This window comes from Paenibacillus sp. LS-5 (genome assembly GCF_056121505.1).
The window spans coordinates 230686-288356 of sequence record NZ_JBWAVA010000001.1; the positions used below are offsets into that span (position 1 = coordinate 230686).

The window sequence follows — 57671 nt, forward strand, 5'->3', positions numbered from 1 at the left end:
GCTCATAGCTTTCCCGTCCGGCCTGCGGTTTACCGAGGGTGAAACGGCAGTCCACGATGGTCTGCTCGGGCTCATAGAGCCTGGCCAGTAGCCAGCGCTTAGAAACTGTAGCGTCCATAAATATCCCATCCTTTGCTCATATCAATATGAAATTTATTATAGCGGAAAAAACACAGAGACGCATACATGCCTCTAATTCGTTTTCAGTGATGGGAAAAGGGATTTGACACAGACGGATGACAAATATAGTATTGCTTTTGAACTGATAGGTGATTGAAATTCATGAAAGAGAGGCGCACCTTGTGGAAACTATAGTTAGCGAGATCTGGCCGCAGTGGACTGGAACCTTGGAGAAGCGCAGCGGAGGCTGGAATAATACGACTTATATTGTAAACGGCGGTGCCCGGAAGAGCATTTTGCGGATATATGATACACATCGTGACAGGGAAAAAATAGAATTTGAGCATGCTGTGCTGCAAAAGCTGGGAAAGCTTGCTTTACCTTTTAAAATACCAGTGCCGATCGTTACCCCAGCTGGAGAAACAGTGGTGCAGTTGAAAGATGCAGACGGCAAATTCGCCTGCCTGTTCAAATATATTGACGGGGATTCACCGGCAGAAGGGGATAGCGGATATTTCGAATCCTTCGGGGAGGCTGCAGGCGTATTATCTTCCACTTTGGCTGACATTCATGCCGGCCTTGCTCCGGTGTACAAGCCATATTATGAACTCCGGCAGGCATATCCGCTATGCAGTGCAGATACGATCCGTGAGCTATGTCTGAAGCCGGCTGTGCCGTTTGCAGAACTTGCTCAAGAGCTGAACATGCTATATGAAGCTTATGACAACATCGCTGGATCGCTGACAGAATTGCAAGAACTGCCGCACCAGCTGGTACACGGAGACCTAAATGCTTCTAATCTTCTGGTAGAGACAACCGCCCGCCGGCAAGTAGCCGCGCTGCTGGATTTTGAATTCTGCACCTATGATGTCCGGGCGATGGAGCCGGCGGTTGTTTTGTCCGGGCTGCTTGGACATGCGGAGGAAAGGGCCGCAGTCCAAGCTTTTTGCCGGGGCTTCAGCCGCCATATCCATCTCACGGAAGCAGAAATTAAGGCTATTCCAGTTCTGATGCTGCTTAGAAAAGTAGATGTTTTTCTTCATTTTGTCACCCGGTATCTGGAGGGTACAGATGAGGCGCATGTGCTCCAGGAGCAAGTGAAGCTGCTGGCAGAAGACTTAATTCAGTTATCGGCAGGGACAACACTTATTTTGGGAATTCTAAAGCAAGAACAAGAGTGGATTTGAAGCGTCTATCCTTTACTTTGGAGAATTTCCTTATAGATTTCAATCGCCCGTGCCCGTGAACTTTTCAGATCCACAATCGCTCCGGGGCGGGGGAGATGGATTTCTTTGTCAGACAATTCTGACAGCTCCGGCAGCCAGGTACGGATATAGCTTCCGCTTGGATTATGAGTCTGTGATTGGGTTACCGGATTCATAATCCTGAAGTAAGGGGAGGCGTCGAATCCGAGAGAAGAGCTCCACAGCCAGCCGCCCCGGTTCAGCACATTATCATAATCGCTCAGCTTCAGCCGGAAGTACCGTTCTCCGTATATAAATGGACAGCCCAGATTCTTCGAGAGGAACATCGCGGTAATCATCCGCAGACGGTTCGGCATCCAGCCTGTTTCGTTCAACTGGTGCATAGCCGCATCGATGACAGGAATACCAGTGTTCCCTTTTGACCAGGCTTCAAAATGTTTGGTACCCAGGCTGGTCAGATCAAAGACATTCTCATAGTTGAAAAAATCAGTATCCAGACGGGCCTGAAGCAGGTAAAAATCCCGCCAGGCCAGCTGCCTCAGCCAATCTTCTCCGCTTCGTTCTTCCTCTGTAAGCCTTACATATATTGCCCGTGCTGAAATTGCTCCAGTATTCAGATGCCGGCTGATCCGGCTCGTGCCATCCTCCGCATATTGATCCCGATTCACTGTGTAATCCGCCAGTTTTTGACTAAGAAAATGATCGAGCATTCGAATTGGATCCAGATCTTTGGTCTGACTGGATACTTGCCTGAGCTGCCGGCCAATCTCATCCGGAACCCTGAAGGTATCCGTTATACCTTGATCCAGGCTGGCCGTTTGCAGTTTCTTCAAGTCTGTGGAATAAGGAGGACGGAAACGTTCTGCGAGGAAGGTGCGCCAGCGGCGGTAAAAGGGGGTGAACACCTTATAAGGTTCTGCCCGCCCGCTCCACTCCATGAAATCATCCAAGTCACAGAGCATGCTGTCTGAGTAAGCTTGATAACGGATACCAAGAGAGGATGCTGTATCATTCAACAGCTTGTCCCTTTTCACTGCATAAGGAGTGTAATCTGCATGAACCATTATTTGCTGAATGGGCTGGGTCTGTACAAGCTTCTTGACGATTGTGTCAGGCTCGCCGTACAGAATATGAAGCTGTTTTCCCGCACGGATATAATCCTGCTGTAGCCTTGCAACTTGCTTGAGAAAGTTCAGGCCGCTGTGTTCAAGATACCGCTCTTTACGCAGCAGAAAAGGATCAAGGATCAGTACATGTAAGCTGGCTGCACCAGCAGAATGGATAGCATCAAAGGCCGGTAGATCGGTAGTCCGCAAATCTTTGCGGTGAATGAAGAGAATCATAAGTACGGGTTCCTTTCCTAAAAAAACTGATCTTTTGATCATAGCGGGACCCTACAGCTTCCGCAAGCCAAATATGTTATTACCCGTAATATGATTCAAGATACCAGCTTCTTGAATTCATCGTCAGCCTTGGTTCCGCTGATTTGGTCTGGAAGAATTAGGCTTTACAAATGACATGAGTCGGTGTACTATTTAACTAACACACCGGTACAACGAAACATAACCGGAAACATTTGATTTCATCCAGGAGGGTGCCATGAGTCAGATTGCATATCATGCTGAATCATCAGGTTTTGGGAACGAGCCGATTATCTTGCAAATGAATGGTGTCAGCAAGATTATCAAAGGGAAAGCGATTGTCGATAAACTGTCTTTTGATATTCGTAAGGGAGAAATTGTAGGGCTGCTCGGACCTAACGGAGCCGGCAAAACGACCACAATCCGGATGATGACCGGATTAATCCGTATGTCGGAAGGAGATGTGCTGGTCGACGGGCACAGTATCCGTAATAACTTCAACAAGGCCATCGCCCACATTGGCGCGATTATCGAGAACCCGGAGTTTTATCCCCATCTAACAGGTTATGACAATCTGAAGCAATATCAGCGGATGAGTGATGGCATCACAAATGCCCGAATCGATGAAGTGGTACAGCTAGTCGGCCTGCAGGAAGCTATGGGCAAGAAGGTAAAAGCCTATTCACTGGGGATGCGCCAACGTCTTGGGATAGCCCAGGCTTTGCTGCAAGCGCCAAAGCTGTTAATCCTTGATGAGCCTACGAATGGGCTGGATCCTGCTGGAATCCGTGAGATGCGTGAATATATGCGTACAATAGCTGAGGTGGAAGGGATATCGATTCTAATATCCAGCCATATGCTTGCAGAGATCGAACAGATCTGTCACCGCGCGGTTGTCATTCAGAATGGTCAGCTGATTGCTGTAACTCCCCTGGGAGAAGAAGTGCAGGCCGGAGGTGAGATCCCACTTACGATCCGGGTGGATCAGCTGAAAGCTGCTCTTGCTGTCATTGGAGCCCAATCGGGAGTACAGCTCATTCGGACGGACGAGGCGAATTCTGAAGTCGTGGTCAGTATAAAAGATAACGAAGTGCCAGAGCTCGTGGCTGCACTCAGCGAATCAAGAGTGGGTGTCTACCGAATTACAGACAACAAACAGAGTCTGGAAGAAGAATTCCTGAAATGGACAGGAGGGAACCGCATTGCGTAAATTCAATAATCTGGTACTGAATGAGTGGCTAAAATTATCCAAGAAACGCACCTTTTTCGTAGCTTACGTGCTTTTAATCGGATTGCCTTTTTTGGTAGGGTACATTGTGCATTCGGTTGCGTCCGATCTTTTTGCCTCCGGGCCTGCATTTGCGAAGGAAATGATGATGCCGAATGCTATCGGCCAGGTACTGAGCATCCTGGTCATTATTGGGACTGCAGGTATGGTCACTAAGGAATACAGTCAGGGAACCATCAAATTCCTGCTGATCCGTGCGCGTAGCCGAACTGCCATTCTGGCCTCGAAATACGTGACCGTGCTGCTGTATGCACTAAGCCTGACCGTCGTGACCACCATTGCGGTGTATGCATCAGGCAGTGTGTGGTTTGGAATGGATGGGAGCAGCTTTGGTATTCGCGATGTTCTCACTTCTGTGCTCTACAACAGCGTGTATCTGGTGATGTACACTGCGCTCTCTTTTATGATTGGAATCCTGACTACTTCCACTGGAGTAACCATAGGGAGCACGATGTTTGCTATTACGATTAGCAATTTGGTTATTTTCCGCGAGTTCTACAAATATGTATTATTTCCTAATATGAATCTGGCGGCTTATGAAGGGGGAGGAGCCCCCATTCCGGGAATGACTCTGCACTTCTCTATCCTGGTGCTGGCAGTATACTTCGTATTGTTTCTTTTGGCAGGGTTTATGGTGTTCAGACGAAGGGACGTTGCTTGATGACCATAGAATTTGACAACAATCAGCCGATTTATCTCCAGATTATGAATTATCTGAAAGGGGAAATCGTCACCGGAAAGCTGAAACCAGGCGATAAAATCCCCTCCGTACGTGAATTGGCCGCAGAACTGCAGATTAATCCGAATACGGTGCAAAGAACCTTTCAGGAACTGGAGCGTGAAGAAATCGTGGAAACCCGGCGCGGGATGGGCAGATATGTTACAGGTAATGAACAGACTATTCTCACAATAAAAAAAGAGATGGCACAGGATGTGCTGGAACGATTTTTTCGGGGCATGCAGGAGCTGGGCTTTCAGAGCGAAGAGATCCTGACGGCTGTAGCAGAAAATATTGCTTCAAGGACTAAATCATAGGGGGATTATTTCAGTGGACAGGATACTTCAGGTTGAAAATGTGACCAAAAAATACGGTTCCAAGCACGCACTGCATGATGTCACACTGGGGATCGGTGCGGGTAAAATCGTTGGTCTGCTCGGCAGCAACGGCAGTGGCAAGACTACGCTGATGAAGCTTATTGCCGGGCTTGCCCACCCGACTTCAGGAAAGATCTCCGTGCTTGGTGTTCCGGTAGGAGAAGCGAGCAAATCGCTGGTTTCTTTCATGCCAGACCGTCCCTTAACCGAATCCTGGATGAATGTGGGGGATGCGCTTAAGTTTCAGCAGGACTTTTATCCGGACTTTGATCCAGGCAAAGCGAAGAAGATGCTTGAATTCATGAAGCTTAGGGGGAATGACAAGGTCCGCACCTTGTCCAAAGGAATGAGTGAACGCCTGCAGCTGACTATGGTGCTCTCACGCCGGGCTAGCTTATATATTCTGGATGAGCCTATCGGCGGGGTTGACCCTGTTGCCCGGACAAAGATACTTAACGCGCTGATGGAGTTCTATGAGGAAGACAGTACAATTCTGCTCTCCACACATCTTGTAACGGATATTGAGCGGATCTTTGATGAAGTGATCTTTATCAAAGAGGGCCAGCTTGTGCTTCATAGTGAAGTGGAGGAGCTCCGGCTTCAGCATGGAAAAAGTGTTGATGAGCTATTCAGAGAGGTGTATGCAGAATGCTAAGGCTGATGAAATACGACTTGAAACGCAGACGGGAACGGATTCTTGCGGTATTTGTTATCATGCTACTGGCACAGGTCGGAACATGGATTTCGAACAGCTCCATGGGTGTTGAACTACTTTCATATCATATGATGATCTACGGTATTTTTGGATGCATCCTGCTGCTTTTTGTCGTGTTCAACTATGTTCGCTACTTGAAGTCTTATGCCAGAAAGCTTGTACCGGTAGGTACTGTTCAGAACGTTCTTTCGCCACTACTGCTCATTTGGGTTCTGCTCTTCCTGGTGGTTCTTATTGCAGCGATCCATCTGGGTCTATATGTTCTGGTGTACTCCTCTGATTTTCTTCCGGTGAATTTCTGGCATGTGGTTCCTTCGAGCGTACTGAATCTTCTTTGGACCTCCGGATTTGAGTTGATCCTCTTAATGTTTGCCATCACCGTAGCCATGAGCCTCCGGGTAAAAGGGACCATCTGGATCGCAATCGCCGTGTTTTCGTTGATGGATAACGGAATAAGCTTTATCGAAAATAAGTTCTGGGGAAGCTACATGAATGCACTGGATAAAGCATTCCAGTTTAAGATTTATGATGCTTCTGCCATACACCCTGGACTAAGTCTGCCTGGCATCGGAACGAATCTGTGGGCACTGATCTTTGAGGCTGCTGTTGGAGCCATTCTCATTTATGTAATGACTGTGCTGATCAAGAAGAGGATTGAAGAATAGGTGACCTTGTCTTCAGCAGCCTCTGGTCCTGGCATAAGGCAGAGCCACGCATCACAAATAGACGTCCTCCTGAAGGAGGGCATCTAACATGACGAGCCTGTTATAATCCTTGAGCGCTGCGGGTGTTGGTCCAGAGCTCCAATTCACGCAGCAGCTGCTCTTCTTCGTCTTCCTGTAAATCGAGACGGATTCCATACTGGAACTGGCCCAGTCCGAACATCCATCCCCAACGCACGCTGCCTTCGAATTGCAGCTTGTCTTCCGCGAGCTGGAAATGAATGATCAGCTTCGTATCACCAGCGGTAAAGCGGAGGTTAAGCGAAGTGCGCACCTTGCAGCCGGAACGGCTAAGGTCAAGCAGTACCCCTTCTGTCAATTTTCCGGCACCTGGACCGGAATTGCCCGCGGGAAGTTCCAGCCAGCATTCGATGGGCTGGTTCATCACGTATCGGAACGGTTCTTTTCTGCTGGAGTCGTCCATATGTACCTCCGCTGTTTTTTTTGCTATTATATCGAACTGTTCGGATCTGGGCAATCTACTAAAGTGCTATTTTTGAAATAAAAGAATTATATTTTCAGAATGATAACAGAAATCCCCTCAGCCTCAGTGGTATGAGGGAGGGGATTCCTAAATGAAGCGGTACTATGTAGAATCGCTTAGCGGGTTACAGATTGTAGAGGGAAGACATGCAGTCAACGAACATTTTGTTGTATTCAGACCGTGATAAGTCCCGGGAGGAAGCGATGTCTCTGCCCAGGAATTCAAACCATGTAATTTCAGTGTGATCCTTTTTATAAAAGAATCTCTCATGCTCCATAGAAAAAACAGCATTTTCATACGAAGGGACATGCTCATATTTGAGCTCAGTACCCTGCTTCTCGGAAATTAAGGTAGCCAGAAGGATAAGCATTTTGAACGGGTCATCATACATTTCGAATTGTTCTGACATCAGAGATCACTCCTTGTGATGGTTGATGAACAGATTATACTTCAGCGTTCTCATGTAAGCATTATCATACAGATAACATAGTATTATTTTGCTATAAGCGATCAGATAAATGAAGAAAGAACATCCTGTCTATATGCGATGTGAGGCAATGAGCTAAATATGATGTGCCGTATAACCGATGGATAATCTTCGTAAATAGAACGCTCGGGCTGATGCTCTGGTGTTTTTTTGTGTGTTTAAATCTACTAAAATCGCATATCTATAGGAGACAGCACAAGCATATTAACAGAACGAGCATTCTATATATAGAAAGGATGTGATGGGATGACCGGAACAGAATTTATAGCTGCAATCGCCCCCTTTGCTGTAGCTGATATGCGACGAAGTGGTATTGCAGCTTCCTTAACGATCGCTCAGGCTGCGCTTGAATCCGGCTGGGGCAGTAGCAGATTAACGGTTAGAGCTAATAATTTGTTCGGGATCAAAGGAACTGGACCAGCCGGTAGTATCTCAATGCAGACTACGGAATATCGTGATGGCAAGGCCATGAAGGTCACTACGGCTTTTCGTGCCTATAATAACTGGGGAGAATCCGTTGCTGACCATTCAGAGCTGATCCGGAACGGGGTTTACTGGAACAGGAATCTGTACAGTAAGGTAATTGGGTTAGGTGGCGCCGACGCTGCAAGAGAGATCGCTGAGTCAGGGTACGCCACGGATCCCGATTATGCTTCTAAGCTTATTCAAATTATGAAGGCCAATAATCTGTTTCCATATGATGAGATGAAGGAGGATGATGAGATGTCAGCAGAAGATAGACAAAGGCTGGATGTTCTGGAAGCGAAGGTGCAGGAACTCCAGCAGCGTCTGGCTGCTGTAGAAGGACATTTTGCCATGGATGTTCCAGAGTGGGCGAAATCATCCGTTAGCGCTGCAATAAGTGCTGGAGTGCTGGATACCCCATCCCAGGGCAGCTATGATTTCTACAGAACACTCACCATATTATACCGGGCAGGCCTCTTGCCGGAGAAGAAGGAAGGGTGATGAATGTGGTGAATGAGGCATTAAACAATGTTCTGGCATTTGCTTCAGTCTTGGCTGTTTTTGTCCTCGCTTTGGTTCAATTGGTCAAAACAACCGTGACCCTCCCGCGAAATCTGGTGCCGGCCGTTGGACTGGTGATTGGGCTGCTTGTCGGTGCTGTTGCCTATCCGTTTACGGATATGAATCTGATTCTGCGCCTTTGGGCAGGCGGACTTGCAGGATTGTCTGCAACCGGACTTTTTGAGCTTGCATTCAACAAAAGGGACGGTTCAACCAAGGATTGACCCCTGTTTATATTAGAGCCTTACTCATACGCCAGTCGACCAAGCAATCAATACGCCTCAATTGTTGGTCTCCTCCAATATTCTGAGTACTGTCCGGGTCGGACCGGAGAACTTCGACGAGATTCTAGTTTCGGACTAATAATCAGCATCCTGTCATTCCCTATCATTAAGAAGGCAGGATGCTTTTTGGCAATATACAAGCCAGGGCTTAAAAATAAATCGTTTAGCCCAAACTGTATAGGAAGCGGGTACATATTCTACTGTGTAGTAATCAAATTGAAGGGGGTAATCTCATGGGTGCAGATTGCGGATATGGCGCTAATGTAGGCGGGGCTAATGTTGGTCCTGTTGGAAGTCCGTTTACTTCCACAGGTGCGATTCTGGTGCTTTATATCCTTCTGGTTATTATTTTGAGTGCCTGTTTCATCTAATACAGGATATAGGCGCGTATCTGAGCAGGAATGCCGGGTCGCGTCTCCGGCCGCAGGGTTGATGGACAAGCCAGTGATTATATAGAAGAGTAGTGTAGAATAAGAGGGTATAGTTTTGTGTGCAAATTTATTAATCTATGAGAGTGGTGGAGTAATGGAAGAGAAAGAAAGAGTATATATCATACTTAAGCTGATTGAATCGGGTATTCCTCTGGATAAGGAGACACTGGAACTGGGTGAGGAAGATTTCAATGAAAGAATAGAGGAGATTTTTGATGACCGGCTGGTAGAGAATATTATCTTCACAAGGGCCGGCAACCGGCTGCTTGGCGTCAACACACAGGGTGTGAGATTGACCCGGCGTGGCAAAGATTTTATATTCCTGAAAGAGTCTGGAAGGATGTGAGTAATTAAGAATACTGCTTAGAGTATACATCCGCCGCGGGGGAACATTTAGGCTATAGGTGAATATCCTGTAATTAAGTGTTCCTATTTATAGTAAAGGCGGTGCCACTGTGAATTATCAACCGTATTTTGCTTCTAATTTCCAGACGCCCAACCGGCTTCTGACCCGCAATGATGAAATGGTTCTTCAAATCATCCAGCAATCGATTCAAGGAGAACGTAATGATGAGCTGTTTTATGACTATCTTATAAAATTGGCCCCTACACGGGAAGAACAAGAGATTATTGCAGGTATCCGTGATGATGAGCGAAGACACCGGCAAATGTTCAAGACGCTTTACACCCAGCTGACCGGAATGGCTCCTGTGGTTTCAGATGAAGGAACAGAACCATTGCCGTCCAGTTATCTGGAGGGGATTGAAAAGGCGCTGATGGGTGAACTTAAAGCGTTTGAAAAGTATCGCAAGCTGTATTTGCACATTAACCCGCAGTACCGGGACTGGATCTTTGAGATCATGACGGATGAAATCAAACATGCCAGCTATTACAATTGGTTGTACGCCAAAAACAAGTAATCTATAGTTCAGAAAGCACCTTGCTCGGTGCTTTTTTTGGAGTAAGTCATTACCGGAACAAGAAGAAATGGATTCAAGTGTGGTTTTATGTAAAAGGCTGCCATGATGGCAGCTTTTTTGTATTGCGGATAATAATTATGTATCAAAAGTGGGGGGCCTAAAATAACAATCGGGCGCCCCTTTCGGAGCGCCCTTTCATGGGAGAGGAGAAACCGGACGAAGAGCTTATGGGGAAACGTAAGCCTGCTTCGCGGTTGTCTACGACATTTTGCAATGCCGATAATTACATGATGTCCCTGAAAGACCAATCTTATACATGAGAAGCCGGAGGAATTCTATCGGTCTTAGGAAGACATATACAGACATTCTTTTTATTTCATTAAACAATTGTGGTACTATAGGCTTGGACTTATGCCCTAATCAGCATAACTAACAGAGACATAAGAGCAGGTGAATGAGCGGTGAGAGTTGTATCGGGAAGTGCAAAGGGAAGACCTTTGAAGAGTGTTCCGGGAAGCGGAACGCGGCCAACAACCGACAAGGTCAAGGAAGCGATGTTCAGTATGATTGGTCCATATTTTGAGGGTGGCGCCGCGCTGGATTTGTTCGCCGGAACGGGCGGTCTCGGAATTGAGGCCTTGAGCAGAGGAATGGATCAGGCGGTATTTGTGGATATGGAACAGAAGAGTATCGATACGGTGCGCGCAAATCTGAAGGCGGCCAAGGTGGAGGAACAAGCAGAAGTCTATCGTAATGAAGCCGGGAGAGCGCTTAGTGCACTGGAGAAACGGGGTCGTTCGTTCGATCTGGTCTTCCTGGACCCTCCATACAGGCTGAAGCACGGGGATGAGCTAATGCTGGCTATGGTACAAAAGAGACTGCTGCGCCCGGATGCCGTTGTTGTGCTGGAGCATGAGTCGGGCTATGAATATCCGGAGGACATTCCGGGATTCCAGAGAATACGGCAAGCTGTGTACGGAGAGACGACAGTCTCTATTTATAAGTATGAGCCGGCCTCCCAAGAAACTCAGGAGAGCGGCAAGGAGGGTAATGATGAGTCTGCAGATTAGAAAAGAACGTGTGGCCATATATCCGGGAACGTTTGATCCCGTGACGATGGGACACATGGATATTATTCACCGTGCAGCCAAACAGTTCGACAGACTGATTGTTGCCGTTCTTAACAATTTAAGCAAAAATCCGTTGTTTACTGTGGAAGAGCGTACCGATCTGCTTCGGCAGGCCACCCAAAACATACCTAATGTGGAGGTAGACAGCTTCCGTGATCTGCTGGTCAATTATGTCCGGCAGAAGGATGCCCAGGTCATTGTCCGCGGAATCCGAACGGTTACCGATTTTGAATATGAGCTGCAGAATGCCTCGATCAATCATAATCTGGACCCCGACGCAGAAACCATTTTTATGATGACCAATCCGAAATATTCCTATTTAAGTTCGAGTGTCGTGAAGGAGATTGCACACTTCGGCGGGAATGTGTCCGACTTCGTGACACCCGAAGTTGAGCAAGCCATGAATCTCAAATTCAAGCGGATGGACGGCGGAGTGAAGCCGTAACATATACAGCTGCAGATAGTACTAATAATAAGAGCAGGATCAGTACCTGCAAACCAAGTAATTTCGGGATTGAGCTCCAGAATGCTACAGGATTTAGTATGACTGCTGGCATATGTTCATCCGGTACGCTCGTTACTGGCTGTACAATCGTCTGCAGATTAAGCAACGGTTTCCATAGGAGAATCGTGAACACAAAAGCATACATGCCATGAAGCAATCGGTTTACAGCATAAGGAAGATAACTTACACCTGCCTGCTTAAGCAAAGTCAGTGCCTGGAGCTGTCCGCATATTCCGCTCCAGCCAAGGGCAGCCGATAACCAGGCAGCTTCTAGTGCGTCCATATGACTGTAGACTGTAAGAGAGGTTGCTGTGATTCCGGTGGTAAGCATATTTGCCCCTAGGTGAATTTCAAGCAGACTTGAAACCAGTGCCTGGGGTATCTGGGGGAATACTGAAGCCGCTATATGGATTACTACTGCAAAAATGATCATATAACCGCCGACAATCATGAGGTTCTGGACGGCGGTACTTACGGATTCACCAAGCAGTCTGCCGAAGCTGCGTCCGTCCTGTAGACGAGCTTCCGCAGCCGCACGATTGATGCGTATCAGCAGAGAAGCTCTTTTGTGATGTGGCTGTTTCAGCGATATGGCTGATTGAAGCTTAGGACGTTTGGCAAACAAAGCAGATGTACAGCCTGCTGATAGCCCGGCAAGCCAGTGGATGGACAGTAGTACATATCCTGACGCGGGACTGTGCAGAAAAGCTGCACCTACCACGATCAACACAGTCACCGGGCTGGCATAGTGGGCCAGAGAAGCTAACCTTCCTGCCTCCTTGTCCGTAATACGGCCCTGTTTATGCAGATGTATTACTGCTCCAGCTCCGGCGGGGAAACCTGCGGTCATTCCCAGAGCAAGGGTCCAACCGCCCGCTCCGGGCAATCGGAATATTCGATTCATTAAAGGTTCCAGCAATACACCTATGCCGTGAATTATTCCGGATGCGGTAAGCATCTCTGAGAGGATTAGGAAAGGTAGAAGGGCCGGAAAAACAAGGGTCCACCATAGCTTAAGGCCTTGCAGAGAGGCCGCGAATGAGGATTCCGGCGCAGATACGATAGCAATAGCCAGCAGTATGGCTGCTGCCCCGCCAGCAAATGGAGCGGCACCTGAGGTTATTCGTTGTATTTTCATAGGACTCATTTTGAGCATCACCTCTTCATAGCTTAGGACATAGGCTTAAGACTGTTATCAATTTATGCAGAATAGACAACCGTCATGCCTCGGTTCAACCAGCCGCTTTTACAGATCATTCCAAGAGTATAGTCCAGTGCTGAGGGAAAGAAGGGAAAAGCAGTGAGGCCATCGAAACGCCGGGTAGGATTCCGTGCCACAGCCTACTTGTTCACATTTGTGGTGATTGTTTATGTTGCTGTATTTATGAATACGCCTTATATTGTCTATCAACCCGGTAGCGCCTCTGAAGTGGAGCCAATGATTCAGGTTCAGAATGCTGACAAGGATGAAAAGGGAACCTTCATGATGACCACAGTATCTGCCAGCTATGCCAATGTAGCACTACTGGTAGCCTCTGTGTTCAATTCCAATGCAGAGGTGGTCCTGAAAGAAACCCGGCTGAGAGATAAAACGGAGCAGGAGTATGCGGCCGAGCAAGTATATTACATGAATAGTTCACAGTCCTATGCAGTCCAGGCGGCTTATCATGCTGCGGGTATTCCTTATGAAGATGTAGTGGACTACCTGTACGTATTCTCGGTGCCTGTGACTGGCAATCAGCAAAAATTCAAACCCGGCGATAAAATTATCAGTGTAGAGGGACAGTCCATTCCTGATCCGGACTCGTTATCCAGACTTCTTTCAACTAGAAAAATTGGTGATCCGGCAGTAGTTGTACTGCAAAGGGAAGGCAAGGAAGTAAAGGAAACAGTCAAGCTTGTAGAAGTCAAGAATCAGCAGACGGGAGCGGTAAAACCTGGTCTTGGAGTTGTAATTGGAGCTGTGCAGAGGGTAAAACCCGAGATTGAAGGCAAAACGGTCAAATTTGTAGATACAGATGTAGGCGGACCTTCTGCCGGACTAATGTTCACTATGGAGATATACAACCAATTGACTCCTGGTGATCTGACAAAGGGACATCGGGTTGCAGGTACAGGCACCATTGATGCGGATGGAAAAGTAGGGGCTATTGGAGGCGTTAAACATAAGATCGTAGCAGCTGACCGGAAAGGGGCGGAAATCTTCTTCGTGCCGGTTCAAAATTATGATGAAGCCAAGGCGAAGGCCGATAAGATCGGTACGGACATGAAGCTTGTACCTGTATCGACCTTTGCCGAAGCACTGAAATATATGCAGGAGCTGCCGGTCAAATCCTGACCGGGGACTCCAGATAGTCGCTGTAAAGATCTGTGCGCGAAGGGTTGCTGAATGCTCCTGCATAAGCGGCCGCTGCTTGCAGATCTCTGTCGAGCAGCGGATGAGAGAAATGCGCCGGACTAGTCACTACAGGCCAAGAAGCACGGTGTTTCATCTGCTTCAGCAACTGGCGGCCGCTTTCCCGAAAACCGAGGATCCGGATGTATCCGGGTCCCTGAGCAAGGAGGGCAGGGGCCATTTCTTCCTTGCTGTGGTTCAGCAGGACGTGGATCAGCAGACGCTGCAGTCTGGTATGCGTATAGCGTTTGCTTTTCAGCGCCTCCAGCAAACCGGACACAGTGAAGTGCGGAAGAGCAGGCAATATCCGCAGCAGCCGGTTTTCCAGGCCCTCATTCATGTCCTGCAGCATTTGCAGCTCGGGCGCAGTCCGTATGGAGAGCAGGTGGCGGAGCTGAATGCTGAAGCTTTCCAGATTCAGCGGGCCTCTGCCGGCTGCATGCTCTCTTTCCAGGATGGACAAGCTATAATCTGGCATGTATGCCTCTGGCGATCCGCCTTCTGATAGCGCCTTGCGTATCGCTGTGGCACTGGCAATTCTCGACCCGCTCTGCAGCGGGTCGTGGAACCCTGCGCCGGTTCGCGGCACAGTCAGGGGCCTGATCGCGCTGCCGAGCCGTTGCAGCGCGATCAGATAGTGCAGGCCGAGGCTGTTGTTCGGCTGGCGCAACAGCCCGGCGGCATCAAAGCTTCTCTCCTGTCCGGGGAGAGAAGCTTCCCAGACGGACGCCGCAGCTGCACTGTACGCGGCGGGGAAGCTCGCTCCGAGTGCCATGCGGCGGCGGATCTCGCTCTTAAGCGCGCTGCTTTCTTTGGCCAGGAATTCGGCCAGTGGCAGCAGCACGCTTAAAGTGCCGGCTTCGGAGCCGAAGCACAAGCTGTCCACGACCCCGGTCGCTTCCAGCAGAGCTACCGCTCCGAAGGCGAACCACTCTGCCGGCTGTACGGCATACGCCACCGGCAGCTCAATCACGACGTCGGCTCCCATATGGAGCGCCATCTCCGTACGGGCGCGCTTGCTCACCGTCGCCGGTTCGCCGCGCTGGGTGAAAGGCCCGCTCATGATCACAATGGAGTGATCCGCACCGGACAGTTTTTTGGCCTCCTCAAAGTGGTGGACATGACCGTTATGTAAAGGGTTGTACTCTGCAATAATACCGACCGTAGTCACTATGATTTCACCCCGTATTCTTGATAATTAGGATTCTAGATTAGTTATATCATAATTTGATCTGTCCATCGAAACAATATAAAGGGAAAATGGTTGACAAAGTTCGGTAATACTAGGTATAATAAATTTTGTTTGTTTGGAGTGATGAATATGAAGATTCACTTTCGCAAATTGGCTAATGCCGACGAGCCTCTGCACTTTCAGGATACACTGGATGTAAGCGAGCTTGTCAAAGGGCGGAAGGATATACTTGCTGTTGCACCACTTTCAGTGGACCTTAAAGCGCTGCCCGCGGACACCGATTGTGTGAACGTGGTGGGGAAATTGAACGGGAATGTGGACATGTTATGTGCACGTTGCCTTACAGAGGTTAACAGTGAATTGAACATTCCTTTTGCTGAGACTTTCAAATGGCTTAAGCAGCCGCTTCTTCCCCAAGATGAAGATGATGAACTCATTTACATCGAGGATGAGATTGTGGATCTTGTCCCGTTTGTGGAGGAAAATTTCGTACTGCACTTACCGGATTCGGTATTGTGCAAGGCAGACTGTCTTGGTCTTTGTCAGAAATGCGGACAAAATTTGAACGAAGGCACCTGCAGTTGCGACAACACAGTGATCGATCCAAGACTCGCTGGGTTGAAAGGATTCTTTACCAAGCAAGATGACTAAGAACAAATCCCGAGTGATAACGGGTTAAAACAGAATTAGGAGGTGTAACACAATGGCAGTACCTCAACGGAGAACGTCCAAAACACGCCGTGACAAACGCCGCACCCACTTCAAACTGGTTGTGCCGGGCATGGTGAAATGTGAACAATGCGGAGAGCTGAAACTGGCTCACCACGTATGCAAAGTTTGCGGAACTTACAAAGCTAGAGAGATCATCAAACAATAGTCTCTCGACAAAAGTAGCACTTCATCTGCTGGTGAGGTGCTATTTTTTTTGAAATGATAAGCTTTTACAGGCTAAGCCGTATAAAAGGTTCTTCGATTTCACGACTGCTAAGAATCCTATCTCTATGAGGGGGAAGCTGTCATGATGGCTTCGGAATATCTATAGAGGCTTTATGTGAAAAGCTTTATATACCATGTTTCCCGGTTCGAGTTCTCGGCGTTATGAAGCCTTCTTAAGCGAGCTTGTAAGTCTGCGCTTTATTTTTGTAGCGGCATGCTTTATACTACATATTAGTACCTGGTTCTAAATTTTTCATAAGATTTATAGCTATGATAACAGCGGCCATCCAAGGCCGGATGCTATTTTCAAAATATAAGGAAGCCAATTTTTCATGTTACTCAATGTCCTTATATTTCTCGCTGAAACGGGACGTCCTGTTCATGGGCGTCGAAGCCGTTTCCGCTTGGCATGTGCCAGGAGGTGAGCCGCCATAGAGCGGATGTCCAAGAAAGAACGTCAGCAGAAGCTGCTGCAGATTATAGACGGCAATCCATTTGTAACTGACCGGGAACTGACCCGGCAGCTCAAAGTGAGCATACAGACGATCCGCCTGGACCGGATGGAGCTTGGGATTCCCGAGCTGCGTGAGCGGATGAAGCAGATGGCCGAGCATTCATACGATCAGGTGCGCTCTTTGCCTGCTGATGAAGTGGTCGGTGATATTGTAGACCTGCAGCTGGACCGGAGCGGGATTTCCATATTTGAAATTCGTGAAGAGCATGTCTTCTCCAGAAACGGGATCGCGCGTGGACACTATGTGTTCGCCCAAGCCAATTCACTGGCGGTTGCCGTGATCAATGATGAGATTGCCCTGACGGCTTCCGCTGATATTCGTTTTATCCGAATGGTTAGACTCCATGAGAAATGTATCGCCAAAGCGCAGGTGCGTTCACTCGCGGGCCGGAACGGCAAAGCGGAAGTGGATGTATTTACCTATGTCGGTGAAGAATTGGTTTTTCAGGGCCATTTCGTGGTATACCGGTCCGCATTTGAAGAATACAGCGAAGGGGGAAACCGCAGTGCTGATCGCCATTGATGCGATGGGTGGGGACAATGCTCCTGAATGTAATGTTGAGGGTGCATTATCCGCAGCAGCAGAGTGGAGTGACACGCAGATTGTGCTTGTCGGCGATGAAGCCAGACTTGAACCACTGCTGAAGAACAAACCGTCTAATGTGTCTGTGCGTCACGCGGGGGACGTCATCGGTTCTGATGAAGAGCCGGTAAAGGCGGTCCGCCGTAAAAAGGATTCATCCATGGTAGTGGCAGGCCGTATGGTTCGCGAAGGTGAAGCGGACGCCATGATCTCGTCAGGGAATACAGGAGCTTTAATGACTACGGGGTTACTGGTTGTAGGGAGAATGCAGGGAATTGAACGCCCTGCGCTGGCGCCCATGATTCCGACTCTGGATGATGTCGGTGTGCTGGCACTCGATCTGGGTGCCAATATGGATGCCACGCCCCAACATCTGGTGCAATATGCCCTCATGGGCAGTATTTACCGCAGTAAGGTGCATGGCATAGCTAAACCTCGTGTGGGCCTGCTGAACGTGGGTACCGAACCTGGGAAAGGCAATGAACTAACGAAGGAAGCATACCCGCTGCTGGAAGCAATGCAGGGGATCCATTTTGTCGGCAATGTGGAAGCCCGGGATGTGCTCACTGGCAACTGTGATGTGCTCGTATGTGACGGATTTGCAGGGAATATACTATTGAAGACACTGGAAGGTACAGCTGGCGCGATGTTCTCTCTGCTGAAGGAACAGTTCAGCAAGTCCTTGAAGACTAAGCTCGGAGCAGCCATACTGATGCCAGAGCTTAGAAGCCTCAAAGGCAAAATGGATTATAAAGAGCATGGCGGAGCACCGTTGCTCGGTCTTAGCGGTTTGGTAGTGAAAGGACATGGCTCATCTGACGGTAACGCTGTCAAGAATGCAGTCAGACAAGCACGAATTGCTTTGCAAGCAGATTTGGTATCCAGTATATCCAAGGAAATTAGCGGGAAGTGAGTGAGGACATGAAACAATTACGTCCGGTAGGGATTATTGGCACTGGGAAATATGTGCCTGAGAAAATATTAACCAACAGTGATCTGGAGAAGATCGTCGAAACCAACGATGAATGGATTGTCAGCCGTACAGGCATCCGGGAACGGCATATAGCCGCTCCGCATGAAGCGACTTCCGACCTTGCCTACGAAGCAGCGCTCAGAGCGCTGGATTCAGCGGGAATGAAAGCGGAAGATCTGGATCTGATTATTATCGCAACGGTAACGCCGGACAGTGCATTTCCATCTACGGCCTGCATCCTGCAGGACAAACTGGGTGCAAAAGGGGCGGCGGCATTTGATTTGTCTGCTGCTTGTTCTGGATTCGTATATAGCTTGGCTACAGCAACCTTATTTATCCAGAATGGAATGTACAATAACGCACTGATTATCGGTGCAGATACCTTGTCACGGATCACCGATTACACAGACCGTAATACCTGTGTTCTATTCGGTGACGGTGCGGGTGCTGTTATTCTCGGGGAGGTGCCTGAAGGAAGAGGATTCCAATCCTTTGATCTCGGTGCTGAAGGTTCCGGCGGAGGTTTGCTGAAGATGGAAGCAGGCGGTTCACGTCTACCGGCTTCACAGCAAACTGTTGAAGACAAAAAACATTTCATCTACATGAACGGCAGAGAGGTTTTCAAATTTGCTGTGCGGATCATGGGCTCAGCGACAGAGCGCGTACTAACCAAAGCAGGAATCTCCAAAGAAAATATTGATCTGTTTGTACCTCATCAGGCTAATATCCGCATTATCCAATCGGCGATGCAGCGTTTGGATCTGCCGCCGGAGAAATGCGTCATCAATGTCGATAAATACGCTAACACTTCTGCAGCATCGATTCCTCTCGCACTCGTAGAGGCAGCGGAAGAAGGCCGGATGAAGGAAGGCGACACCGTGCTGATGGTAGGTTTCGGTGGAGGTCTTACATGGGGCGCTTCTGTCCTGATCTGGTAAAGCCGCGGATTCTATAATAATAGAAGGAAGTGATGGCAGAACAGCCGTAAGCAGGCTGGTTGCCTCACTGTTCAATGTGAAGGAGTATAGAGTTATGAGTAAAATAGCATTTGTTTTTCCTGGCCAGGGTGCACAGGCCGTAGGGATGGGTAAGGATGTATATGATGCTCTTCCGCATAGCCGTGCGGTGTTCGAGAAGGGCGATGAAGTGCTGGGATTTCAGCTTAGCCATCTTATTTTTGAGGGCCCTGACAGTGATCTGAAGCAGACTGCAAATACACAGCCAGCACTTGTTACAACGAGTGTGGCTTATCTCGAGGCGTTGCGGGAACAAGGAGTCACACCTGACTATGTTGCAGGACACAGCCTTGGAGAGTATAGTGCTCTGGTAGCGGCCGGAGTGTTGTCTTATGAAGATGCAGTAAGCCTGGTGCGTCTGCGTGGACGTTTTATGGAAGAAGCAGTTCCCGGCGGTCAAGGGGCCATGGCAGCTGTGCTTGGTGCGGAACGTGAAGCCTTGACTGTGCTCTGCCGCCAGATATCGGAAGCAGGTAACATTGTGGAACTGGCCAACGTCAACTGCCCTGGTCAAATTGTTGTCTCCGGTTCTCAGGCTGGTGTTGATGAAGTAGTGAAGCGTGTCAAAGAAATTGGCGGGAAACGGGCTATTCCTCTTGAAGTAAGCGGACCGTTTCATTCTTCCCTGATGAAGGAAGCTGCTGAACGCCTGGCTGTTGAACTGGAAAAGGTGACCTTTAATACTCCATCTGTTCCTGTGGTTGTTAATGTGAATGCAACAGCCGTGACCGAACCGGATGAGATCCGCAAACTATTGGTTCAGCAGGTATTTTCTCCTGTGTTGTGGCAGGATAGCGTGGAATGGCTGATTGCAGCGGGAGTGGATACTTTTGTGGAGATTGGCTCAGGCAGTGTGCTTGCAGGCTTAATCCGAAAGATTGACAAAACCGTTAAAGTTGTTAATATCAATAGTCTGGAAAGTGCGCAGACAGGCTGGTAAAGTCTGATATAGTCAAACGATGTGGAATGGATGAAAGGGGAATATGGCATGTTCTCAGCATTAAAAGGCCAGACGGCTCTCGTCACTGGCGGATCTCGCGGCATTGGCCGGAGTATCGCACTGGCACTTGCAGAATATGGTGTGAAAGTAGCTGTGAATTACTCCGGTAATGAAGCGGCAGCACAAGAGACCGTCGCGCGAATCGTCGAACTGGGCTCGGAAGGGATTGCGCTGAAGGGCGATGTCGGTAACAGCCAGCAAGCAGATAACCTAGTGAAAGAGGTTATAAACACCTGGGGGAAGATCGATATTCTGGTCAATAATGCCGGTATCACCCGGGATAATCTGATCATGCGCATGAAGGAAGAAGAGTTTGATCAGGTTATTGAGACGAATCTAAAAGGCGTGTTCAACTGTCTGAAATCAGCAACCCGCCCCATGATGAAGCAGCGTTACGGCCGGATTATTAATATTTCTTCGGTCATCGGTGTGATTGGAAATGCCGGACAGTTGAACTACTCGGCAGCCAAAGCAGGTATTATTGGAATGACTAAATCTGCAGCACGCGAGTTGTCTTCACGGGGCATTACGGTCAACTGTATTGCTCCGGGTTTTATAGATACCGAAATGACACACCAGTTGTCCGATGAAGTCCGCAGCGAATACGAGAAGGGGATTCCCCTTGCACGTCTCGGGCGGCCGGAGGACATTGCCATGACGGTTGTATTTCTAGCCTCGGAAGGGGCAGCCTACATGACAGGTCAGACACTCCATGTGGATGGCGGAATGTACATGTAAGGCCACAAAAGCTGTAAAGTCTACAGTGGAAGAGAATTGGGGCGGCCGGAAAGCGTTTTTTGAGCTCTATGGTATTTTGACTTCATATCTCGTATAATACCAAAAGAGGAGGTGAACCGGATGTCCGATGTATTGGAGCGTGTAAAACGCATTGTCATCGACCGCTTAGGTGCCGATGAAGCTGAGGTAACATTAGAAGCGTCTTTCAAAGATGATTTAGGTGCTGATTCTCTTGATGTAGTAGAATTGGTTATGGAATTGGAAGATGAATTCGATATGGAAATCTCTGATGAAGATGCAGAGAAGATTACGACCGTGGGTGAAGTTGTGAAGTACATACAATCTCATACCTAGAGTCATATGATTGAGAGTCCCGTTCCTACAGAGGGCGGGACTTCTCCTCATTTTAGAGCAATAAGTCAATACCAAAGGATGCCATATGCACCTTTACGGGGAAAATAACTGGACCGCGCATGGAATGTTCTTGCGGCGATTGAAGTTTATATAGTTTCTAATAACAAGAAGATACAGCCTACAGATGGGGTGATTGCGTTTGAGTCATAGAGTAGTTGTAACAGGTATGGGCGTGATGACGTCGCTTGGCACGGATTTGGATACGTTCTGGGATAATTTGATGAATGGCAAATCCGGAGTGTCGACAGTGGACGCTTTTGATGTCAGCGAGTACACAACCAGAATAGCAGCATCCATTAAAGACTTTGATCCGGAGGCACGGTTTGGCCGTAAGGAAGCACGCAAGATGGACCGTTTCGTCCAGTTTGCAGTAGCAGCAGGTGAAGATGCACTCAAGGACAGTGGACTTGTGATCGGTGAAGATATCGATGCGGAGCGGATTGGCGTCTCTGTAGGGTCCGGTATTGGCGGACTTGGCACATGGGAAGACAATCATAATCTTCTTCTGGAAAAGGGACCCAAACGGGTCAGCCCGTTCTTCATCCCGATGATGATCGCGAACATGGGATCTGGTCAATTGTCGATTAGTCTGGGAGCCAAGGGACCGAATACTACAACAGTAACAGCTTGTGCAACAGGAAGTCATTCCATTGGTGAATCTTTCCGCCTGATTCAGCGCGGAGATGCGGATGCGATGATTTGTGGCGGTTCAGAAGCCACTATTCGTCCAACGGGTATGGCAGGCTTCTGTGCAATGAGAGCGATGTCGACTCGCAACGATGAGCCTGAGAAGGCGAGTCGTCCATTTGATGTAGACCGCGATGGATTTGTTATGGGAGAGGGAGCCGGAATATTAATTCTCGAATCACTCGAGCATGCTGAGAAGCGCGGAGCCAAGATCTACGCCGAGGTCATTGGCTACGGTCTTAGTGCGGATGCCCACCATATGACGGAACCTGATCCGGATGGTGCTGCACGCTGCATCAAGATGGCGATCCGCGATGCAGGAATTGCCCCTGAAGAGATTGATTACATCAATGCTCATGGAACCTCGACACCTGTAGGTGACAAGTCGGAGACATCTGCCGTTAAGATGGCTCTGGGAGAGCATGCATATAAGGTTGCGATTAGCTCCACCAAATCCATGACAGGCCATTTGCTTGGTGCTGCCGGAGGTGTGGAAGCGATTATTTGCGGATTATCTCTGCAAAAAGGAATGATTGCACCTACTATTAATTTGGACAATCCAGATCCGGAATGCGATTTGGATTATGTTCCGGATGTTCCGCGCAAAGCGGATCTGAATATCGTGATGTCGAATTCCTTTGGATTCGGCGGACATAATGCAACAGTGATTCTCAAAAAATATAATCAGTAAGGGAGACAGTGCAGTGAAAGGAGACCTGAAGCAGTTACAGAGCCAACTTCAAATCCAATTTCACGATGCTGCACTTCTGAAGCAGGCCTTTACCCATGCATCTTATGTGAATGAACACCGGTTCAACCAGCATCAGGACAACGAGCGTCTGGAGTTTCTGGGCGATGCCGTTCTGGAGCTTACGGTGTCTGAATATTTGTACAATTTGCTTCCGGACCGACCTGAAGGCGAGTTAACCAAGCTGCGGGCTGCAATTGTATGTGAGCCTTCTTTGGTGAGATTCGCCGAAAGTCTGGGCTTTGGACGCTATGTGTTGTTGGGTAAAGGGGAAGAACTTACGGGCGGCAGAACCCGCCCGGCCTTGCTGGCCGATGTATTCGAATCCTTCGTGGGAGCGCTCTATCTAGACCAAGGTCTGGAAACAGCACGGCGGTTTCTGGATAATCATGTGTTTCCACTAGTGGAGACGGATGGCAAGCTGCAAATGCAGATGAGCGATTTCAAGACGGAGCTTCAGGAGCTGATTCAGCATCACGGAATGGGTACGCTGGAATATCGGATTATTGAAGAACGCGGACCGGCACATGAACGGGAATTCGTCTCTGAGGTCTATATGGCCGGCCGGTCACTTGGCAGGGGCAGTGGCCGCTCCAAGAAAGAAGCGGAGCAACAGGCAGCAGCAGCGGCACTTTTGCAGTTGAAGGAAGATGGCGCTTAGTGACGTGCTGTACGTTATAGTTTGCTTTTTGGAATTTCTCGAACTTTTTGTTATTTACTTCAGGGATAAGCTCCACAATGTGGCGGGTCCAGCGGAGGAGAGCAGCAATGGTCTGAAAGCCGGCGTACAGGCGGAGGTCAGACTTTTGCTGCTCTTTTTCGAGATACAGATTAGTGTAAGAAGAGGAAAAAAAAGAGATACAGCCTATAAACGGTTTGTAATGAAGAGCTGTTTTAGGCGGTGTGGCGCTATGGTATAATGGGGCAGAGGTGAATAACAGGGTATGTTTTTGAAACGGATTGAATTAGCAGGGTTTAAATCATTTGCCGACAAAACGGAAATGGAATTTGTCCGCGGTATTACCGCCGTAGTCGGCCCGAACGGCAGCGGCAAAAGTAATATATCCGACGGCATCCGCTGGGTGCTGGGTGAACAAAGCGCCAAATCACTGCGCGGTGGAAAGATGGAAGATATTATTTTTGCCGGAAGTGATGCACGTAAAGCCGTGAATTACGGGGAAGTATCACTGACACTGGATAATGAGGATCATGCACTGCCTCTGGACTTCAGCGAGGTAACCGTAACACGCCGTGTGCACCGCAGCGGGGATAGTGAATACTTAATTAACAAGCAGGCCTGCCGGTTGAAGGATATTACTGAACTCTTCATGGATACCGGTATCGGGCGAGAGGCCTATTCGATTATTGGACAAGGCCGGATTGAAGAGATCCTTAGCACCCGTTCCGAGGATCGCCGCGGTATATTTGAAGAAGCCTCAGGGATTGTTAAATATAAATCACGCAAAAAGGATGCCGGCCGCAAGCTTGATGAAACCGAGCAGAATCTGCTGCGCATCCATGATCTGATCAGCGAGCTGGAAGACCAGGTAGGCCCGCTGAAGGATCAGTCCGAAAAGGCAATCCGTTACAAGGAACTGAGAGAGCAGCTCAAGCAATTGGAGATTGCTGTGTATGTTCACCAGATTGATGGGATACATACGGCGTGGAAGGAAGGCAATGACCGGCTAGAAGTACTCCGTAATGAACAGCTTCAGTTGTCAACCGTTGTGTCCGCCCACGACGCAAAGCTCGAAAGTGGACGCGCAGAACTGCGGACATTGGAAGAGGAAGTAGAGAAGCTGCAGGAACAGCTGCTGCGCTATAGCGAAGCTAATGAGAAAAGCGAAGGCTACGGGGAGCTGCTTAAAGAGCGCAGACGCAATTTGGAGAGTAACCGGGAGCAGCTGATGGCTACGCTGGGTTCAGTTGGCGAACGTTCCGCTGACCGTCAACGCGAGCTTGCGGAGCTGGAGCATAAGCTCCAGCAATCCCGGTTGTCGCTCGAAGAGCTGCGTAAGCAGCTGGCAGACGAGGAGTCCAGACTGGAAGGCGTTGCTGGAGGCATCAGCCAGAGCAAGGAAGAGAAACTGAAGAGTGCTCTGCTGGAACTGATGAATCTGATGGCTCAGGCCCGGAATGAAATCCGCTATGCCGACCAGCAAAAAGAAAGCCTGGAGCGCAGAATGAGCCGCAGTCAGGAAGAAAGCGGTAAGTGGACGGCAAAGCTGGCAGAATTGATTGCCGCCCAGAGCGCACTTAAGGATAGAATCGCGGGATTGGGCAATGAAATCGGCTCCCTCCGCAATGCCTACATCACTGAAAGTGAGCAGACCAGCAAACGCCAGAAGCTGCTGGAGGAGACGCAGGGTGGACTCCGCAAATGGGAGCAGAAACGCGAAGCCCAGGTTTCCCGGCATGAGACCATGAAGGAAATGCAGGATGATTTTGACGGATTCATGCTCGGGGTAAAAGAGGTGCTCAAGGGTGCGCGCAAAGGGCAACTTCATGGTGTACACGGTGCGGTCGCGGAGCTGATATCCGTTCCCGAGAAGCTGGAAATGGCTGTGGAAACCGCTATGGGTGCTTCGCTTCAGCATGTAGTTATGGATAACGAAGTTGTATCCCGGCAAGCAATTGCTTTCCTGAAGCAGCGTCAGCTGGGACGTGCGACTTTTCTGCCGCTGGACGTTATCCGTTCCCGGCAGATTGGCGGAAGTGACCGTGCAATGGTTGAAGGCGCGGAAGGGTTTGTGGGAATAGGGTCAGAGCTGGTGGGATACGAGGATAAATACGCGAGTATCGTCGGCAGCCTGCTTGGGAATGTGGTTATCGCTGAGAGTCTGGAGCAGGCTAACCGTATTGCCGCCAAGTGTCAATATCGTTATCGTGTGGTAACCTTGGAAGGCGATGTGGTCAACGCGGGTGGTTCAATGACCGGGGGTAGTCAGCATAAGAAGAATAACAGTCTGCTGAGCCGCAAACGTCAGCTTGACCAGCTCTTTAGTGAGATCGAAGAGAGTGAGCGGCAAATTGCCAAGTTGAAGCAGGGAATCAACCGGTTGCGGGAAGAACAGGAGACGGCTTCACGGAAGCTGGAAGAGCTTCGTCATGGCGGTGATGAGAAACGGCTGGAAGAGCAGCGTGTCTCCGGTGATTTGAAGCAGCTTGAGCAGGAACTGCGCCATGTACAGGAACAGGTGGATGGAGCTGGTGCAGAGCGCAGCGGTTTTGAGAGCGAAGTGCGTGAACTGGATGAGAGCCGGAAGCATGCGGTGTCCGAGCTTGAACGGTTAGAGAAGGAAGAGAAAGAGGCTCATGAGGCGATTCGTAATGCGGAATCGGCGCGCAAGGCAAATGAATCGGCCAAAGAAGAGCTGCAAAGCAAGCTGACCGGGATGAAAGTGACCGAGGGCAAGCTGGACCAGGAGATTTTCTCGCTGGAAGAGCAGCTGCGGCGCATGAGACAGGATGCGGGTTCGCAGGACAAAGAACTGCGTCACAGCCGCAGCCTGCTGATCACGATTGAACAGGATCTGGAAGAAAACACGAGAGAAGCTGTGAAACAGAAGGAAGACCTGAACAATTACCGACTGAAAAAAGAAGATACTGCAGGCAAGCTGGATCTGGCTCGTGCCGACCGTGCCGCTTTGACACGCAAGCTGGAGCTTGCGGAAGGTGAAACCAAAGATCAGCGTCAGGCCTTGAAGTCAGTCGATGACAAACTGCGTGCGACTGAGGTGGCTGTGGGACGGCTCGATGTAGAGCTGGACAATATTCTGCGCAAGCTGAGTGATGATTATGAGCTGAGTTACGAACTGGCTAAGCAGCGGTATCCCATTCCTGAGGATGTACCTGCCGCCCAGATGGAGGTTCAGCGACTCAAACGCAGCATTTCTGCGCTGGGCGAGGTGAACCTGGGGGCGATTGAAGAATATCAGCGTGTGCATGAACGCTATACCTTCCTCAGCGGTCAGAAGGATGATCTGGTGGAAGCCAAAACCACACTGTACCACGTGATTCATGAGATGGAAGAAGAGATGTCCAAACGTTTCAAGCAGACCTTTGACGCCATCCGCCGTGAATTCGGCACCGTATTCTCCAAGCTCTTCGGCGGGGGAAGAGCAGATCTTATGCTGCTAGACCCTGAGCATATGCTGGATACGGGGATTGATATTGTAGCCCAGCCTCCAGGCAAAAAGCTGCAAAACCTGCAGCTTTTATCCGGAGGAGAGCGCGCATTAACCGCCATGGCACTATTATTCGCCATCCTGCAAGTCAAACCGGTTCCGTTCTGCGTTCTGGATGAGGTTGAAGCTGCACTGGATGAAGCTAACGTAGTACGCTTTGCCCAGTATCTACGTGAATTCTCGGAACAGACGCAGTTTATTGTCGTCACCCACCGCAAAGGAACTATGGAAGAAGCGGATGTGCTCTATGGGGTTACGATGGAAGAGGGCGGCGTCTCCAAGCTGGTTTCGGTTAAACTGGAGGATGATGAAGCAGAGATTGCTTAACGGAATCGTTACAAATATTGAGGAGGAACATAATGAGCTTTTTTCGGAAATTAAAAGAAAGCATCTCCGGTAAAACGGAGAGTGTCACCAAACAGTTCCGCGACGGTCTCGAGAAAACCCGTATAGGGTTCGTAGAGAAGGTATCTGACCTGATCATCCGCCGCAAAAAGATAGATGAAGAGTTCTATGAGGAATTGGAAGAAATTCTGATAGGAGCCGATGTCGGAGTTAACACCGTGATGACGCTGGTTGAGGAGTTAAGAGCAGAAGTGAAGCAGAAGCGGATTGAGGATGCTTCCGAGCTGCAGCCGATTCTGTCCCGGAAGCTGATGGAACTCCTGCGTGGAGATGATGATAACAGCTTGAAGGAGAACCCGGACGGGATCACTGTCATTTTGTTCGTCGGCGTAAATGGGGTCGGCAAGACGACTACTATTGGAAAGCTGGCACACCGCTATAAGCAGGAAGGTAAAAAAGTACTTCTTGCGGCTGGCGATACCTTTCGTGCAGGGGCAATAGAACAGCTTGAAGTATGGGGGCAGCGTGCTGGAGTGGATGTCATAAAGCAGCAAGCAGGCTCGGACCCGGCAGCGGTTATGTTCGATGCCGTTCAGGCGGCCAAGCAGCGGAATGTGGATGTGCTGATCTGCGACACGGCAGGCAGACTACAGAACAAAAGCAATCTTATGGAAGAGCTCAACAAAATCTTCCGTGTGATCCAGCGGGAGATTCCAAGCGCCCCACATGAGGTGCTGATGGTGCTGGATGCAACTACCGGACAGAATGCATTGACCCAAGCCAAGCTTTTTGGAGAAAAGAGCGGTGTTACCGGACTGGTGCTTACCAAACTGGACGGAACAGCCAAAGGCGGGATTGTAGTCGCTATCCGCCAAGAAATGAATTTGCCAGTTAAGCTTGTGGGTCTGGGAGAGAAGATGGAGGATTTGCAGCCCTTTGATTCTACCCAGTTTGTACATGCCCTCTTTGCCGGAATGATCGCCAATGAGGAACTGAATGAAAAGCAGGACTAAACCTTAGTCGATGGAACGAGATTTGGCAACAAGAGCGGCTGTGCTTTTAATAGAAGCAACAGCTGTTCTTTTTTTTGTAGATATGGTATCAAAATTTCAACATATGAAAAATTCATAATAGTAATGCATGTCAACTCTCGCGCATACAATTCTATGTACTCTATATATGGTTGTCCCTGATCATCACTTATAGGAGAAAGGAAGCGATTCCACCGTTACTTAATGGATTACAACTCCATTTTGCTGTTATATATATTGACATGAACAATATTGTTTACGTATTATTAAAGTATCCTATAACATTTTCATCATATTTTTTTTGCGAAATTTGCATCAATGTAAATAAACGTAACATTAAATTGATCCGAAAGGAGTCGGGCTCATGTCCAAACTTGATCCTCTGCCCGGGCTGTCTCCGTATCCACTGCAACATTTTTATGATGAAATGTATGCCGATGAACGGAGCGTCCGGCCGCATTACAAACATGTCAACCGCATGTTTTCCGGGATGAGCCCCGAAGAGCTGCAAGGTAAGCAGAAACTGATGCAGCGTCGGATGATGGAAGAGGGAATTACGTTTACACTGTATAATCCTGCACAGGATCATCCCATGGAGCGTACAATTCCTTTTGACATGATTCCTCGGATTATTCCCAAGCTGGAGTGGGAAAGGCTGGAAGCTGGGATTGTTCAGCGTATTACGGCGTTAAATCTTTTTATTCATGACATCTATCATGAACAATACATTGTCAAAGACGGTATCGTGCCGCGGCGTATGATCATCTCGAACTGTTACTTCCGCCCGGAGATGGCCGGTATGCGGGTGCCTGGCGGAGCTTACATTACTACTTCGGGAATTGATCTGATCCGCCATCATGATGGAGAATATTACGTGCTTGAAGACAATCTGCGGACACCCTCAGGATTCTCTTACCTGTTTAAAGGCAGATCCCTGATGAACCAGCTGTTTCCCGAAGTCTCTTTTGCCAGCTTCATACGTGATGTGGACCATAGCTTAAACCGGTTTCTGTCAGTCCTGCGAAGTCTTTCCCCGTCTCGGACGAAGAATCCGGTCATAGCTCTGCTGACACCAGGTGAATACAATTCTGCTTACTACGAGCATGCTTTTCTGGCTCAGCAAATGGGAATACACCTGGTAGAAGGCCGGGATTTGGTTGCTCAGGACCATAAGGTGTATTTAAAAGAAATGAACGGTCTCCGGCGTGTGGATGTGCTGTACCGCAGATTGGATGACGATTTCATAGATCCGCTAGCGTTTCAGCCCAATTCACTTCTGGGTGTAGCCGGGTTGATGAATGCCTACCGGGCAGGGAACATAGCCATAGCCAATGCACCGGGAACCGGCGTTGCAGATGACAAAGCGATGTATGTATACGTACCGGATATGATCCGCTATTATCTGAACGAAGAACCCATCCTTGGGAATGTGCCTACTTATCTGTTATCAAGGTTACAGGAACGACAATATGTGCTCGATAATCTGCATGAAATGGTGGTAAAGGAAACCTCTTTGTCCGGAGGATATGGGATGCTGATTGGCAGTGAAGCGACCAGGGAGGAGCTTTCCGATTTCCGACTCAAAATTCTTGCCGATCCGGCCCGTTATATCGCACAGCCGATCATGTCGCTGTCTAGAGCTCCCGTGCTTGCAGGTGGCAGTATGGAACCCCGTCATATTGACTTGCGGGCTTTTGTGCTCATGGGCGCCGACCGCAAACCGCATGTGATTCCAGGTGGTCTGACACGAGTAGCCATGAAGGAAGGTTCGCTGGTGGTGAATTCTTCCCAGGGTGGTGGAGTAAAAGACACTTGGGTAATGGCTTAGAGAATACAGCATAAGACTTCAGAATTAACAAATGCAGCATCCATACGTTAAATGAAGGAGTGGCTACGATGCTGAATCGCAATGCGGAAGCTTTGTTCTGGATTGGCCGGTATATGGAGCGGGCGGAGAATCATGCCAGGCTGATCGATGTGCATTATCATATCCAACAGGAAGAGGACTTTCAGGCTGAGGGACATAAATGGTCACGGCTGATTGATGCGCTCGGTGTCAGAAATGAATATCAGCAGCAATTTGACAGCTTTTGCGAGCAGGATGTATTGTCCTTTATTACACTGGACCTTGGCAATTCTAATTCTATATTCTCTTGCGTACATCAGGCGAGAAATAATCTTCGGACGCTCAGGCAGCATCTTCCCAGTGAGTTGTGGGATATTGCAAACAGCTTTAACCTGTGGCTCGGTGAACAAACCTTGGCAGATATCATGGTCGGACCCCATCAGTTCTACCAGCATGTCAAAGAACGGGCTGCCATGTTTCTTGGGGCTGAGCAATCCGTTATGCTACGGGCCAATGAGTGGCGGTTCATTGAAAGTGGGCGTTTCCTGGAGCGGGCAGAGAATACAACCAGGATTCTGCAGGCCGTTACGGTCTCCTGTAAGTCTAAGGATATCAACGGTATCTATACCCAGCTGCAGGCAGTCCTCAAATCAGTCAGCGGGTATCAGGTCTTCCGGCGTTATTATGCTGATGCGATGTCCCCGGAGAGCATTTTGGAGTTCTTGATCGTAAATGCGTATTTTCCACGTTCGATCCGCTTCTCATTCCACAAGCTCGAGGAGCATTTGGCTAAGCTTGATCTGGATACTTCCGAGAAGGGATCCGGTCACGAGCGGGTGATCCGGCAGGCCGGGAAGATCAAGGCAGAGCTTGATTTTATGGAAAAGGAAGAGATGTCGGGCGATCTCGTAGAGGTTGTATTGCAATCGCTGATGACCTCTTGCCAGAAGCTGGGTAAAACGATGGAAGGTGCCTTTTTTCGCAGAGAGGGGGTCTCTGTATGAAAATCGAGATCAATCATACGACCACATACAGTTACCCGGAGCCGGTTACGGACAGTGTCAATGAAATTCGCCTAACCCCGCGGACCAATTACCGCCAGTCCTGCTATCACCATGAGGTTGAAGTGTTTCCGCCAGCGAATTTGCTCACTTATGAAGATTTTTTCGGCAATCGTGTGCATGCTTATTCAGTGAATAAGCCACATACCGAGATGGTGATTCATACCAAGGCCACTGTGGTTACACTGGATAAGGCGCAAGGCTTAGACCTTCCGCATATCCCGCTCGAGGATCAGGTGAAGCTGCTAAATGATGATAAGTTCCAGAACCGGTACGTGGAGTTCATTTTACCTACCCGATATACCGAGGTCACACCAGAGCTGGTCGAATTTGCGTCTCAGCATCCTTTTGATGAAGCGGAAGACATGTACGAGTGGACCAAAAAGCTGTCATCGACGATTTATGAACAATTTACCTATGATCCTGAGGCGACAAGTGTCAACACTACCGTTAAAAAAGCTTTAAAGCTAAAACGCGGTGTGTGTCAGGATTACGCTCATCTGATGATCGCTGTCTGCCGCAGTGTCGGACTTCCTTCACGATACGTCAGCGGGTATCATTTTGTGGGTGACCTTCAGGGCGGCAATGCTGATTTCGAGCAAGCTTCGCATGCCTGGGTGGAGACGCATATTCCCGGTACCGGGTGGCTCGGTTTTGATCCTACGAATAATGTTGAAGTGAACTGGCGGTATATTAAACTGGGGCATGGACGTGATTACAAGGATATCGTTCCGGTAAAAGGAGTCTACCGCGGAGTCAGCGGAACACTGACTGTAAAGGTGGATGTCCGTAAGCTGGAGAATTGAAGAATTGAGGAGAGTCCTGCGGCAGCGGGGCTTTTTTATTGATTATGGCGGGCGAGTTACCCGTAAGTTGGCCATGTTGGAATGCTCCTGACAAGGAAGGAAGTAGTGTTACCTAGCGGGTACAGTGTGCACGTTGCATCAAATTTGTGCAAATTTTGCATAAAATGATTATAATCAAGGCCTGTTTGGGTAATCTTGAAACAGAGCCACTAAGCTGGACGAATTAGAAAGGGAGTGTACATATGAGTCCAAGTATAGTGAAAAAACAGCGTTTTCTAGGTAAAACAGCCATAATTACAGGGGCGGGCTCTGGAATCGGGAGAGCGACAGCTATTCAGATGGCCCGTGAAGGCGCAAATGTAGCCTTATTCGATCTGGTGAACGAACGGACATCTGTATTGGAGCAGAAGCTGAACAAACAACACAAAGACTGCGCCCTCGCTATTGATGTGGATACATCGGATGCGGTTCGTATGGAAGAAGCAGTACGCAAAACAGTGGAACATTTCGGCGGAGTCGATATTGTTTTTGCCAATGCGGGAATTAATGGGGCAGTAGGGCCTATTGAGGAGCTGAGTCTGGGCGATTGGGAACGCACGATGAACGTGAATTTGACAGGTACTTTTCTTACATTGAAATACACCATTCCTCATTTGAAGGAAAAAGGTAAAGGCAGCATCATCATTACCAGTTCCATCAACGGCAATAGCCGGTTTGCCAGCTTTGGCTGGTCACCCTATAGTACTACCAAGGCGGGACAGGTTGCTTTTGCCAAGATGGCTGCTCTGGAGCTGGCGAAGTTCAAAATTCGTGTTAACGTTATCTGTCCGGGAGCCATCTCTACCAACATTGATGAAAGTACGGAATTTAATGAAGATGTTGAGGCTATTGTAATCCCCATTGAGTTCCCGGAAGGGGCGCAGCCCCTCGCTGACGGACCGGGTAAACCGGAAAACGTGGCGGATCTGGTATCTTTTCTTGCCTCGGACGATTCCATCCATATTACTGGAGCACAGATTGTGATTGATGGCGCAGAATCTTTGCTGTCCTGATACACTTAGTAGAAACGTATAACAAGTGAAATTACCTAAAAGCCTTACCCGATGGTTCACAAAACCAGGGTAAGGCTTTTGGTGCGTAGTATAACACCGATAACCAAAGGTGTTCTGAATGAGATAGGTTAGTTCATTTTATAAACAATGTAATTAGATGATTGTAAAATAACAAACAAAATGATAATATGTCTATATATTAGTGAGGAATTGGGTGGTTGAGTTGGCTGCAGGCAATGAATCGGTAAGTCTTTCAGAGAAATTCTGGAATGCTTCCATTAATGAGCTGAAGCAGGGCTATATTTTTGAGATGCAGGAACATTCGGGTTTCTATACATGTTTGGTTTGTGGAGAGGAATTTGAGAAAGGGTTAATCTACAAGGAAGACAGTCAATATTATGAAGCCTGGAAATATGCAGCATATCATGTGGAACATGCACATGGCGGGATGTTTCAGTGGCTGCTGGGTCTGGACAAGAAGCTTACCGGACTGACGGAACTACAGAAAGGGCTGCTTGGTGCTTTCCGGCAAAGTCTTAGTGATGGTGAAGTCGCAAAGCAGTTGGGCATAGGGAGTACATCTACGGTGCGTAATCATCGGTTTACTCTGCGGGAGAAGGTGAAGCAGGCAAAACTCTTCCTAGCAGTGATGGAGCTTACCGAAGAAAAGCCTGGGTCAGCTTCGCCTTTTGTCAGCATCCCGCGTTCCGCTGCTATGGTTGATGAGCGATTTGCTATTACAGAAGACGAAAATGCAGAGATCCTGAACGCCTATTTCAAAGAAGGGCTGGAGGGCCCCATCACGGAGTTCCCCAAGAAGCAGAAACGAAAAGCTGCCATTTTGCGCCAGCTGATTAAGCGTTTTGAGACAGGACGCAAATATTCGGAGAATGAGGTTAATACCATTCTAAAGGACGCATATGCGGATTATGTGACGCTCCGGCGGTATCTGATCGATTATGGGCTGCTGGACCGTGAACCTGATGGGAGCTGCTACTGGGTTAGTCTATAGATGAAGGAGAGAAGAGTAAACATGGATAAGACTAGACGTAAAGAATTGGCCTATAATTATACTCATTCCCACCGGCCGATGGGAGTATACCGCATTGTCAACACCTTAAATGATAAGGCCTATGTGGGCAGCAGCATTAACCTGGACGGAGTCTGGAATAAGCATAAGTTCATGCTGGACATTGGAAAACATGATAACAAAGCACTTCAGGCAGACTGGAAGGAACACGGAGACTCGGCGTTTGTCTTTGAGATCCTGGAGCAGATCAAACCTGAGGAGGATTTTGTGGCAGAGGTATCCGAGCTTTCTAAATACCGCAAGTTGTTGCCTGAATTGGAGAGCAAATGGCTGGAGAAACTGGCGCCATACGGGGAACGGGGATACTTGGTCCGTAAATCATGACGATATTGTCTTGGCTTGCGGAACAGAAGATTCAGGAGGCTATGCGCAGTGGAGCGTTCGAGAATCTGCCGGGACATGGCAAACCACTCCAGCTGGAGGATCTGTCCGGGGTGCCTGAAGATTTGCGAATGTCCTTCAAAATCATGAAGAACGCCGGTTTGGTGCCGGAAGAAGTCACGCTGCGCGGCGAATGTGTAACCCTGGAGAAGCTGCTCGCGTCATGTCATTCCAGCGGAAGCGCTGCGGATGGTGAACGGAACGCGCTTAAATCCCAGCTTACGCTGAAACGGCTTCGCTTGCAGGAACTTATGCGTCAGCGCGGATACGAGAACAGCAGTGTGTTCTCCGATTATGGAGACAAGATTCAGGAGCAGCTTGCTAACGAAGAATAAGGAGTAGAGTGATCCGGCCCGAAAAGGCTGGGTGACTCTTTTTTTGTATGCAGAGCGCTTGAAATTTATTAAGGTTTCGCCCATCATATTAGAAATACCGGACAATATGAGGACATGGAGAGATAAGATGAGACAGCTTCCCATTGCACAGGTACTCCCTGAGCTGAGAAATATATTGAATACTTCACCCGCCGCCGTTCTGATTGCCGAACCAGGCGCGGGGAAGACCACTGGAACGCCCCCGGCTTTTTTGAACGAGGCTTGGCTGGATGACAAAACGATACTAATGCTGGAGCCCAGAAGGCTGGCCGCCCGCTCCGCGGCGAGCTATATAGCCTCCTCCATGGGGGAAAGTGTCGGACAAACGGTAGGTTACCGTATGCGGGGTGACACTAAAGTGGGCAAAGATACGCGTATTGTTGTTGTCACAGAAGGTGTATTAACCCGAATGCTGCAAAGTGATCCGTCGCTTGGCGATGTAGGGATTGTGATCTTTGACGAATTCCATGAGCGCAGTCTTCATGCAGATCTTGGACTGGCGTTAACCCTTGAAGCACAGGCTGTACTCCGTGAGGACCTGCGGATTCTGATTATGTCTGCGACACTGGACAGTGGAAGGGTCTCCGCTCTTCTAGGAGATGCGCCTGTTGTGGATTGTCCCGGGCGTGTATTTCCTGTGGAAACGATATATCTGCAAGCCTCTGGAGACAAGCAGCTGGAGCAATCCGCCGCAGCTGCTGTCCGCCGGGCGCTAGCCGAGCAACCGGGTGATATACTGGTCTTTCTGCCAGGTGAGCGGGAAATCCGGCGGACGGAGCGTGAATTGGAGGGTGGAGATCTCCCTCCGGGTACCGTGCTTCGTCCACTATATGGCCAGCTCCCCCAGGTGCAGCAGGATGCCGCCGTGGCAGCCTCCGTGCCGGGTGAACGGAAAGTAGTACTGGCTACTTCGATTGCTGAAACCAGTCTGACTATTGAAGGAGTGCGGACAGTGATCGATACGGGGCTGAGACGAACTCAGATGTTCTCGCCTCGTACGGGCATGCCCCGGCTGACCACGGTGCCTGTATCCAAGGCTTCGGCCGACCAGCGAAGGGGCCGTGCGGGACGCACAGCACCTGGAGTATGCTACAGGCTATGGAGCCGGGAAGAACATGCTCGTCTTCCGGACGATAATGTGCCGGAGATTATGGAGACTGACCTGGCGCAGCTCGCTCTGGAGCTGGCGCTGTGGGGCGCGCCTGACCCGGCGGCGCTGCTCTGGCTGGACGCGCCGCCGGCTGCGCCATATGCGCAGGGCACCGCGCTGCTGCGCCAGCTCGGCGCGCTGGACGCCGGCGGCGCCATTACGCCGCACGGCCGCCGCATGGCCGCGCTGGGCGCGCACCCCCGCGTCGCGCATATGCTGCTGCGCGCGGCAGAGCTGGGAGCGGCGCCGCTCGCCTGCAGGCTGGCGGCGCTGCTCCAGGAGCGGGACCTCTGGCGGGGTCCCGCGGCAATGGACAGCGACCTCACGCTGCGCGTGGAGGCGCTGCTCAGGTACGAACGCTCCGCTGCGGACAGCGGCGGAGCGGACCCGGCAGCTCTGCGCGCGGTGCAGCGCGAGAGCCGGAGCTTCCTGGCGCAGCTGCAGGCCGCGCCGGGAGCGATGCCGGACAACATCAGCCTAACCGGGCTGCTGTTGTCGTTCGCCTACCCTGACCGCATCGGGCAGAAACGCGGCGATGGCGCGTTTCTGCTCTCGGGCGGACGGGGGGCGGCTATGCGGGAAGGGCAGCCGCTCACGCGTTCGCCCTATATTGTAGCGGCCGGCATAGATGACCGCGCCGGCCAGAGCCGGATTATACTGGCAGCCGAGCTGCCCGAAGCAGAGCTGCTGAAGCATCACAAGGAGAGTCTGCAAGAAGAGCGCGAAGTCTATTGGGATAGCGGGAGCGGGAGTGTGCAGGCACGCAGGCGAACCCTGCTGGGTGCACTGATGTTGAAGGAAACCTCGCATGAAAGGCCTACAACAGAAGAGGCAGAAGAGGTTCTGCTTCGTGTAATCGCCGACAAAGGGCTCGAACTGCTGCCATGGGATAAAGGAACGGTTCAGCTATGGCAGCGGATGGTGTTCCTGCATGGATTGCGGACAGATTTTCCGGATGCTTCGGAAGAAGCCCTGCTGTCCTCGCTTCACGAATGGCTTCAGCCATATCTTCAGGGTATGCGCAATCTCCGTGACCTGCAGCGGTTGCCTGTTGCCAAAGCGCTGGAAGGAATGCTGGATTGGAGCAGCCGGCAGCTGTTGGATAGAGAAGCACCGACGCATATAACTGTCCCCAGCGGTTCCCGGATTCCGTTGGACTACAGTACTCCAGGCGTACCCGTGCTTGCAGTAAGGCTTCAGGAGTTGTTCGGCCAGGCAGATACACCCAGGATCGGGGGAGGCAAGGTAGCAGTGCTGCTGCATCTCCTTTCTCCTGCAAGGAGACCGGTCCAGGTCACGGCGGACCTTGCCAGTTTTTGGCGAACCACGTATTTCGAAGTCAAAAAAGATTTAAAGGGACGTTACCCCAAACACTATTGGCCGGATGACCCTCTGCAGGCAGTTCCTACAAACCGTACACGTCCTTCATAATAAACGGTAATCCTCGTTGTCATTCCAATGAAAAAGCTTACAACCTGTTTGGGAAGCATGCGAACGGGTAATAATGTAGCGAACGACAATTACGAAGGAGGGCTTCAAGTGGCAGATAAAATCGTAGGTGTATTCGATACGGAACAAGAAGCGACCAGAGCAATTGAAGGGTTACAACGACAGGGTGTAAGCAATGATGAAATCTCAGTAATAACTCGTGACCGGGATGAATTGAAACATATATCGGATGATACAGGTACCATGGCTCCGGAAGGTGTAGCAACCGGTGCTGCAACAGGAGGAGTAGTCGGCGGTATTACCGGACTGCTTGCGGGGATAGGGGCGTTGGCCATTCCGGGAATCGGTCCGATTCTGGCGGCAGGCCCAATCGTAGCTACACTGACAGGTGCGGCGATCGGCGCAGGAGCGGGCGGTCTGGTTGGCGGATTAATTGGACTAGGTATTCCTGAAGATGAAGCCAAGGAATATGAAAGTTACGTGGACAGCGGCAAAATCCTCGTCCTGGTGGATGATAATGGACGCGGGCGCGACATCCATAATGTATTCACAGGCAACCGCTCATTGAATGCCAGCCGATATGACAGCCGGTATAGTGATACTACGCTGAATGATCCTATTACTGACCGGGGGGCTACGAATCCGGATGTGATAAGAGATGATACGACAGTAGGTAACACAATGGGTAACCGTGGCTCGATGAATGCAAATACTGACCCGGACCTCTACAACGGCAAGCGGATGTAATGTAATTAAATGTTGTCCCGTCTGTGGGAGGATAAGAGCTATAGCTTTAATCAAAAGAGACTGCATTTCAGGAATAATCTGAGATGCAGTCTTTTTTGCGTCTGCTAGATGGCCACCTTTTTCAGCAGTGAGATTATGATATTTCAACATATGAAAAATTCATAATAACAAAAGCATAAATCGACTTTTCTAGAACCTGCGATTACACGCCCACTTATTCGGGTACTTATACCATAATTATCGGTAATAAGGTGTGCGACTATATTAAAATTTCTAATTGTGAAAGCAGGGAAATAGTGTTTATAATAGAGTCACACAGGAAAGATAAGGAAACACACCATTAGGAGGTGTCTCATGGCGTTTATGATTGCCCAGAGGGCTTTTATCAAGGTATATCTGATTACTATGGTTGAGCAGCATAAGGGGTATGGTTATCAAATGCTTGAGGATTTACGGAGAGATTTCAAAATGCATGGCTATTCCCCTCCCCAGAGCGAAATCTACCGGGCATTGCATGAGCTGGTACAGCAGGGGATTCTATACCGGACCAAACAGCTGAAGGGGAATGATCCCAAGGTAGATTTCCAGGAGATTGTCCTGTATCATTTCACAGCTGACGGAGAGGAAAAAGCCAGATTGTATAAGAAGCAGGTCAAGACGGATCTTGACCGCTGCCTGGGTATTCTGAATAAAGCCGTTGCGGATAATTTCTAGGATCAGACTTCATCTTCTTCATTTTGACCTGCAGGGGGAACCGGAGAACTTGCACTACCGTAATCTTCTACAGCTTCCCAAGCACCTGCATCGTCGAATCGGCCGCTCTCTTCCTGGCGGTTCCGGCCTGCTCCAGCGGGTGGGGGTGTCATTACTTCTTCTTCTACTGGTCGGTCATTCAACGATTCACGGCTCGGCACATATTCTACAGCATAGGGTGTAAAGGGAATGGCTTCAAGGCGTTCATATGGAATCTCCTCATTGCTTATGATACAAATCCCGTAGGTTCCGTCTTTCATCCGCTCTAATGCATCTTCAATATCGGAGAGTTCCTCTGTAAGCGAAGTATTGATGGCCAGATCACGGCTTCTTTCGAAGGTTTCAGTTCCCGTATCAGCCGGATGATTGTCTGCAGACGAGAGTTCACCGGTAGAGATTCTGAGTGAGTCACCAAGCAGGCTGTTTTCTTCACCATTCAATGAAAAATGCTGTTCGATTTCCTTTTGCCGCTCCTCAAGAGAAGATTTTAATGTGGCTAGCTGTTCTTTGGATAGATGGCTCATATAGTCGATCTTCCTTTCTGTGAATATATTTATACTTAAACCGTATTCTTTCCTTACCCTATTGTCAGCAGAAGCAATCAGAGGCCAATTAACTGCGGGTCTATAACTTAAGTGATATTTTCAGGTTGCTGTTAGCCTGTTATAATGATTACTGCTGGATGAAACGCTATATACTTGGAGGTAACTTACATGGATGAACACATGAAACGCAGACTGGATAAGCAGAGAAAGCTGTTCAGCCAGCTAGGCATTACACTCGACGCACTTACCATACACGAGAAAGAATTCAGTATGAAGCTACGCGGCTATGATGCCGAAGAGGTAGACACTTTTTTGGATAGCGTAATCAAGGATTATGAGCGCTTTTATGCTACTATAGCCGATCTGATGGATAAATGGCAGGAGCAGCAGATTGAGCTTCGTGAAATGAAAGACAAGGTCCAGAAGGTAGAAGCTGCACCGGCGGTGGCACCCATTATTCGAGGAATTGATCCGATGGATCTGGAGGATGTGATTCTGAAGCTGGAAGCCAATGTGAGACAATTGAAGGACAGACTGCCCCGCAGCGAAAGTTATTTATAAAACGTCCTGCAGCATATGGACCCCTTGCATTCTGAATTGCCAGAATTTACAATTATAAAACATCAGCTTGAGTAATTGGAATATATATGGAATGCCAGATGGAGGTTGGACCATTGCTTGATAAGCGAGGCATAAGCCTGAAGATCCGCGGAAAAATTGCTCTCGGTTATGCTATGATCCTGTTAATGCTGGGACTGTTTCTGCTCGTTGTATCCAGCAGGATCACTGACCTGGAGAAGGAAACTGTTTTTCTGAGTGACCATGATATGAAGGTGCATGAGCTTACCTATCAAATTGAAAAAAATATGTTAGACATGGAGACTGGTCAAAGAGGATATGCGCTTACAGGCGACCCCGGTTATTTGCCTCCCTTTGATAAGGGGACGAAAGAGTGGGAGATTAATTATACTAAATTACGCAGAATGATTGAGAATAACCCGGATCAAATGCTGATCCTGCAAGATATCCAAGTGAATATTAATAAATGGATCGGAACAGCGGGACGTTACGTAGTTGATCTGAAACGCAATGGTCAGACTGAGGCAGTGAATGCCTTTTTTCGCAATGACAGCGGTAAAATGATCATTGATTCCACACGCTCACAGCTGGAGTACTTCCGGGATAACGAACGACAGCTTACAAGCGAACGAATTGCCAATTTGAAAGACAGCAACGATAAGCTAATGATAACCATGTATGCACTTTGGACTATGGTTGCCCTATTGGCAGCTCTTGTAACTTACCTAATCTCTGCAAGTATTGTGAATCCGCTGCAACACGTCATTCAAGCAATCCAGAGTATAGCAAGCGGGGGGAACATGTCCGAACGGATCAGAGTGAAGACCCGTGATGAGATCTATGAACTGGGAAATGCAACGAATGAGCTATTAGATAATGTTCAGCGGGATCATTGGAGTAGTGGACAGATTTCGTTAATGTCTATGGCTCTACAAGAAACTATTGATTTGTCTATCGTATGCAGGACATTTATGAATAGATTATCCTTTATGCTGGAAATGCAATATGGCGTCATTTATGTGCTGGGTGAGAATGAATTATATGAACGAATGTATTCCTATGCCGGCTCAGAGAAGCTGAAGCTGGAGATCGGAATGACGAAGATACATGCGGGTGAAGGGCTCATTGGCCAGTGTGCGATCGATAAAAAGCTGATTCTGCTTGAGGATTTGCCAGAGGATTATATGAGTGTTCATTCCGGACTTGGAAGATCCGCACCCAAATTTGCTGTTATTGCTCCGGTTATCTTCGAGAACAAGACTGTAGCCGTTCTGGAGGCCGCTTCGCTGACTCAATGGGCCCCCTATCAACTTAAGCTGTTTGACGAGCTGCTAACCATGTTGGGGGTCACCTTGAATTCTGTTTTGACACGTATGGAAATTCAGCACTTATATAAGGAATCTCAAGTCTTGAACGAAGAATTACAGATCCAATCCGAGGAGCTTCAGGTACAATCTGAGGAACTGCAGGTACAGACCGAAGAGCTGCAGAATCAAACCCATGAATTGCTGATTATTAACCGGGAACTGGAGGACCAGAAGTCTGTTGCCGAGAATGCAGCCGTTCAACTGGAGAAATATAATGAACAATTGGAGCAAAGCTCCCGCTACAAATCTGAATTTTTAGCCAATATGTCTCACGAACTGCGTACACCGCTTAACAGCATGCTTATTCTTTCACAGCTGCTTACCGAGAACCGCAACGAGACCCTGACAGAAGAAGAACAGGGATATGCGGCTGTTATTCATTCTTCTGGAAGCGCTTTGCTGGAGATGATCAACGATATACTGGATTTGTCCAAAGTAGAAGCAGGCAAGATGACAGTAGAACGCGATGCCGTTAACCTTACAGAGCTGCCATCCATACTGAATGGTTATTTTATCAAAACCGCCGAGCAGAAGAATATTGATTTCCAGGTCATACTTCAGGATGATGCTCCTGATTTATTTTTTACGGATGAAATGAGATTGCATCAAATCCTCAGGAACCTTCTGTCCAACGCTTTTAAGTTTACGGAACAGGGATTTGTAAAAGTGGTGATCCACCGTGTGGAATCTTTCACACCGCCACACCTTCATACAGGTGAACCAGCAATCGCCTTTACCGTAAAAGATAGTGGAATTGGTGTATCGGATGCAAACCGGGAGAGCATCTTCGAAGCTTTCCGCCAGGCTGACGGCTCAACCGTCCGTAAATATGGTGGTACCGGCCTGGGCTTGTCCATCTCTCAGCAGCTTGCCAGACTGTTAGGGGGAACCATTACACTTGACAGTAAAGAGGGTGTGGGAAGCACGTTTACACTGTACCTCCCTTGCCGTGAAATCGATGACGGGTTCGATTCCATGGTTCCAGATGTCTGGAGTACACAGGCTGCAGCTGCTTCTGAATGGAGTGAACTGCAGCATGAGAAGTCTGTTAAGAAGGATCGTACGCAGTTCGACAAGGATTATAGCAAGCTTCGTGAGAAGACTGTACTGATTGTAGATGACGACATCCGCAACATCTATGCTCTGGACAAAGGGCTTGAGCCTTACGACATGAATATTCTAACTGCTCAATCCGGATTCGAGTGCCTGCAAATCGTCAGAGAACAGCCAGACATAGATATTGTACTCTTGGACATCATGATGCCGAACCTGGACGGGTATGATACCCTTTCGATCATCCGTGAGGAACTGCAGCTGCCTGAACTTCCCGTTATCGCAATCTCAGCCAAAACGATGAAGGATGACCGTGAGAAATGCCTGGCAGCAGGAGCTTCAGATTTTCTCAGTAAGCCGGTCGTGATTCAGGATGTGGTCACACGAATGTGCCGGCTGTTGGAGGGTCGCGCTTGACTTTTAAAAACTAATTGACTGAAAAATAAGTATGACTTATTATGGTTTTATAAATGATCCATTATATGCAATCGGCGTGTTACCTTTAAGGGCATGAGCCAAGAATTGACCTCATTTCATTGAGTCTTTCTTGGCTCTTTTTGATGCAAAAAATCGGACAAATGGAAAGGAGGGGGACCTTGGTCAAAGATAATGAGCAGTTTGAGGTACTGCGGGTGATCGGCAATAACGTAGTGATGGTGCAAGGAGGCCGTAAGAACAAGGAATATGTGATTATCGGCAAAGGGATCGGATTTGCTGTTAAAGATTCAGGAATCATAGAAGCAAATGATAAGCGGATTGAGAAATTATTCAGGTTGGAGGATCGTGAGGAATGGAGTCAATATCAGATTCTTCTTGAAGATATAGATCCTAAAGTGATGAGAATAACAGATGATATTATTGCGGATATTGCATTTGAATTTTCCGGTAAGTTGAATGACAAGATCTATTTAGCACTCCCCAGTCATATCCAGTTCACTGTCTACCGTCTCAGGAATGGAATGGACATTGTCAATCCGTTTCTACAGGAGACCAAAATGTCTTTTCCCAAGGAATTTGAGATCGCTTACAGAGCGGCGGAGAAAATCAGTGCAGAGTTCCAGGTTCAGATCCCTGAAGATGAAGTGGGGTTTCTAACGTATCACGTATATTCGGCGGTCAGCAATGTAACGGTAGGTCAGTTGGTAAAATCCTCAAATATCGTCAGCGAGTTGCTGGATATGATTCGCAGAGAACGAAACTTCACCTTTTCTCATGGAAGTATGAACCACATACGGCTCATGATTCATCTGCGATTTTCGATTGAACGGATCCTGCAGGGTTCGCTCATTGATAATCCGTTCGTGAAGCATATTCAGAAAGAATACAAAGAGGAATACAAGCTGGCCCAAAAAATGGGCAAGGTTATGCAGGAATCCCTGGGTGTAGAAGTTCCCAAAGAAGAAATTGGCTTCCTTGCCATGCATTTGTGGCGATTGTTCCAAACCTTAGATAAATAGCAACCGTGAGGAGAGAGATACATGTTTACATGGAAATCGAAAAAAGAAAAGCACCCGGCCGAAGTACTGACACTGGAAATTATCGCTCCGGTAAGCGGTCAGGCCATTCCATTATACGATGTGCCGGATGAAACATTCGCAGGTGGTCATATGGGGAAGGGGTTAGCTATAGAACCTAGTGAGGGTAGAGTAATTGCCCCATTTGAGGGAAAGATCGCCCATCTAGTCAAATCCAGTCATGCAGTGATTATTGAACATTCTTCTGGATTGCAGCTGCTGCTGCATGTCGGAATAGATACTGTAAGCCTGAAAGGGAGCGGATTCATCTGTCATATTACCAGCGGAGAGAAAGTAAAAGCCGGGCAGACGCTGATTGAATTCGATATCGCATCCATCCGGGCAGCCGGTTGTCAGACCATTACACCAGTCATTATAACTGAGAACGGGGACACTACCCCAGAAGTGACTTACCACTATGGTCAAGTATCTGCGGGTAAAGACATTATTCTAACTGTGGCATCCAGGCAATAAATCATACAGCTTCAGGATTGGCCAGATTAATTTTAAAACAAGGGGATGATTGTGATGTTGGCTTTTCTGCAAAAATTGGGCAAGTCACTGATGCTTCCAGTAGCAACACTGCCGGCGGCGGCGATTCTGCAGGGTTTAGGATTACTGGACTATGAAAAGGATATCCATTTAGGCAGTGCTATTGGAGGATTTTTGAATCAGTATGTTGCCCCCTTTTTGAACGCTGGTGCGGGTGCGATTTTTGGGAATTTGGCATTGATTTTTGCCGTTGGGGTTGCCATTGGTTTCGCAGGAGATGCCGTAGCTGCTTTGTCTGCCTTGATAGCTTATATGGTACTTACAAAAATTTTAGGGATAGTGCCGACCACCTTCGGGTTCATTGGTGATGACGTAGTGCTGGATATGGGCGTACTTGGCGGTATATTTGCGGGGGCGTGGGCTGCTTTCCTCTACAAAAAATATCATAATGTCAAAATGCCCGATTGGCTCGGTTTTTTTGCCGGCAAACGATTTGTTCCCATTATAACAGCAGCGTCGACCATGGTTCTGGCTGTTCTGATCGGTATGATATGGAGTCCAGTGCAAGATGTAATTAGTGATTTCGGTAACTGGGTTGTAGGTCTTGGTTCAATTGGCGCTTTCGTCTTCGGTACTGCTAACCGCCTGCTTGTTCCAATCGGTTTGCATCATGTAATTAACACTATTGCTTGGTTTCAGCTTGGGGACTTTACTAATGCAGCGGGTGAGGTTATCCACGGAGATGTATGGCGTTTCCTCGCGGGTGATAAAAGTGCAGGGATGTTCACAACGGGTTTCTTCCCCATTATGATGTTCGCATTACCGGGAGCTGCACTGGCCTTTATCCATACGGCAAAACCTGAAAAGAAGAAAATGGTGGCCTCGATATTTATTGGTTCGGCTATCGCCTCCATCCTTACTGGTATTACCGAACCCTTGGAGTTCTCGTTCATGTTCGTCGCTCCGCTTTTATACCTGGTGCATGCACTACTAACCGGCCTGTCCATGGCCTTAATGTATTGGCTTGATGTAAGACTTGGGTTTAGTTTCTCTGCCGGCCTGATTGATTACCTGACGAATCTAAAGCTATCCACGAATGCCTGGGTTCTGCTTCCGGTCGGACTTGCCTTCTTCGTACTATATTATGTATTATTCCGCTTTGTTATTGTGAAGTTCAATTTGAAAACACCAGGGCGTGAGGATGAGGCTGATGACGAAATCATGGAGTCTGATATGAGTGGAGCAAAAATCTCCGCATCCTCCAGAGCAGTTAAAATTCTTGAAAGTATCGGCGGGCCGTCCAACATCCGCAACATCGATGCTTGCATTACACGGCTACGGCTAATTGTAAATGATGAGAAAGCTGTCAAAGATGCTGCGCTGAAGCAGCTGGGAGCATCGGGTGTAATGAGACTAGGCCAAGGTGCGGTGCAAATCGTATTTGGTCCGCAATCGGAGCAAATTAAGGATGACATCAAGAAACTCCTGTAATAATAGGGTATTTCAAACGTCAAAATCAAGATCAGATAGATCAAGCTACTAATGTAGTCTCAAAATAACATTTGCATTCCTTCAAGCTTCATCATCATTTTTTCCATGATCGGATACAAACTAAGAACCCGCATAACCACAATGGTTATGCGGGTTCTTAGTAATTGCAGGATCGGGGATATTCTTAAAGTGAATCCGAACATTATCACTGATGGTTCTCTTCTTACGTTCCGTCACATGAGCATGAGTAGCAAAGGCGAATCATTTCGTTACAGACCTTGATTCCGATGAACATATGCTCCTGCGATGTTATCGCCGGATGTCGGGTTTAACGAATATTCGCTGTTACCAAGCTGATGCAGTGATTACCGGATGGGGTGTCGGTTTTGATGTCGTAGTCATGGCGGGCAACGTCCTGATTAACATTGAATGCGAAATAGATTACAAAGATGTACAAAAGACTCTTAATAAAATGCTGCGGCCCCGATTGTCGAAGCTACAAATCGCGCTATTCTATGGGCAAGAAAGTTATAAATTTTACATACGGTTACTAGAATCCTTTTCGCGACTGAATCATACAAGAACAAAGAAAGGGTCATCCGTAACGGATGGCCCTAAAATCTGCCGTTACAGACAGTGCAGGGAGAAAAATAAATTAGAAAAGTTATAATAATTGCACTTAACTCTGATACAAAATCGTTTTGGCGTTCGTCTTACTTATAGCTGCAGCTGATAAGGAGGATTTACACAATGGAATTTCCGGAATCTGAAATGTTTCGAACTATATTTTATGAACACTATCCGGTGGTGCGGCGGAAGTTGGCGGCGCTTGTACGGGATGAGTCGGCAGCAGACGATTTAGCCCAGGATGTGTTTCTCAGACTATACCGCAACCCGCCGGATGATCCGAATGCGCTGGGTGCTTGGCTCCATAGAGTGCTCACCCGGATCGGATATGACTATTTGAACAAAAAGGCGAGAGAGCGTAGGCTCCAGGATAAGCATGAGCTGTTGTTCAGCGCTGAGGCAGCTCCGTCTTCCGGTGAAGAGACTGTACTCAGCAAGCTGGATCAGGAGGATGTCCGGACTTGGCTGGATGGTCTGCCCGAGAGAGACAGACAGGCGCTGCTACTGCGCTACTCGGGTTACAGCTATTCGGAGATTGCAGGGCAGCTTGGCATTAATCCTCCGGTTGTCGGAACACTGCTTAACCGGGCAACCCATAAGCTGAAACAGCAGGCGGTTAATTCATATCCTCAGACCGATTGATTCGTGTACGAAGCGAATCCAGGCAGTTAATGAACATCAAACTTTTAGGAGGAACCATCCAGTGACCAATCCTATGAAATATGATTCTGATAAACAAATTACGAACGAAGCTTGGGCGAAGCTGCAAAATAAGCTTGCTGCTGAGCCAGTGAATCCGGTATGGGCATCATGGGGGCAGGATGTCAAAGAGATTAGCATAGATGAAGATCATGCGGCATCCATAGCAGAATTAAGTGATAGCAAGAAAGAGGTTCAGCCTTTAGTGAGTCCAGTGGACATCACGGGAGCACAGGTGAAAACCAATAGCCGGAAGCCACGACGGTTTACCATGAACCGGCGCCGGAAATGGGCAACTGCTGCAGCGGGCGTAGCCATATTTGCTGCCGTACTTGCCACTCCTGTAGGCAATACGGCCATGGCCGCTATATTGGGTCAATTTAGAATGCAGGAAGTAACGGCTGTCAATGAAGATGATCTGCGGAATTTGTTCTATCAGGTCAGCGGAGAAGAAAATATGAATGCAGCTGTTAACAAATTCGGCTCATTCAGCTATTCATCCGGTAAGTTAAGCGGAATGGTACCAGTGAATGCATTGCAGGATAAATTGGGCTACCCTGCGGTGACCGGTGGAGCTTTTGATAAGGTTAAAAACGTTTATATAAACACCTCACAGCAAATTACACTAACTCTCAAGGTGGATGAGGTAAATAAGGCGCTGACACGTCTGGGGGCGAAAGAGCTGTTGCCAGAATCCATTGACGGCAAGCCGCTCACACTATCGGTTCCAGAATCCGTAAGTTATGATTATTCTGTGGATGATCACTGGGCGAATCTGATACAGATGAATACACCTGTGGTGAATGTAGATCCTTCAATTAACGTGGAAGAGGCTGTGCGGGCTGTTATTGATTTCCCGCTTCTCCCGGATGAACTGAAGTCCAGTCTGCAGCAGAGCAGTATTCTGGCTGGAGACCTGCCTATGCCTGTGATCAAAGGGAATCCTTCCGAGCAGATTGAAGTGAACGGTATAAAGATTATCATGGAAACTATGGAGTATGGAGATGGGCCTACTTATAGTGCTACATGGGTGAATAATGGGCAGCTGTTCGACTTTTCCGGCGGTTCACTCTATCAGGACAAAGAGAAATTCATGAAGCAGCTCCAGGAGTTGATCACGCAATGAATCTACCCGCAATTCAAGCACAATTACTGACCAAAGAATACAGTAACGGACGCGGCTGCAGAGATGTAACTATTACTGTTGAGAAAGGGGAAGCCTTCGGCTTCCTCGGTCCCAACGGTGCCGGTAAAAGCACCTTTGTTAAAATGCTGGCAGGCTTAATTCGTCCGACCAGTGGAAGTGCCGCTCTTTTCGGACATCCGATTGGAACTCTTGCAGCCAAGTCGAAGATAGGTTATCTGCCGGAACTTTACCGGTACCAGGAATGGCTGAGTGGAGAAGAGGTAGTTAGACTCCATGCCCGATTATGCAATATCGAAAAGTCTGTAGCAGACCGCAGAATACCAGAGCTGCTGAAGGAGGTAGGATTAGGACTGCGTGGCCGTGACCGAGTGAAGTATTACTCCAAGGGAATGCAGCAGAGGCTGGGGCTAGCCTGCGCACTTGTGAATGATCCGGAACTTGTTTTTTTGGATGAGCCGTCATCGGCTCTTGATCCAATCGGCCGAATGGAAGTGAGATCTATACTGGAAAGGCTAAAGCAGCGGGGTATCACCATTTTTCTCAACTCTCACCTGCTTGAGGATGTTGAGGTGCTGTGCGACCGGATGGCGCTGCTGAATAACGGCGAGATCCTGCGGCACGGCAAAGTCTCAGAAGTAGTAAGCAAGCGAACAAGCTGGCATTTTAAAGTGGGCGGCTTTTCGCCTTTTTTGCTGTCATGGTTGAAGGATCATACGGGTTTGCAGATCAGTCAGGCAGTGGTGGACGGGAATCAGGATACCATCGAAGGAAGCACTGTGTGGCTGGTGGCGGAAGTTGAGAGTGAAGAACAAGTGGGCTGGTTAAATTCACTGATGATTGAACAGGGTATGACCTTATATGAGGTTTCGCGTAAAAAAGAACGACTGGAAGAATGGTTCCTGGATGCTGTATCCGGGCTCAGCCATAGGGGGGAGCAGGAATGAGGACCATACTGGGAATGACCTGGAAAGAACTGCTGCGGAAAAAAGTGATGCTCATGACTCTGGTTATGACTATTATCTTTCTGATCGCGTTCTGGTTCGTTGCAGCTATTGTCGGGAGCAGCGAATCTGGAAGAGCAACCGGCATTATGAATGGGAGAAGTCTGATTGAAAGCTTTACGACAGGTACTTTTATTTTGACCATGGGATTTTTCTTCGGGGCTTTTGTGATTGCCTTTCTGGCTATTTTTAGTTCTTTCTCCTCCATTTCAGGAGAAGCGGAACAGGGGATCATGCAAGCATTACTGCCTCGCCCATTGCCGCGGTGGAAATGGTATCTGGGGCGCTGGCTTGGGTATGTCACCTTAGGAATTCTCTATGCTATTCTTTTGTTTTCAGCGATTCTGCTGATAGCAGGTGCACATGCTTCTATCCCAAGAGACGGCGATGCGCTTATAAAAGCTTTTCTACTCTTTGCTTCTCTAGTACCGTTGCTAATCAGCTTATCCATGCTTGGGTCGAGTTTATTCTCGGCACTTGGCAACGGGGTTTTCATGACTATGCTCTATGGAGCAGGCTGGCTTGGAGGGATGATCGATAAATTGAGCAGTTCGCTAGGCTTGAAAGAAGAAGCGATCCATACACTGCATAATCTCACGGGGATCATGTCTCTTCTCATGCCTGCAGACGGACTGCAGCAAAAAATGACAGCAGAGCTTTTCAGCCTGAAGGATTTGGGAGGGATGGTTAATATGAATACAAGCTCCTTTCCACTATTAGACTTAAATTCCGTTCCTTCGGATTCATTTGTGGTGTATGCCGTTCTGTATACGGTTGTGGTGTTTGCGATAGGACTGCTGCGGTTTCAGCACAAGGATTTGTAACCTGTATACCTGTACTTTCACTATTGATACAACAAATAGCGCCTTGATGGATTCCTGGGATGGAACCGTCAAGGCGCTATTTAGGCTGCAGACCGGACATCACTTGTTTGCGCCGATCTCGATCCAATCGGTAGACCAGTTGCCAATTTCACCAAGGATCGGAGCCAGTGCCGTTCCTTTACTGGTCAGCGAGTATTCAATCCGTACCGGCATTTCGGGATAGACTGTACGCTGAATGATGCCCTCGTTCTCCATTTCTTTCAAGCGGTCGGATAGTACTTTGCCGCTCAGGTTGGAGAGACAGCTCTCAATTTCACCAAATCGGCGGGGACCTTTCATTAGAACGAATACTATTAGCGCAACCCAGCGTTTGCTAAGCATATCTACCGCTTTTTCAAAGCGTGGACACATTTCGAAATTATCCATAATGTTCACCTCGCATTCATTATATCATAAACTTACTATAAGTAATTATTAATATTTATATATATATTATAACTTGACGAAGTTATATTACAATGATAAACTAACTTACAAATAGTTACTTGACTTAAAGGGTTGGAATTATTTTATAATATTAAAATTTAGACTATGAGCATAGGACGGTGTAATCATGATCAAATCAGATATCTTATCTATACTACAGAATAAAATCAAACGGATAACCATGGATGATTCTACTAATATACTCGTTGGCCCCATTACACTTCCGGTGAATCTGGACGGGGAGACCGTTACCTTCAAATGGTACAGCTGGCTGAAAGCTACGGATGAAGAACTGCAGGGCGGCGACAGTAAAGAAGCAACGGAACTGCTGATCTCCCGGTTGTCCTCCATGAATCTTGCCGAAGGGCAACAGTCGAGCGTGCTGGTGTATGGAGACTTTGAAGATTCGGATGAAGCACTGATCCGGATGCACAGCATCTGCCATACGGGGGATATCTTTGGCAGCAAACGCTGCGATTGCGGTTTCCAGCTCCGCACGTCGATGAAGATGATCGCGCAGCACGGTTCTGGCGCCTTATTCTACCTGGCTAATCATGAAGGAAGAGGGATTGGTTTGTTCAGCAAGGCTATGGCATATATTCTCCAGGAAGAAGGATATGATACTGTAGAAGCCAATCTGGAGCTGGGCTTTGCCGATGATTCCAGAGACTACAGAGATGCGATCAGCGTCCTGCAGCATTTGCGCAGCAAACCGGTTACCCTGATTACGAACAATCCGAAGAAGATGGAAGCTCTTAGGGCAGCCGGGATGAATACCGGGAAGAGAGTTCCTCTATGGGGCGACGTATCTGTGTTTAATGAGAAATATCTGCGCACGAAAGTGGCCCGTTCCGGCCATCTGGAGGCGGTACCGAACGCTGATTTTTTTGATGGACGAGTAGCCAAATAATTCAGAAATGTTATAATGGGGTACTGAACCTAATCCTTAACTTAGTGAGGTACAATATGAATGCAATTCAAGTGCAGGACTTACGCAAAACCTTCAAAGTCCAAAAAAACCGCGAGGGCCTCAAAGGGGCCTTCGCTGATTTGTTTAAGCGGGAATATTCCGAAGTTACAGCTGTAAAGGACATTTCCTTCTCCATTCCCCAGGGCGAGATCTGCGGCTATATTGGCGAGAATGGTGCAGGGAAATCCACGACGATCAAAATGCTCACCGGCATTCTTGTGCCAACCTCGGGTAGCCTTTCTGTTGGAGGGTTTATCCCCTATGAGGAACGGGAGAAATTTGTACGTAATATCGGTGTCGTGTTCGGACAGCGCAGCCAGCTGTGGTGGGATATTGGTGTAATTGAATCCTTCCAGTTACTCCGCAAGGTATATCGTGTACCTGAGCTCGATTTTAAGAAAAGGCTGGATGAGCTAGTGGAGCGGCTGGAACTGCAGGATCTGCTGAGCCGTCCGGTCCGCAAACTTAGTCTGGGGCAGCGGATGCGGTGTGAGCTGGTTGCAGCACTCCTCCATAATCCGTCGATTCTGTTCCTGGATGAGCCTACCATCGGACTGGATATCGTGGTGAAGTCGGAAATCCGCCAGTTCTTGAAGGATATGAACCGTGAACATGGAACAACGATTCTGCTCACCACGCATGATCTTCAAGATATTGAAGCGCTTTGTTCACGGGTGATTATGCTGGACGATGGACGAATCATTTATGACGGCGGGCTGGAAGAGCTGAAACAGCGCTGGGGTACAGGCCGTGAGGTTCAGTTCCAGTTCGGAGTTGCAACAAAACTTGAGCAGCTTAAGCAGTGGACAGAGGATATGCCGGTGACCTGGTCATCTGAGAATGATCTGGGTGCCAAGGTATGGATTCCGCTGGAGTTGAACGTTTCGGATGTACTTGGACGAGTTGTGGGTCAAGCAGACATTACGGATATCAAAATCATTGAAACCAATACGGATGATATTGTCCGCAGCATTTATCAATCAGGTTCGGCCGAGAAACCGGAAGAGAAGATTCTTGCGCTGAAGGATGAGAAAGAGGTCATCCATGTCTGAACAGCTTAAAGCTGCAGCAGCCACTTCTTCTGCCGGAGGCTCTTCCGCTGGCGGTCCCGAGGAAAAGGGATGGAGATTGCTGCTGGGTGCTTATTTTGATTTTATCCGCATCAGGTTTTTAACCATGCTCGCTTACCGTGTCAATTATTATTCAGGTATTCTGATCTATACACTCAATATTGGAGTGAACTATTTCACCTGGAGAGCTATCTATGGGGATGGGGAATCCCTGGGCGGGTTTACCGGTGCACAGATGACGACGTATGTAGCGGTTTCCTGGATGGCGAGGGCCTTTTATTTTAACAACCTGGACCGGGAGATTTCAACCGATATCAGGGATGGAAGCATCGCAATCCAGTTCATCCGGCCTTATAACTACGTGCTGGTCAAAATGATGCAGGGACTTGGCGAAGGCATGTTCCGCTTTATGATGCTGATGATCCCGGGTATGGTGATTGCCATTCTGCTCTTCCCGGTGCACTTGCCTACTGAGCCTTCGGCTTGGGTTGGTTTTCTGGTCATGCTCTTTTTCAGCTTCCTAATCAGTTCACAGATCAATATTATAACGGGTCTATCGGCGTTCTTCGTCGAGAATAATGAGGGCATGATGCGAATGAAGCGTGTCGTGGTTGACCTATTCTCCGGCTTGATCGTTCCAATCACCCTGTTCCCGGACTGGCTGTCCTCTATCCTTAAAGTTTTACCCTTTCAAGCCATTACTTACCTGCCGGGTTCTGTATTTACTGGGCGGGTTCAAGGGGTGGGCATTTGGAATGTACTGGGGATCCAGGTGATCTGGTTCGTGGTACTGCTGATTCCAATTGTCTGGCTATACCACGCGTCGCGTCAGCGGCTGTTCGTGCAGGGGGGGTGAGTGAAGTTGTATTACTTGGATTTATTAGTGGAATACATCAAAAACTATATGAAGACACGTCTGACCTACCGCGCCGATTTTTGGGTGGAAGTGGTGTCAGACCTGCTGTTTCAAGCGACCAACTTTATTTTCATTCTGGTCATCTTTATGCATACCAATAGTCTGGGTGGTTGGAGCCAGAATGAAGTAGTGTTCGTATACGGCTTCTTTATGGTGCCTTTTGGAGTCTTCAGCTGTTTTGTGAATATGTGGGGCTTCAGTGAGCGCTATATCGTAAAAGGTGAAATGGACCGCATTCTGACCCGTCCGGCGCATAACCTGTTCCAGATTTTCCTGGAGAATGTGGACCCTCCGGCACTGGTTGGCTCTTTCATTGGTCTAATCATTATGGCGATCAGCGGCAGTAATCTGGGTCTGCCTTTTGAATGGTGGACGATACCTATGATTATTATACTAACGCTAAGTGCGGTTGCTATTTACACCGGCATATACACGACTTTGACCTCACTGTCGTTCTATTCGGATGCTCCCACCGGTATTCTGCCGTTAATGTACAATATTCAGACATATGGCCGTTATCCGGTTACGATCTATAACCGTGCGATTCAGGTACTGCTGACTTGGATTATCCCGTTTGCTTTTGTCGGCGTATATCCGGCGGCGCTGTTCCTGCACCGTGAGGAGATGCAGAGTATGGCGCTGCTGACTCCGGTGGTAGGGGCTGTGTTCCTGGGGATCGGAATTGTGTCCTGGAATTATGGGGTCAAAAAGTATAAAGGAGCCGGCTCATAAGGCAGGTCCCTCACGGAAAGGATGAAAGACAGACTCGCGCGTTAATCGCCGGTCTGTTTTTTCTTTTGCCGCTAAGACGCCCACCGGAAGTTCCAAAAGTAATATAAGATGTTATATAAATCTCTTTTCACATAAGGCGAGATTCCTCATAATGAACACATTGATATTTATCCGGAGGAGTGGGGAATTGAAAACGTATGCTATCGGTGTGGATCTAGGCGGAACTAATATTAAAGCAGCCCTATTTGATGACGGATTCACGGCAGTTGGAGAAATATCCATACCCACTGAAGCTGCAAAAGGACCGGCACATGTGCTCACGCGTATTCGGCTGGCTGTACAGATGCTGACCGAGGAGAAGGGAATTGGAATTCAGCATATTGCCTGCATGGGGATGGGGATTCCGGGGCTGCTTGATCCTGAAGAAGGGTTGTCCCTGTTTTCTCCCAATTTTCCAGGATGGGAACACGTACATATCGTCAATGAGATGAGACCGTTTTATGATTTTCCTGTATTTATCGATAATGATGTCAGGGTAAATCTGTATGGTGAATGGCAATATGGAGCAGCCAGAAGGTATAAGAATGTAGTTCTGCTTACTCTCGGAACGGGACTCGGTTCGGGAATTGTAAGCGGGGGTAAGGTGGTGTACGGGACCTCATTCAGTGCAGGGGAGATCGGACATATGAATATGTTCAGGCAGGGCCGTCCCTGCCGCTGCGGAAGCTCGGGCTGTCTTGGAAGATATGTATCGGCAACGGGGATGGTGAACACCTTCAAAGAAAAGCTGGTACAAGGCAGACAAAGTATTATCCAAACCTGGATATGCGGTGACCTTGAAAAGATAACGGCGCTTATGATATCGGAAGCCTATGATCTGGATGATGCTGTGGCGGTGGAAGTCATGCATGAGACCGGGGTATTGCTAGGCTATGGACTATCCAACGTAATTAATCTGCTGAATCCGGAAGTGATTGTTATCGGTGGCGGGATGTCTGCGGCCGGGGACCGGCTGCTGTGCAGCGTCCGAGAGACCGTGAAAGAGCACGCCCTGAAGCTGTCCGGAAGCCGATGCAGCATTGTTCAGGCAGAGCTGGGCGGCCGGGCAGGCACGCTGGGTGCTGCGGTGTATGCTTACCGGAGGCTGATAGGTGAAGAAATAGGGGAAGCTGTCGAGTGAATCTCTGAATGATGTATCTGTTGCTGTAGCATGCTATGCTGTAGTGAAAATACGATTAGCAGGAGGCCTGTGATGAAAAGAGAGATACAGAACGTACCTTTTGGCTATGAGCCGCCGGCTGCAGAACGTAAAGGAACCCTGGTGTTCTATGATTCCTTTGAACATATTACGGATCAGGAGCTGGAGCAGGCTGCCCGCACCGCATCTGAACGTAAGTTCAGCAAGCTGGTACTGTATCCGCTGCATGAAGAAACGGTAAGACGGATGAGCAAGGAGCCGGTAAAGTCCTTTTATAAACGGGAAGACCGCCTGCACGAATGGAAAAGAGAACAAGGCCGCTCCAACATTACCGTGGAGAGTCTGGAAGGCAAGCGGAAGAAGTATACTCCGCTGGACACAGCGCTACGTCATATCAGTGAGATATATCCTTCGCCTTATTTTCTCTATTTGACACCTGAAACGGCTAACCAATTTGCTTCGTATTCTTCCTTTGAGGAGTGGATCGTAAAGCTGAGGCTGATTCTGTCTGCTGCTCCCGGTAATCTTCACCCGCGTCTGGAAAAGTTCCGGCACCGCTGGGATGTCGCCGGGGAAGAGCAGAGGGACTAGGGGCTACTAGAACCCTTTCAGCGGATCATGGAAGGAGGAGGTTTTGTTGGCAGATGGGTACAGCTTTAATGTTAGTCTGCAGCCTGAGGAAGTTCTGATTATGGTGAAAGAAGGCATGCCCGTTAGTTCAGAGCTATTGTATGAAGAGCATAATGAGTTGGGAGATGGTTATTCGATTGGAACGATGGTCTATGAGCGATATTTCTTCCGTTCAGGCAATCAGGCCGCGCTGGTCATTATATTCGATAATCTGCAGGGAGTAACAAATGTAAGGCTCATCGCGGCAGGGGCCTCGAAAGGAATAGTCATGAAATTGGATTGGGGGGCAGGTCAAAGCTTTGCTTCCTCCGTTGAAAAGCTATTATCTGATTATATTCTGGAGTGAAGCTAGTGTTTACTGAATGTTTCCTTGCTTGCGTCTGTAGGTGTACATTCTCCATTGATAATGGATGAAGCAGCCAATGCAGAAACCAAGGATAGCCACGGTGGCAGCCACTGCGACCATGGCTGTGAAGATGTAGGCGGCAGCCGTCCAGCCAATAAGGAGGCTGAGCAGCCCGGCGCTAAGGAAGAAGACAGCAATACCTTGGTTGAATTGCTGCTGATCCGGGTCCTCAAGCACATAAGCGGAACGTTCCTTACTCAGGAACCGGGAAGCCAGCTTGAGGACAGGGTTATATCTGAAGATCAATCCGGATAATCCAGCGGCAAGCGGAAGTGCGAGAATCCAGGGCTGGGCTGTAATCCAGCTTACCAATACCGACAATACAATGAACGCCTGATTGGTTTGGACAAGAGGGCGTGGGATACCTTTTGTTACAGCATTTTCTTTCATTTAATTCATACCTTTCGCATGGGATTAATAAAATTATAACTCATTAAATCTCATGCAGCAATTAAAGTTTAGAAAATAAAATTTTAATAATTAAATGTTGACATTTCATACCGATTTATGGTCTTATTATGTAGACCGATTGTTATAAAAGTAAAGGAAGTGTCCCGCTTGTCCAACAAGCCCAATGCACGTGAAGCGATTGTGGATACTGCTTCACGACTATTTTTCACACAAGGCTATCATGCTACGGGTTTGAGTCAGATTATCAAGGACAGTGACTCGCCCAAGGGATC

62 protein-coding genes (2 of these 62 only partly in view) are annotated in these 57671 nt (G+C 48.5%); 53 read left to right on the forward strand and 9 right to left on the reverse strand.

From position 1 onward, the window contains the following. Positions 1-118, reverse strand: the beginning of a protein-coding gene (locus AC0MA3_RS01050) for a sulfurtransferase (protein ID WP_474654852.1). Its footprint begins 773 nt before the window's first position; only the first 118 of its 891 coding nucleotides appear in the window; it begins with the start codon at positions 116-118; the stop codon falls past the left edge of the window. Between the two features lie 184 nt (positions 119-302). Between AC0MA3_RS01050 and AC0MA3_RS01055 the strand changes: the two genes are divergently transcribed. After that, positions 303-1307, forward strand: a complete 1005-nt coding sequence (locus AC0MA3_RS01055; protein ID WP_474654853.1) for a phosphotransferase enzyme family protein — start codon at positions 303-305, stop codon at positions 1305-1307. A 5-nt stretch (positions 1308-1312) separates the two neighbouring features. On the opposite strand, the gene AC0MA3_RS01060 is transcribed toward AC0MA3_RS01055, so the two are convergent. After that, positions 1313-2668, reverse strand: a complete 1356-nt coding sequence (locus AC0MA3_RS01060; RefSeq protein WP_474654854.1) for a cryptochrome/photolyase family protein — start codon at positions 2666-2668, stop codon at positions 1313-1315. Between the two features lie 256 nt (positions 2669-2924). Here AC0MA3_RS01060 and AC0MA3_RS01065 point away from each other — a divergent pair, with 256 nt between their 5' ends. Genes AC0MA3_RS01065 through AC0MA3_RS01085 form a run of 5 tightly spaced genes read left to right on the forward strand, consistent with a single transcriptional unit; the run spans position 2925 to position 6449 of the window. Then, the gene (locus AC0MA3_RS01065; RefSeq protein WP_474654855.1) at positions 2925-3896 is read left to right on the forward strand and encodes an ABC transporter ATP-binding protein; all 972 of its coding nucleotides are present in this window, start codon (positions 2925-2927) and stop codon (positions 3894-3896) included. Beyond that, a complete protein-coding gene (locus AC0MA3_RS01070; protein ID WP_474654856.1) occupies positions 3889-4635 on the forward strand; it encodes an ABC transporter permease in 747 nt (248 codons plus the stop codon). Before AC0MA3_RS01065 ends, AC0MA3_RS01070 begins: the two co-directional genes overlap by 8 nt. Beyond that, positions 4635-5009: a GntR family transcriptional regulator gene (locus AC0MA3_RS01075; RefSeq protein WP_474654857.1), complete on the forward strand. Its 375-nt coding sequence runs from the start codon at positions 4635-4637 to the stop codon at positions 5007-5009. The genes AC0MA3_RS01070 and AC0MA3_RS01075 overlap by 1 nt, the downstream gene beginning before the upstream one ends. 13 nt (positions 5010-5022) lie before the next feature. After that, a complete protein-coding gene (locus tag AC0MA3_RS01080) occupies positions 5023-5724 on the forward strand; it encodes an ABC transporter ATP-binding protein (protein ID WP_474654858.1) in 702 nt (233 codons plus the stop codon). Next, positions 5718-6449 (forward strand): hypothetical protein, encoded by a 732-nt coding sequence (locus tag AC0MA3_RS01085; protein ID WP_474654859.1) that lies wholly within the window; start codon positions 5718-5720, stop codon positions 6447-6449. The genes AC0MA3_RS01080 and AC0MA3_RS01085 overlap by 7 nt, the downstream gene beginning before the upstream one ends. A 100-nt stretch (positions 6450-6549) precedes the next feature. Here AC0MA3_RS01085 and AC0MA3_RS01090 read toward each other — a convergent pair whose 3' ends face one another. Continuing rightward, positions 6550-6930 (reverse strand): PilZ domain-containing protein, encoded by a 381-nt coding sequence (locus AC0MA3_RS01090; RefSeq protein ID WP_474654860.1) that lies wholly within the window; start codon positions 6928-6930, stop codon positions 6550-6552. Between the two features lie 184 nt (positions 6931-7114). Beyond that, complete coding sequence (locus AC0MA3_RS01095; RefSeq protein ID WP_474654861.1) at positions 7115-7399, reverse strand: hypothetical protein; 285 nt, start codon at positions 7397-7399, stop codon at positions 7115-7117. A 324-nt stretch (positions 7400-7723) separates the two neighbouring features. On the opposite strand from AC0MA3_RS01095, the gene AC0MA3_RS01100 reads away from it, so the two are divergent. From AC0MA3_RS01100 to coaD, 7 genes are all read left to right on the forward strand, one after another. Then, the gene (locus tag AC0MA3_RS01100; RefSeq protein WP_474654862.1) at positions 7724-8443 is read left to right on the forward strand and encodes a glucosaminidase domain-containing protein; all 720 of its coding nucleotides are present in this window, start codon (positions 7724-7726) and stop codon (positions 8441-8443) included. Further along, on the forward strand, positions 8443-8727 hold the full coding sequence (locus AC0MA3_RS01105) for a holin (RefSeq protein WP_379152884.1): 285 nt from the start codon (positions 8443-8445) through the stop codon (positions 8725-8727). The genes AC0MA3_RS01100 and AC0MA3_RS01105 overlap by 1 nt, the downstream gene beginning before the upstream one ends. 293 nt (positions 8728-9020) lie before the next feature. After that, on the forward strand, positions 9021-9158 hold the full coding sequence (locus AC0MA3_RS01110; protein ID WP_379152882.1) for a YjcZ family sporulation protein: 138 nt from the start codon (positions 9021-9023) through the stop codon (positions 9156-9158). Between the two features lie 115 nt (positions 9159-9273). Next, positions 9274-9564 carry a hypothetical protein gene (locus tag AC0MA3_RS01115; protein WP_474654863.1) on the forward strand — a complete coding sequence of 97 codons (291 nt, stop codon included), beginning with the start codon at positions 9274-9276 and terminating at the stop codon, positions 9562-9564. A 109-nt stretch (positions 9565-9673) separates the two neighbouring features. Then, a complete protein-coding gene (locus AC0MA3_RS01120) occupies positions 9674-10138 on the forward strand; it encodes a ferritin-like domain-containing protein (RefSeq protein WP_474654864.1) in 465 nt (154 codons plus the stop codon). A gap of 461 nt (positions 10139-10599) precedes the next feature. After that, positions 10600-11208 (forward strand): 16S rRNA (guanine(966)-N(2))-methyltransferase RsmD, encoded by a 609-nt coding sequence (gene rsmD / locus AC0MA3_RS01125; RefSeq protein ID WP_474654865.1) that lies wholly within the window; start codon positions 10600-10602, stop codon positions 11206-11208. Next, positions 11192-11713 carry a pantetheine-phosphate adenylyltransferase gene (gene coaD / locus AC0MA3_RS01130; RefSeq protein ID WP_379152872.1) on the forward strand — a complete coding sequence of 174 codons (522 nt, stop codon included), beginning with the start codon at positions 11192-11194 and terminating at the stop codon, positions 11711-11713. Before rsmD ends, coaD begins: the two co-directional genes overlap by 17 nt. Here the strand turns inward: coaD and AC0MA3_RS01135 are convergent. Then, positions 11682-12920 carry a nucleoside recognition domain-containing protein gene (locus tag AC0MA3_RS01135; RefSeq protein WP_474654866.1) on the reverse strand — a complete coding sequence of 413 codons (1239 nt, stop codon included), beginning with the start codon at positions 12918-12920 and terminating at the stop codon, positions 11682-11684. The two genes, coaD and AC0MA3_RS01135, sit on opposite strands and share 32 nt — an antisense overlap. Positions 12921-13073: 153 nt before the next feature. Here AC0MA3_RS01135 and AC0MA3_RS01140 point away from each other — a divergent pair, with 153 nt between their 5' ends. Then, positions 13074-14111 carry a SepM family pheromone-processing serine protease gene (locus AC0MA3_RS01140; protein WP_474654867.1) on the forward strand — a complete coding sequence of 346 codons (1038 nt, stop codon included), beginning with the start codon at positions 13074-13076 and terminating at the stop codon, positions 14109-14111. On the opposite strand, the gene AC0MA3_RS01145 is transcribed toward AC0MA3_RS01140, so the two are convergent. Beyond that, on the reverse strand, positions 14101-15339 hold the full coding sequence (locus tag AC0MA3_RS01145) for a nucleotidyltransferase (RefSeq protein ID WP_474654868.1): 1239 nt from the start codon (positions 15337-15339) through the stop codon (positions 14101-14103). The two genes, AC0MA3_RS01140 and AC0MA3_RS01145, sit on opposite strands and share 11 nt — an antisense overlap. Before the next feature lie 150 nt (positions 15340-15489). On the opposite strand from AC0MA3_RS01145, the gene AC0MA3_RS01150 reads away from it, so the two are divergent. From AC0MA3_RS01150 to AC0MA3_RS01255, 22 genes are all read left to right on the forward strand, one after another. After that, positions 15490-16011 carry a YceD family protein gene (locus tag AC0MA3_RS01150; RefSeq protein ID WP_379152864.1) on the forward strand — a complete coding sequence of 174 codons (522 nt, stop codon included), beginning with the start codon at positions 15490-15492 and terminating at the stop codon, positions 16009-16011. Between the two features lie 52 nt (positions 16012-16063). Further along, positions 16064-16237: a 50S ribosomal protein L32 gene (gene rpmF / locus AC0MA3_RS01155; RefSeq protein WP_019911234.1), complete on the forward strand. Its 174-nt coding sequence runs from the start codon at positions 16064-16066 to the stop codon at positions 16235-16237. Between the two features lie 499 nt (positions 16238-16736). Further along, a complete protein-coding gene (gene fapR / locus AC0MA3_RS01160; protein WP_379152862.1) occupies positions 16737-17333 on the forward strand; it encodes a transcription factor FapR in 597 nt (198 codons plus the stop codon). Continuing rightward, positions 17317-18306, forward strand: a complete 990-nt coding sequence (plsX, locus tag AC0MA3_RS01165) for a phosphate acyltransferase PlsX (protein ID WP_474654869.1) — start codon at positions 17317-17319, stop codon at positions 18304-18306. The genes fapR and plsX overlap by 17 nt, the downstream gene beginning before the upstream one ends. An 8-nt stretch (positions 18307-18314) precedes the next feature. Beyond that, a complete protein-coding gene (locus AC0MA3_RS01170) occupies positions 18315-19304 on the forward strand; it encodes a beta-ketoacyl-ACP synthase III (protein WP_474654870.1) in 990 nt (329 codons plus the stop codon). Between the two features lie 94 nt (positions 19305-19398). Continuing rightward, positions 19399-20322, forward strand: coding sequence for an ACP S-malonyltransferase (fabD, locus tag AC0MA3_RS01175; protein WP_474654871.1), 924 nt, complete (start codon positions 19399-19401; stop codon positions 20320-20322). Positions 20323-20370: 48 nt separating this feature from the next. Then, positions 20371-21120, forward strand: coding sequence for a 3-oxoacyl-[acyl-carrier-protein] reductase (fabG, locus tag AC0MA3_RS01180; RefSeq protein WP_379152855.1), 750 nt, complete (start codon positions 20371-20373; stop codon positions 21118-21120). Positions 21121-21240: 120 nt separating this feature from the next. Next, positions 21241-21474, forward strand: a complete 234-nt coding sequence (locus tag AC0MA3_RS01185) for an acyl carrier protein (protein ID WP_019911228.1) — start codon at positions 21241-21243, stop codon at positions 21472-21474. 199 nt (positions 21475-21673) lie between these two features. Continuing rightward, on the forward strand, positions 21674-22912 hold the full coding sequence (gene fabF, locus AC0MA3_RS01190) for a beta-ketoacyl-ACP synthase II (protein ID WP_474654872.1): 1239 nt from the start codon (positions 21674-21676) through the stop codon (positions 22910-22912). Positions 22913-22925: 13 nt separating this feature from the next. Next, positions 22926-23630, forward strand: a complete 705-nt coding sequence (gene rnc / locus AC0MA3_RS01195; protein WP_379152850.1) for a ribonuclease III — start codon at positions 22926-22928, stop codon at positions 23628-23630. Between the two features lie 283 nt (positions 23631-23913). Then, entirely contained in the window at positions 23914-27483 is a 3570-nt protein-coding gene (gene smc / locus AC0MA3_RS01200) for a chromosome segregation protein SMC (protein WP_474654873.1), read from the forward strand. 32 nt (positions 27484-27515) lie between these two features. After that, complete coding sequence (gene ftsY / locus AC0MA3_RS01205) at positions 27516-28514, forward strand: signal recognition particle-docking protein FtsY (RefSeq protein WP_379152844.1); 999 nt, start codon at positions 27516-27518, stop codon at positions 28512-28514. Between the two features lie 382 nt (positions 28515-28896). Continuing rightward, positions 28897-30360: a circularly permuted type 2 ATP-grasp protein gene (locus tag AC0MA3_RS01210; RefSeq protein ID WP_379152842.1), complete on the forward strand. Its 1464-nt coding sequence runs from the start codon at positions 28897-28899 to the stop codon at positions 30358-30360. A gap of 68 nt (positions 30361-30428) precedes the next feature. Next, positions 30429-31382, forward strand: a complete 954-nt coding sequence (locus AC0MA3_RS01215) for an alpha-E domain-containing protein (RefSeq protein WP_474654874.1) — start codon at positions 30429-30431, stop codon at positions 31380-31382. After that, on the forward strand, positions 31379-32245 hold the full coding sequence (locus tag AC0MA3_RS01220; RefSeq protein ID WP_379152838.1) for a transglutaminase family protein: 867 nt from the start codon (positions 31379-31381) through the stop codon (positions 32243-32245). Before AC0MA3_RS01215 ends, AC0MA3_RS01220 begins: the two co-directional genes overlap by 4 nt. A gap of 242 nt (positions 32246-32487) precedes the next feature. Beyond that, the gene (locus AC0MA3_RS01225; RefSeq protein ID WP_474654875.1) at positions 32488-33297 is read left to right on the forward strand and encodes an SDR family oxidoreductase; all 810 of its coding nucleotides are present in this window, start codon (positions 32488-32490) and stop codon (positions 33295-33297) included. A gap of 223 nt (positions 33298-33520) precedes the next feature. Beyond that, positions 33521-34309: a DUF2087 domain-containing protein gene (locus AC0MA3_RS01230; RefSeq protein WP_474655156.1), complete on the forward strand. Its 789-nt coding sequence runs from the start codon at positions 33521-33523 to the stop codon at positions 34307-34309. A 21-nt stretch (positions 34310-34330) separates the two neighbouring features. After that, a complete protein-coding gene (locus AC0MA3_RS01235; RefSeq protein WP_474654876.1) occupies positions 34331-34711 on the forward strand; it encodes a GIY-YIG nuclease family protein in 381 nt (126 codons plus the stop codon). Next, the gene (locus AC0MA3_RS01240) at positions 34708-35103 is read left to right on the forward strand and encodes a DnaJ family domain-containing protein (RefSeq protein ID WP_474654877.1); all 396 of its coding nucleotides are present in this window, start codon (positions 34708-34710) and stop codon (positions 35101-35103) included. The genes AC0MA3_RS01235 and AC0MA3_RS01240 overlap by 4 nt, the downstream gene beginning before the upstream one ends. Before the next feature lie 127 nt (positions 35104-35230). Next, complete coding sequence (gene hrpB / locus AC0MA3_RS01245) at positions 35231-37723, forward strand: ATP-dependent helicase HrpB (RefSeq protein WP_474654878.1); 2493 nt, start codon at positions 35231-35233, stop codon at positions 37721-37723. 108 nt (positions 37724-37831) lie between these two features. Further along, positions 37832-38488: a general stress protein gene (locus tag AC0MA3_RS01250; protein WP_474654879.1), complete on the forward strand. Its 657-nt coding sequence runs from the start codon at positions 37832-37834 to the stop codon at positions 38486-38488. Positions 38489-38842: 354 nt separating this feature from the next. Beyond that, the gene (locus AC0MA3_RS01255; RefSeq protein ID WP_379152822.1) at positions 38843-39202 is read left to right on the forward strand and encodes a replication termination protein; all 360 of its coding nucleotides are present in this window, start codon (positions 38843-38845) and stop codon (positions 39200-39202) included. A 2-nt stretch (positions 39203-39204) separates the two neighbouring features. Here AC0MA3_RS01255 and AC0MA3_RS01260 read toward each other — a convergent pair whose 3' ends face one another. Beyond that, the gene (locus AC0MA3_RS01260) at positions 39205-39765 is read right to left on the reverse strand and encodes a TraR/DksA C4-type zinc finger protein (protein WP_474654880.1); all 561 of its coding nucleotides are present in this window, start codon (positions 39763-39765) and stop codon (positions 39205-39207) included. Positions 39766-39954: 189 nt separating this feature from the next. Between AC0MA3_RS01260 and AC0MA3_RS01265 the strand changes: the two genes are divergently transcribed. The 9 genes from AC0MA3_RS01265 to AC0MA3_RS01305 all read left to right on the forward strand — a co-directional run bounded on the left by AC0MA3_RS01265 (position 39955) and on the right by AC0MA3_RS01305 (position 50580). Further along, the gene (locus AC0MA3_RS01265; protein WP_474654881.1) at positions 39955-40347 is read left to right on the forward strand and encodes a DivIVA domain-containing protein; all 393 of its coding nucleotides are present in this window, start codon (positions 39955-39957) and stop codon (positions 40345-40347) included. Between the two features lie 113 nt (positions 40348-40460). Beyond that, positions 40461-43202, forward strand: coding sequence for a CHASE3 domain-containing protein (locus tag AC0MA3_RS01270; RefSeq protein ID WP_474654882.1), 2742 nt, complete (start codon positions 40461-40463; stop codon positions 43200-43202). A 179-nt stretch (positions 43203-43381) separates the two neighbouring features. Continuing rightward, positions 43382-44242, forward strand: coding sequence for a PRD domain-containing protein (locus tag AC0MA3_RS01275; protein ID WP_379152814.1), 861 nt, complete (start codon positions 43382-43384; stop codon positions 44240-44242). A 21-nt stretch (positions 44243-44263) separates the two neighbouring features. Further along, the gene (locus AC0MA3_RS01280; protein WP_474654883.1) at positions 44264-44773 is read left to right on the forward strand and encodes a PTS sugar transporter subunit IIA; all 510 of its coding nucleotides are present in this window, start codon (positions 44264-44266) and stop codon (positions 44771-44773) included. 54 nt (positions 44774-44827) lie between these two features. Then, complete coding sequence (nagE, locus tag AC0MA3_RS01285) at positions 44828-46282, forward strand: N-acetylglucosamine-specific PTS transporter subunit IIBC (RefSeq protein ID WP_474654884.1); 1455 nt, start codon at positions 44828-44830, stop codon at positions 46280-46282. Between the two features lie 750 nt (positions 46283-47032). Further along, a complete protein-coding gene (locus tag AC0MA3_RS01290; RefSeq protein ID WP_474654885.1) occupies positions 47033-47551 on the forward strand; it encodes a sigma-70 family RNA polymerase sigma factor in 519 nt (172 codons plus the stop codon). A gap of 61 nt (positions 47552-47612) precedes the next feature. After that, positions 47613-48734, forward strand: a complete 1122-nt coding sequence (locus AC0MA3_RS01295) for a hypothetical protein (RefSeq protein WP_474654886.1) — start codon at positions 47613-47615, stop codon at positions 48732-48734. Beyond that, complete coding sequence (locus AC0MA3_RS01300) at positions 48731-49699, forward strand: ABC transporter ATP-binding protein (RefSeq protein ID WP_474654887.1); 969 nt, start codon at positions 48731-48733, stop codon at positions 49697-49699. The genes AC0MA3_RS01295 and AC0MA3_RS01300 overlap by 4 nt, the downstream gene beginning before the upstream one ends. Further along, positions 49696-50580 carry an ABC transporter permease subunit gene (locus tag AC0MA3_RS01305; RefSeq protein ID WP_474654888.1) on the forward strand — a complete coding sequence of 295 codons (885 nt, stop codon included), beginning with the start codon at positions 49696-49698 and terminating at the stop codon, positions 50578-50580. The genes AC0MA3_RS01300 and AC0MA3_RS01305 overlap by 4 nt, the downstream gene beginning before the upstream one ends. A 99-nt stretch (positions 50581-50679) precedes the next feature. Here the strand turns inward: AC0MA3_RS01305 and AC0MA3_RS01310 are convergent, their stop codons facing one another. Then, positions 50680-51006 (reverse strand): winged helix-turn-helix transcriptional regulator, encoded by a 327-nt coding sequence (locus AC0MA3_RS01310; RefSeq protein WP_379152802.1) that lies wholly within the window; start codon positions 51004-51006, stop codon positions 50680-50682. A 187-nt stretch (positions 51007-51193) separates the two neighbouring features. Between AC0MA3_RS01310 and AC0MA3_RS01315 the strand changes: the two genes are divergently transcribed. The 7 genes from AC0MA3_RS01315 (at position 51194) to AC0MA3_RS01345 (ending at position 56928) form a co-directional block, all read left to right on the forward strand. Further along, entirely contained in the window at positions 51194-51976 is a 783-nt protein-coding gene (locus AC0MA3_RS01315) for a GTP cyclohydrolase II (protein WP_474654889.1), read from the forward strand. A gap of 56 nt (positions 51977-52032) precedes the next feature. Beyond that, on the forward strand, positions 52033-53088 hold the full coding sequence (locus AC0MA3_RS01320; RefSeq protein WP_379152798.1) for an ABC transporter ATP-binding protein: 1056 nt from the start codon (positions 52033-52035) through the stop codon (positions 53086-53088). A 79-nt stretch (positions 53089-53167) separates the two neighbouring features. Then, positions 53168-53962, forward strand: a complete 795-nt coding sequence (locus AC0MA3_RS01325) for an ABC transporter permease (protein WP_379154165.1) — start codon at positions 53168-53170, stop codon at positions 53960-53962. A 48-nt stretch (positions 53963-54010) separates the two neighbouring features. After that, the gene (locus AC0MA3_RS01330; protein WP_474655157.1) at positions 54011-54754 is read left to right on the forward strand and encodes an ABC transporter permease; all 744 of its coding nucleotides are present in this window, start codon (positions 54011-54013) and stop codon (positions 54752-54754) included. A gap of 187 nt (positions 54755-54941) precedes the next feature. Further along, positions 54942-55934, forward strand: coding sequence for an ROK family protein (locus AC0MA3_RS01335; RefSeq protein ID WP_474654890.1), 993 nt, complete (start codon positions 54942-54944; stop codon positions 55932-55934). A 72-nt stretch (positions 55935-56006) separates the two neighbouring features. After that, the gene (locus tag AC0MA3_RS01340) at positions 56007-56543 is read left to right on the forward strand and encodes a hypothetical protein (RefSeq protein ID WP_474654891.1); all 537 of its coding nucleotides are present in this window, start codon (positions 56007-56009) and stop codon (positions 56541-56543) included. Positions 56544-56589: 46 nt separating this feature from the next. Continuing rightward, on the forward strand, positions 56590-56928 hold the full coding sequence (locus AC0MA3_RS01345; RefSeq protein ID WP_474654892.1) for a DUF6054 family protein: 339 nt from the start codon (positions 56590-56592) through the stop codon (positions 56926-56928). 9 nt (positions 56929-56937) lie between these two features. Here AC0MA3_RS01345 and AC0MA3_RS01350 read toward each other — a convergent pair whose 3' ends face one another. Then, positions 56938-57378, reverse strand: a complete 441-nt coding sequence (locus AC0MA3_RS01350; protein ID WP_474654893.1) for a DUF4395 domain-containing protein — start codon at positions 57376-57378, stop codon at positions 56938-56940. A gap of 168 nt (positions 57379-57546) precedes the next feature. Between AC0MA3_RS01350 and AC0MA3_RS01355 the strand changes: the two genes are divergently transcribed. After that, positions 57547-57671, forward strand: the 5' end (the start) of a protein-coding gene (locus tag AC0MA3_RS01355; RefSeq protein ID WP_474654894.1) for a TetR/AcrR family transcriptional regulator. Its footprint extends 445 nt past the window's final position; the window shows 125 of its 570 coding nt (coding positions 1-125); the start codon lies at positions 57547-57549; the stop codon falls past the right edge of the window.

Excerpts from the sequence above, each read along its gene's own strand:
- AC0MA3_RS01060 (WP_474654854.1), bottom strand. The coding sequence starts at position 2,668 with ATGATTCTCTTCATTCACCGCAAAGATTTGCGGACTACCGATCTACCG.
- AC0MA3_RS01065 (WP_474654855.1), top strand. The coding sequence starts at position 2,925 with ATGAGTCAGATTGCATATCATGCTGAATCATCAGGTTTTGGGAACGAG.
- AC0MA3_RS01075 (WP_474654857.1), top strand. The coding sequence starts at position 4,635 with ATGACCATAGAATTTGACAACAATCAGCCGATTTATCTCCAGATTATG.
- AC0MA3_RS01085 (WP_474654859.1), top strand. The coding sequence starts at position 5,718 with ATGCTAAGGCTGATGAAATACGACTTGAAACGCAGACGGGAACGGATT.
- AC0MA3_RS01090 (WP_474654860.1), bottom strand. The coding sequence starts at position 6,930 with ATGGACGACTCCAGCAGAAAAGAACCGTTCCGATACGTGATGAACCAG.
- AC0MA3_RS01095 (WP_474654861.1), bottom strand. The coding sequence starts at position 7,399 with ATGTCAGAACAATTCGAAATGTATGATGACCCGTTCAAAATGCTTATC.
- AC0MA3_RS01100 (WP_474654862.1), top strand. The coding sequence starts at position 7,724 with ATGACCGGAACAGAATTTATAGCTGCAATCGCCCCCTTTGCTGTAGCT.
- AC0MA3_RS01105 (WP_379152884.1), top strand. The coding sequence starts at position 8,443 with ATGAATGTGGTGAATGAGGCATTAAACAATGTTCTGGCATTTGCTTCA.
- AC0MA3_RS01110 (WP_379152882.1), top strand. The coding sequence starts at position 9,021 with ATGGGTGCAGATTGCGGATATGGCGCTAATGTAGGCGGGGCTAATGTT.
- coaD (WP_379152872.1), top strand. The coding sequence starts at position 11,192 with ATGAGTCTGCAGATTAGAAAAGAACGTGTGGCCATATATCCGGGAACG.
- AC0MA3_RS01135 (WP_474654866.1), bottom strand. The coding sequence starts at position 12,920 with ATGAGTCCTATGAAAATACAACGAATAACCTCAGGTGCCGCTCCATTT.
- AC0MA3_RS01150 (WP_379152864.1), top strand. The coding sequence starts at position 15,490 with ATGAAGATTCACTTTCGCAAATTGGCTAATGCCGACGAGCCTCTGCAC.
- rpmF (WP_019911234.1), top strand. The coding sequence starts at position 16,064 with ATGGCAGTACCTCAACGGAGAACGTCCAAAACACGCCGTGACAAACGC.
- fapR (WP_379152862.1), top strand. The coding sequence starts at position 16,737 with ATGTCCAAGAAAGAACGTCAGCAGAAGCTGCTGCAGATTATAGACGGC.
- AC0MA3_RS01170 (WP_474654870.1), top strand. The coding sequence starts at position 18,315 with ATGAAACAATTACGTCCGGTAGGGATTATTGGCACTGGGAAATATGTG.
- fabD (WP_474654871.1), top strand. The coding sequence starts at position 19,399 with ATGAGTAAAATAGCATTTGTTTTTCCTGGCCAGGGTGCACAGGCCGTA.
- fabG (WP_379152855.1), top strand. The coding sequence starts at position 20,371 with ATGTTCTCAGCATTAAAAGGCCAGACGGCTCTCGTCACTGGCGGATCT.
- AC0MA3_RS01185 (WP_019911228.1), top strand. The coding sequence starts at position 21,241 with ATGTCCGATGTATTGGAGCGTGTAAAACGCATTGTCATCGACCGCTTA.
- smc (WP_474654873.1), top strand. The coding sequence starts at position 23,914 with ATGTTTTTGAAACGGATTGAATTAGCAGGGTTTAAATCATTTGCCGAC.
- ftsY (WP_379152844.1), top strand. The coding sequence starts at position 27,516 with ATGAGCTTTTTTCGGAAATTAAAAGAAAGCATCTCCGGTAAAACGGAG.
- AC0MA3_RS01210 (WP_379152842.1), top strand. The coding sequence starts at position 28,897 with ATGTCCAAACTTGATCCTCTGCCCGGGCTGTCTCCGTATCCACTGCAA.
- AC0MA3_RS01215 (WP_474654874.1), top strand. The coding sequence starts at position 30,429 with ATGCTGAATCGCAATGCGGAAGCTTTGTTCTGGATTGGCCGGTATATG.
- AC0MA3_RS01220 (WP_379152838.1), top strand. The coding sequence starts at position 31,379 with ATGAAAATCGAGATCAATCATACGACCACATACAGTTACCCGGAGCCG.
- AC0MA3_RS01225 (WP_474654875.1), top strand. The coding sequence starts at position 32,488 with ATGAGTCCAAGTATAGTGAAAAAACAGCGTTTTCTAGGTAAAACAGCC.
- AC0MA3_RS01235 (WP_474654876.1), top strand. The coding sequence starts at position 34,331 with ATGGATAAGACTAGACGTAAAGAATTGGCCTATAATTATACTCATTCC.
- AC0MA3_RS01240 (WP_474654877.1), top strand. The coding sequence starts at position 34,708 with ATGACGATATTGTCTTGGCTTGCGGAACAGAAGATTCAGGAGGCTATG.
- hrpB (WP_474654878.1), top strand. The coding sequence starts at position 35,231 with ATGAGACAGCTTCCCATTGCACAGGTACTCCCTGAGCTGAGAAATATA.
- AC0MA3_RS01255 (WP_379152822.1), top strand. The coding sequence starts at position 38,843 with ATGGCGTTTATGATTGCCCAGAGGGCTTTTATCAAGGTATATCTGATT.
- AC0MA3_RS01260 (WP_474654880.1), bottom strand. The coding sequence starts at position 39,765 with ATGAGCCATCTATCCAAAGAACAGCTAGCCACATTAAAATCTTCTCTT.
- AC0MA3_RS01265 (WP_474654881.1), top strand. The coding sequence starts at position 39,955 with ATGGATGAACACATGAAACGCAGACTGGATAAGCAGAGAAAGCTGTTC.
- AC0MA3_RS01280 (WP_474654883.1), top strand. The coding sequence starts at position 44,264 with ATGTTTACATGGAAATCGAAAAAAGAAAAGCACCCGGCCGAAGTACTG.
- nagE (WP_474654884.1), top strand. The coding sequence starts at position 44,828 with ATGTTGGCTTTTCTGCAAAAATTGGGCAAGTCACTGATGCTTCCAGTA.
- AC0MA3_RS01290 (WP_474654885.1), top strand. The coding sequence starts at position 47,033 with ATGGAATTTCCGGAATCTGAAATGTTTCGAACTATATTTTATGAACAC.
- AC0MA3_RS01300 (WP_474654887.1), top strand. The coding sequence starts at position 48,731 with ATGAATCTACCCGCAATTCAAGCACAATTACTGACCAAAGAATACAGT.
- AC0MA3_RS01305 (WP_474654888.1), top strand. The coding sequence starts at position 49,696 with ATGAGGACCATACTGGGAATGACCTGGAAAGAACTGCTGCGGAAAAAA.
- AC0MA3_RS01310 (WP_379152802.1), bottom strand. The coding sequence starts at position 51,006 with ATGGATAATTTCGAAATGTGTCCACGCTTTGAAAAAGCGGTAGATATG.
- AC0MA3_RS01315 (WP_474654889.1), top strand. The coding sequence starts at position 51,194 with ATGATCAAATCAGATATCTTATCTATACTACAGAATAAAATCAAACGG.
- AC0MA3_RS01320 (WP_379152798.1), top strand. The coding sequence starts at position 52,033 with ATGAATGCAATTCAAGTGCAGGACTTACGCAAAACCTTCAAAGTCCAA.
- AC0MA3_RS01330 (WP_474655157.1), top strand. The coding sequence starts at position 54,011 with ATGAAGACACGTCTGACCTACCGCGCCGATTTTTGGGTGGAAGTGGTG.
- AC0MA3_RS01340 (WP_474654891.1), top strand. The coding sequence starts at position 56,007 with ATGAAAAGAGAGATACAGAACGTACCTTTTGGCTATGAGCCGCCGGCT.
- AC0MA3_RS01350 (WP_474654893.1), bottom strand. The coding sequence starts at position 57,378 with ATGAAAGAAAATGCTGTAACAAAAGGTATCCCACGCCCTCTTGTCCAA.